General features: G+C 46.7%; 36 protein-coding genes and 2 pseudogenes. 5 read left to right on the top strand and 33 right to left on the bottom strand.

Annotated features, from left to right (window positions below):
• Positions 1-38 precede the first annotated feature (38 nt).
• Together E4U82_RS12180 and manA are read right to left on the bottom strand one after the other, a co-directional pair.
• A complete protein-coding gene (locus tag E4U82_RS12180; RefSeq protein WP_209300568.1) occupies positions 39-3257 on the bottom strand; it encodes a GH92 family glycosyl hydrolase in 3219 nt (1072 codons plus the stop codon).
• Between the two features lie 393 nt (positions 3258-3650).
• A complete protein-coding gene (gene manA, locus E4U82_RS12175; RefSeq protein ID WP_135110459.1) occupies positions 3651-4607 on the bottom strand; it encodes a mannose-6-phosphate isomerase, class I in 957 nt (318 codons plus the stop codon).
• A 106-nt stretch (positions 4608-4713) separates the two neighbouring features.
• On the opposite strand from manA, the gene E4U82_RS12170 reads away from it, so the two are divergent.
• On the top strand, positions 4714-5250 hold the full coding sequence (locus E4U82_RS12170) for a GNAT family N-acetyltransferase (RefSeq protein ID WP_167751401.1): 537 nt from the start codon (positions 4714-4716) through the stop codon (positions 5248-5250).
• A 39-nt stretch (positions 5251-5289) separates the two neighbouring features.
• On the opposite strand, the gene E4U82_RS12165 is transcribed toward E4U82_RS12170, so the two are convergent.
• From E4U82_RS12165 to E4U82_RS12095, 15 genes are all read right to left on the bottom strand, one after another.
• Positions 5290-7269, bottom strand: a complete 1980-nt coding sequence (locus E4U82_RS12165) for a fructose-specific PTS transporter subunit EIIC (RefSeq protein ID WP_135110457.1) — start codon at positions 7267-7269, stop codon at positions 5290-5292.
• A 93-nt stretch (positions 7270-7362) separates the two neighbouring features.
• Positions 7363-9273 carry a BglG family transcription antiterminator gene (locus E4U82_RS12160; protein WP_135110456.1) on the bottom strand — a complete coding sequence of 637 codons (1911 nt, stop codon included), beginning with the start codon at positions 9271-9273 and terminating at the stop codon, positions 7363-7365.
• Positions 9274-9385: 112 nt separating this feature from the next.
• Entirely contained in the window at positions 9386-10243 is an 858-nt protein-coding gene (locus tag E4U82_RS12155; protein ID WP_135110455.1) for an ROK family protein, read from the bottom strand.
• Between the two features lie 268 nt (positions 10244-10511).
• Positions 10512-11351 (bottom strand): MurR/RpiR family transcriptional regulator, encoded by an 840-nt coding sequence (locus E4U82_RS12150; protein WP_245183573.1) that lies wholly within the window; start codon positions 11349-11351, stop codon positions 10512-10514.
• Positions 11352-11355: 4 nt separating this feature from the next.
• The gene (locus E4U82_RS12145) at positions 11356-12264 is read right to left on the bottom strand and encodes an ROK family protein (RefSeq protein ID WP_135110454.1); all 909 of its coding nucleotides are present in this window, start codon (positions 12262-12264) and stop codon (positions 11356-11358) included.
• Between the two features lie 64 nt (positions 12265-12328).
• Positions 12329-14011, bottom strand: coding sequence for an FAD-binding protein (locus E4U82_RS12140; RefSeq protein ID WP_245183572.1), 1683 nt, complete (start codon positions 14009-14011; stop codon positions 12329-12331).
• A gap of 17 nt (positions 14012-14028) precedes the next feature.
• Positions 14029-15558, bottom strand: a complete 1530-nt coding sequence (locus E4U82_RS12135) for a sodium:solute symporter family protein (protein WP_135110452.1) — start codon at positions 15556-15558, stop codon at positions 14029-14031.
• Positions 15559-15790: 232 nt separating this feature from the next.
• Positions 15791-16663 (bottom strand): N-acetylneuraminate lyase, encoded by an 873-nt coding sequence (locus E4U82_RS12130; RefSeq protein WP_135110451.1) that lies wholly within the window; start codon positions 16661-16663, stop codon positions 15791-15793.
• Positions 16664-16667: 4 nt separating this feature from the next.
• The gene (locus E4U82_RS12125) at positions 16668-17372 is read right to left on the bottom strand and encodes an N-acetylmannosamine-6-phosphate 2-epimerase (protein WP_135110450.1); all 705 of its coding nucleotides are present in this window, start codon (positions 17370-17372) and stop codon (positions 16668-16670) included.
• A 366-nt stretch (positions 17373-17738) separates the two neighbouring features.
• Positions 17739-19142 carry an FIMAH domain-containing protein gene (locus tag E4U82_RS12120; RefSeq protein WP_135110449.1) on the bottom strand — a complete coding sequence of 468 codons (1404 nt, stop codon included), beginning with the start codon at positions 19140-19142 and terminating at the stop codon, positions 17739-17741.
• 41 nt (positions 19143-19183) lie between these two features.
• Entirely contained in the window at positions 19184-21145 is a 1962-nt protein-coding gene (gene ggt, locus E4U82_RS12115) for a gamma-glutamyltransferase (protein ID WP_425339525.1), read from the bottom strand.
• A gap of 375 nt (positions 21146-21520) precedes the next feature.
• Positions 21521-24052 carry an FIMAH domain-containing protein gene (locus tag E4U82_RS12110; RefSeq protein WP_135110447.1) on the bottom strand — a complete coding sequence of 844 codons (2532 nt, stop codon included), beginning with the start codon at positions 24050-24052 and terminating at the stop codon, positions 21521-21523.
• A 137-nt stretch (positions 24053-24189) separates the two neighbouring features.
• Positions 24190-27093 carry a M20/M25/M40 family metallo-hydrolase gene (locus E4U82_RS12105; protein ID WP_135110446.1) on the bottom strand — a complete coding sequence of 968 codons (2904 nt, stop codon included), beginning with the start codon at positions 27091-27093 and terminating at the stop codon, positions 24190-24192.
• Positions 27094-27241: 148 nt separating this feature from the next.
• A complete protein-coding gene (locus tag E4U82_RS12100; RefSeq protein ID WP_135110445.1) occupies positions 27242-27826 on the bottom strand; it encodes a CalY family protein in 585 nt (194 codons plus the stop codon).
• 138 nt (positions 27827-27964) lie between these two features.
• A complete protein-coding gene (locus tag E4U82_RS12095; RefSeq protein ID WP_135110444.1) occupies positions 27965-28465 on the bottom strand; it encodes a prolipoprotein diacylglyceryl transferase in 501 nt (166 codons plus the stop codon).
• Between the two features lie 546 nt (positions 28466-29011).
• On the opposite strand from E4U82_RS12095, the gene E4U82_RS12090 reads away from it, so the two are divergent.
• Positions 29012-31171, top strand: a complete 2160-nt coding sequence (locus tag E4U82_RS12090; protein WP_245183571.1) for a Xaa-Pro dipeptidyl-peptidase — start codon at positions 29012-29014, stop codon at positions 31169-31171.
• Between the two features lie 180 nt (positions 31172-31351).
• Here E4U82_RS12090 and E4U82_RS12085 read toward each other — a convergent pair whose 3' ends face one another.
• The 7 genes and pseudogenes from E4U82_RS12085 to E4U82_RS12060 all read right to left on the bottom strand — a co-directional run bounded on the left by E4U82_RS12085 (position 31352) and on the right by E4U82_RS12060 (position 39454).
• On the bottom strand, positions 31352-31735 hold the full coding sequence (locus E4U82_RS12085) for a hypothetical protein (RefSeq protein ID WP_135110443.1): 384 nt from the start codon (positions 31733-31735) through the stop codon (positions 31352-31354).
• A gap of 198 nt (positions 31736-31933) precedes the next feature.
• A complete protein-coding gene (locus E4U82_RS12080) occupies positions 31934-33055 on the bottom strand; it encodes an endonuclease/exonuclease/phosphatase family protein (protein ID WP_245183570.1) in 1122 nt (373 codons plus the stop codon).
• Between the two features lie 54 nt (positions 33056-33109).
• A complete protein-coding gene (locus E4U82_RS12075; protein WP_135110442.1) occupies positions 33110-34582 on the bottom strand; it encodes a serine hydrolase domain-containing protein in 1473 nt (490 codons plus the stop codon).
• 55 nt (positions 34583-34637) lie between these two features.
• Positions 34638-34877: an FIMAH domain-containing protein gene (locus E4U82_RS20635; RefSeq protein ID WP_425339524.1), complete on the bottom strand. Its 240-nt coding sequence runs from the start codon at positions 34875-34877 to the stop codon at positions 34638-34640.
• Positions 34878-34904: 27 nt separating this feature from the next.
• Positions 34905-36158: pseudogene (locus E4U82_RS12070) on the bottom strand (exo-beta-N-acetylmuramidase NamZ family protein); the annotation flags it as partial.
• A 493-nt stretch (positions 36159-36651) separates the two neighbouring features.
• Positions 36652-37239, bottom strand: coding sequence for a CalY family protein (locus E4U82_RS12065; RefSeq protein ID WP_135110440.1), 588 nt, complete (start codon positions 37237-37239; stop codon positions 36652-36654).
• A gap of 193 nt (positions 37240-37432) precedes the next feature.
• Positions 37433-39454 carry a glycoside hydrolase family 3 protein gene (locus tag E4U82_RS12060; RefSeq protein ID WP_135110439.1) on the bottom strand — a complete coding sequence of 674 codons (2022 nt, stop codon included), beginning with the start codon at positions 39452-39454 and terminating at the stop codon, positions 37433-37435.
• 311 nt (positions 39455-39765) lie between these two features.
• Between E4U82_RS12060 and E4U82_RS12055 the strand changes: the two genes are divergently transcribed.
• Entirely contained in the window at positions 39766-39975 is a 210-nt protein-coding gene (locus E4U82_RS12055; protein WP_135110438.1) for a hypothetical protein, read from the top strand.
• A gap of 49 nt (positions 39976-40024) precedes the next feature.
• Here E4U82_RS12055 and E4U82_RS12050 read toward each other — a convergent pair whose 3' ends face one another.
• The 6 genes from E4U82_RS12050 to E4U82_RS12025 form a co-directional block, all read right to left on the bottom strand.
• Entirely contained in the window at positions 40025-41788 is a 1764-nt protein-coding gene (locus E4U82_RS12050) for an L-lactate permease (RefSeq protein WP_135110437.1), read from the bottom strand.
• Between the two features lie 82 nt (positions 41789-41870).
• Entirely contained in the window at positions 41871-42656 is a 786-nt protein-coding gene (locus tag E4U82_RS12045; RefSeq protein ID WP_135110436.1) for a fumarylacetoacetate hydrolase family protein, read from the bottom strand.
• Positions 42657-42660: 4 nt separating this feature from the next.
• Entirely contained in the window at positions 42661-42843 is a 183-nt protein-coding gene (locus E4U82_RS12040) for a hypothetical protein (RefSeq protein ID WP_135110435.1), read from the bottom strand.
• 352 nt (positions 42844-43195) lie between these two features.
• Positions 43196-44665: an FAD-linked oxidase C-terminal domain-containing protein gene (locus E4U82_RS12035; protein ID WP_135110434.1), complete on the bottom strand. Its 1470-nt coding sequence runs from the start codon at positions 44663-44665 to the stop codon at positions 43196-43198.
• 91 nt (positions 44666-44756) lie between these two features.
• Entirely contained in the window at positions 44757-46097 is a 1341-nt protein-coding gene (locus E4U82_RS12030) for a (Fe-S)-binding protein (protein ID WP_167751402.1), read from the bottom strand.
• An 81-nt stretch (positions 46098-46178) separates the two neighbouring features.
• Entirely contained in the window at positions 46179-47492 is a 1314-nt protein-coding gene (locus E4U82_RS12025) for an FAD-binding oxidoreductase (RefSeq protein ID WP_135110432.1), read from the bottom strand.
• 245 nt (positions 47493-47737) lie between these two features.
• Here E4U82_RS12025 and E4U82_RS12020 point away from each other — a divergent pair, with 245 nt between their 5' ends.
• Complete coding sequence (locus tag E4U82_RS12020) at positions 47738-48292, top strand: hypothetical protein (protein WP_135110431.1); 555 nt, start codon at positions 47738-47740, stop codon at positions 48290-48292.
• Between the two features lie 67 nt (positions 48293-48359).
• Here E4U82_RS12020 and E4U82_RS12015 read toward each other — a convergent pair whose 3' ends face one another.
• Positions 48360-50543, bottom strand: coding sequence for a malate synthase G (locus tag E4U82_RS12015; RefSeq protein ID WP_135110430.1), 2184 nt, complete (start codon positions 50541-50543; stop codon positions 48360-48362).
• Positions 50544-50690: 147 nt separating this feature from the next.
• On the opposite strand from E4U82_RS12015, the gene E4U82_RS12010 reads away from it, so the two are divergent.
• A complete protein-coding gene (locus tag E4U82_RS12010; protein ID WP_135110429.1) occupies positions 50691-51575 on the top strand; it encodes a LysR family transcriptional regulator in 885 nt (294 codons plus the stop codon).
• A 206-nt stretch (positions 51576-51781) separates the two neighbouring features.
• On the opposite strand, the gene E4U82_RS12005 is transcribed toward E4U82_RS12010, so the two are convergent.
• Entirely contained in the window at positions 51782-52000 is a 219-nt protein-coding gene (locus E4U82_RS12005; protein ID WP_135110428.1) for a hypothetical protein, read from the bottom strand.
• 109 nt (positions 52001-52109) lie between these two features.
• A pseudogene (locus E4U82_RS12000) lies at positions 52110-52325 on the bottom strand (IS4 family transposase); the annotation flags it as partial.
• Positions 52326-52442: the final 117 nt, after the last annotated feature.

Below are 52442 nucleotides of genomic sequence, written 5' to 3'. Positions count from 1 at the left end.
AATGACATAAACGTGAAGCTTATTTGGCATACCCTTTTTTAAATCATTTCCATTTTTTTACATAAAAATAGGTTGTAGTGAAATGAAGCGGGATTTTTTGAAATACTTCTGTCCAAGGCTCCTAGTGCACTAAAAATATACCAGGCAGACATTTCGCCATTATCTTCATCACCTGCATACCCTTGGCCGATTTCACTTCCAATATATAACCTGTCTAAAACTTCGCGTACTTTTTCCTGCGTTTTCCAAGGTGTGCCAGCATCATTATACATGTAAGCGATGTGATGGGCAGGCTGGTTACTGTGCCCGTACATACCCATTCTGACATCCCTTGCCTCACGCATCTCGTGAATGAGTCCTCCATAACTACCTGGATAGGCGGCTGTTTCCGGTGTGCTGAAGAATTCATCGAGCTTATCCTCCAAGCCTTTCTTTCCACCATAAAGATTGGCCAGCCCTTGTCCATCCTGTGGCGCATGGAAAGCCATATTCCAAGCGTTTGTTTCGGTATAATCGTGTCCCCATTCAGCTGGATTAAACGAATCTGGTGTGGAACGCCATTCTCCAGACGGCTTCCTTCCATTGAAAAATCCAATTTCAGGGTTGAACATGTTGTCATAATTTTGTGCACGGCTTAAAAAGTATTGATAATCTTCCCCTTTATCAAGGGCTTTTGCTAACTGGGCGATGCCAAAGTCGTTGATATAGCCGTCAAGTGCCCACGACATTCCTTCACCTGTTGACGTGTTTGTGTAGCCGTCAAAAATGGAGGTTTCCATCCCTTTTCTGCCAACATTGTCATTTGGCGGTGCAACGGAGGCATCTTTTACAGCTGACTGATAAAACGCATCCACATCAAAATTCGTAACACCTTTCAAATAGGCGTCGGCAAAAGCAATATTTGCACTTGTTCCTACCATTAAATTAGCATAACCTGGTGAAGACCATCTGGAAATCCAGCCGCCGTCCTTGTATTGCTGAACGAAGCCGTCAATCATTTCACCTGTTTTTTCAGGTGTCAGCAGTGAATATGCTGGCCATGTGGTTCGATAGGTATCCCAGAAACCATTGTTGACGTAAATTTTTCCATCCTTCACAGCTGTACAAGTCTCGGTTGGAGTACTTGATGTGCAAGGATTAAGAGCTAGTTGATCAGCATGTTTGAAAACAGGATTTTCTGCCGTACCAACATTTTCATAGGCTGAATTAGGATAGAGGAACAGCCGATACATGTTGGAATACAGTGTTGTGAGCTGATCTTCTGTTGCCCCTTCCACTTCGATTTTTCCAAGCAGATCATTCCACTTGTTCTCTGCTCGATGTCTGACCGTATCAAACGTATCCTCAGCACTCATTTCCTGTTCTAAATTTTTCTTCGCTTGTTCAACGCTAATAAGCGAAGTTGCAATTTTCATGGTTACTTCTTTATCATCTGCCGTGTCGAATTTGTAATAGGCGGATACATTATCCCTGCCTTCACCCGTTAACTTGCCACTGTCTGTGACGGGGTTGTCAAATGCTGCATAAACAAACATACGTGTCGCACCTGTCGATAAACCGCTTTTCTGATCGGTATACCCGGTTATCGTTCCATTCTCGGGGTTCAGTGTAATCCCGCCATTATTGCTGACATTGTCGAATAAAATATTGGCGTTATCATCTTTAAATGTAAATTTCATCATTGCTGCATGATCAGTTGGCGTCATTTCCGTCTTGATTCCATTTTCAAATGTAACACCATAATAATGTGCCTTGGCGCTTTCATTTTCGTGTTTAAAAGCTAATGCACGCTCCCCGCGATTTGCATTAGGTTTTCCTTCCGCGTCTGAGGGCATCACTTGAAACGTTTGTCTGTCTCCCATCCATGGACTTGTTTCATGGCTTAATGCAAATGCCTGAAGCTCAGGCAGGTTATCGTCATTATTACTTTCATGATAGGAGTAAATCCAGTTTGATCCAGCGTTCGTTACTGGTGTCCAAAAATTAAAACCATGTGGAACAGCAACAGCTGGAAAGTTATTACCCCGTGAAAACGTTCCATTAGATTGGGTGCCTCTGAGTGTATTGACGTAATCGGTATAGTTGTCATATGTCTTCGTTACCGGATTTCCGTCAATCTTAATATCGTCGACGTGACCTTTAAATGTTGCAGGACCTTTCGGATTCTCATAGGCTACCAAAATTCGCTTGATTGTTTTACCTTCCGCGACAGATCCGATGTCTGCATTTTTGAAATTCCACTGATTGGCATACAGCGTTTTCGAATCACCCTGGCTTTGCGGGTCTAATTTGATACCGTGCTGATCTTGAACTTCCAAATCATGCAGATATGTCCCATCAGCAAATGCCAAATCAACCGATGCATAGGTGCTTGCATAATTGGTTTGCTCCTTGTCAGTAAAGGACGGGAAAATATAATAAGACAATGCTGTATCCGCGGTTACTTCAATATCCACATCCAGTATCTTATTATAGGAATATGCCCGGCCATCTGGCAGATGGGATCCCTCATACGAGATTGTATTTTTACCGGTCCAACCGACATTTGCCTTTGCATTATAGGTGCTTGATGGTCCATTACCCAGCTTCGATTTCATATCGGACGCAGGCGGCTCTGGTACATCTACCCCATTTGAAATGGCGAGTTCTGCCAACTGGATTGCGGAATCGCCGCTGTTTTTCGTGATGCTCAGGCGATAGTACTGATATTCCTCCGTGTTTCCAAACTCATATACCTTCCGCTCATAACGGTCACTGAATTCCTGATCTTCCCTCGTATCAAGGGTTGTCCAATTTTCCCCGTCATTTGAGCCAGCAAGTTTCCAATTGCGCGGATCACGACCGGGAAAGTCATTCCCTGATGTTAATGCATATTTCACAACAGCATCCGGTTTCTCCAGCTCAAATTGAATCGTGGCAGTATCTTCAAACGTTAACCATTTTGTCGTTGCGTCACGGTCAATTAATTTTTCCTTTACCTCACTTGGCGGGTTTTCACCGGATACTTCCATGTTCGTAACTTGATCCGTAATATCACCTTGGATACCATCGAACGGAATATTCCCGTCGATTCCAGAAGCCATTTTATTCCCGTCCTCGTCTGTTTCCACGGTATTTTCCCAGTCAAGCTCGGGGTCATCCTGCTCAAACGATGTAAAATAATCGGTTGAAGCGGCTGATACAGTTTGGGCAGGTGGTGTGGGAATAAGTCCAAATAGCAAGATAAAACAAAACAAAGTCGAAAAGTTTTTCTTCACTCGCTTTTAACCTCCTTTAGTCTGATTTTCTGAACAAATTGCTGATGATGGTTACGGCGCATGTTCAGCCAGTATTCAATACGTCTTTATATGATCACCTCCCAATATATGATAGCGATTTCATATGTTCGTTCAGATTCTGATGATGTGGGTATTTGTGTATAGGTAAAACGACACAAATGTTCTATTCGCTAACAACAGTATATAGTCTTTATTTAAAATCTTCAAAATTTATATCTGTACTTTTTTATGATTTTCATCATTTTTTACAGATGTAAAAAAGTGGAAAATATAGAGGGTAGTCATGATATATACTTTCAAACTATAATTTCCTAAACGACAAAAAAAGCCGCTGGTATTATAACCAACAGCACAACGTAACAGACATTTCATTTAAACCCACGACACCACAAACTCAGCTTCACCCGAAAGCTCGTATTGTCCGATTCCATGCGGCAATATAAAGTGTGTGCCCTTTTTAATTTCAAACGGCTTATCGGAGACAGTAAGGAGAGCTTGCCCTTCTATCACACTGACCTGCAGAAATTCCGACGCCATTGTCTGCTCGACTCTGCCAGTCAACTTCCATCTACTCACACCAAAATAATCATTTTCAACGAGTTTTGTCATAGCCAAATCTCCCGAAACGACTTCTTCCTGTTTCAGCTTAGGAATCTGATGCGGAACGTTCGTCACCGCTGCAGCTTTTTCCAGATGCAATTCCCGTTTGTTTCCATCTGCATCTGTCCGGTCATAATCGTACACACGATAAGTCGTATCCGAACTCTGCTGTGTTTCCAGAATAACGATCCCCTTGCCGATCGCATGAATGGTACCGCTTGGGACGTAAACAAAATCACCAGGCCGGACCTTCACACGTCGCAGTAGTTCCTCCCATTCACCACCTGCCATCATCTGCTCTAACTCCCGTTTCGTTTTCGCATGATGACCAAGGATAAGTTCTGAACCGGGTTTCGCATCCAGTATATACCAGCATTCCGTTTTTCCGTATGGAACACCTTCCATTTCACGGGCAAACGCATCATCCGGATGCACCTGTACCGACAAATCATCATTGGCATCTAAAATTTTGACGAGCAGCGGGTAAGCATCGTTATTATCTGCTGATTTATTGAAAAGCTCGCCGTGTAGTTCCCAAGCATCCTTTAACGTCTTCCCCTTCAGTGGCCCGTTTTCAATGACACTCGGACCGTTTGGATGAGCTGAAATCACCCAGGCTTCTCCAGTTTGCTCTGAAGGAATATCATAGTTATATACGGTTTTTAATTTATCGCCGCCCCAGATTTTTTCCTGGAAAACGGGTTGTAAAAAAATCGGTTCATTATACATGCGTTCCCCTCCTGTTCAAATTCTGCCACTTATTATAGCAAACATATCCGTTTCTACACGTGTGGTATAATAAGGCCGTCACTACTATTTTTAGCGAGGTATTATGATGGAAAACTCACCAATCTACATGCTCCATGACTTGAAACATATTCCTGACTGTCCGCTTCCTGACGGGTTTCACTTCAGCCTGCTGCATCATAAAGAAGAAGGTAAACAGTGGGCAAACCTCGTTACAGAAACAGGTGAATTCCCTGATGAAAGCCAGGCTCTTGCGCGATTCGGCAGCGAACTTGCATCAGATTTAAATGAAGCAAAAAAACGCGTTATTTTCCTCAAGACCACAGACGGAAGATATGCCGGCACCGCATCTGCATGGTTTGGTAAATGGGACGACGAAACCATCGGCAGATTGCACTGGGTGGAAATTGCCCCCGCATTTCAGGGAATTAAGCTCGGCAGACCACTGATTATCAAAGCACTTAAACAGCTCAAAATGTATCATGAAAAGGCTTATTTGAAAACCCAACCGGCAAGTCTTGCGGCCATTCATTTATACCTGAACTTCGGTTTCAAACCCGCCATACATACAGCTGACGAAAAATGTGCCTGGAATCATGTGTTTACTCAACTTCACCGGAAATAGTACGAGAATAGGGACAGGGATCACGTCCCCCTGTCCCGATTACTGAATGGCATCAAGCAGTTCGTAAGCCTCTTCTTTTGTATGAGCGTTCATCAACTGTTCCCGGAATGAATCATCCATCAGTTTGCGGGAGAGCATTTGCAGGATTTTCAAATGATCATCGCCTGCTCGTTCTTCAGGTATCGCAATCATAAAGATCAATTTCGCATCGGTTCCATCAAGGCTCTTCCAATCAATCCCGTCAGGACTTATTCCAAAGACGACAGCCGGTTTCTTCACTGCAGCCGATTTCGCATGCGGAATGGCAATATTCATGCCAAGACCGGTTGTGCTTTCTTTCTCACGGTCAAAAATGGCCTGTTTAACCGTTTCTTTTGAAGAAATGCAATTGTCAGCATCAAGCATTTGGACAAATTCATCGACCACTTCTTCCTGTGTTGAACCAGAAACCTTCATCGTCATCAAATTCCGGTTAAGAATATCCGTTAATTTATTAATTTCCACATCACCTTTCGGACCTTTACCCTCCTGTTGAGATCGCCTATTATCACCAGAATGGACAGACGAATCTGTATCATCTAATTCATCCGAAGTCACTTCAGCCCCTTCCGGCGTCACTGCAGCAGGCATCACATCTTTTTTCAAAACGTTAACCAAGAGCGCCGTTACAATCGTACCGACAGTGGCAGCAATGAAAAACATCAGCACATTGTCTATGGCACCAAGAACGGCAACAATAGGCCCGCCGTGTGCAACACGGTCACCGACATTGCCAAGCATTGCAATAACCGATCCGGTCATCGAACCGACCATAATACTTGGGATAACACGGAGCGGGTCCTGCGCAGCAAATGGGATTGCCCCTTCCGAAATACCGAATAATCCCATGGTGAAGGACGCCTTCCCGGTTTCTTTTTCAGCTGGCTGATACTTGCGTTTGTTCAAAAATGTCGCAAGTCCCATACCCAGCGGTGGTGTACAGATGGCAACCGCAATCGGACCCATGATTTCAAAGTTGCCTTCCGCAATCATGGCAGAACCAAACAGGAACGCCACCTTATTGAATGGTCCTCCCATATCAACAGCAATCATCGCACCTAAAATCAGTGCCAGAACAATCGAGCTTGCGCCTTGCATACTTTCAAGCCATGTTGTCAGTGACTCGAAAATACCTGCAACGGGCGCTCCGATAACCGATATGAACAACACCCCGACGATGAGTGATGCGATAATTGGAATAAAGATTATCGGCATTACCGGCTGCACAGCCTGTGGCACTTTTATCTTCTTAATGCCAAGCACAACATATCCGGCAAGGAAACCAGCAATAATACCGCCGATAAAACCTGCTCCGGCTTCACTGCCATAAAAACTTCCCGTATTGGCAATATAACCGCCAATCATACCCGGTACAAGACCCGGACGATCAGCTATACTGACAGCAATGAACCCGGCCAGAATCGGTACCATAAAACTGAATGAGGCATTGCCGATGTTCTCAATCTGTTTCCAAAATGAATCATCCGGTATGCTAATGCCTCCATTAGTCTGCTCGCCGCCAAGTGCTAATGAAATCGCAATCAGCAAACCACCGACGACAATAAATGGGATCATGTAAGAAACACCATTCATCAGGTGCCGATAAATTGGATTTTCTTTTTCCTTGCGCTCTTTTTTCACTTGATCTCCCGACTTTAACTCAGATTGATAAACGGGAACATCATCACTTTGCACCTGTTTGATCAATTGTTCCGGGTTGCGAATGCCTTCCTGCACTCCGACGACAAGGAGCTTCTTCCCGGCAAAGCGTTCTTTGGAGATATCTTTATCACTCGCAATAATAATGCCATCTGCTTCCTCTATTTCTTTCTCTGTGAGTTCGTTTTCTGCTCCAATTGAACCTTGTGTCTCGACTTTCATATCAACGCCCATATCATCCGCCGCTTGTTGCAGATTTTCAGCAGCCATATACGTATGGGCAATGCCGACCGGACACGCTGTCACAGCCAATAGTCGCATTTATGACGCCTCCTTTTTCTATCCTGTCTTTATTATAAAGCGATTTCAGCTAAAAAAATAATTCATTTTTACCGGAATACCGGAAAAAATGAATTATTGTTCGAATACAGTTAAAATATCAGATACGGAGGCAGCCTCGTTTAACTTTTCCACGATGGCGGGATTATGACTGATCGCTGCGATTGTCTGCATAAGCGGCTTGATCATAGTATGATTTTCTTTAGCAATCGCCAGCAAAAACACGACGGAGACCATTTCGCTGCCCCACTGGATCGGTTCCCTTAATACAGCCAGCGATACCACAGACTGTTTCACGAAATCCGGATCAGCGTGCGGAATAGCGACCCCGCCACCGATAGAAGTTGCCGATGTTCTTTCCCTTAACAAAGCGCTGTGGATGAATTTTTGTTCAGCAAATCCCTTTTGCACTACATTATTTGCAAGCATTTCTACAATTTCAAATCGATGTTCCAAGTTCATTCCCAGAAAAACAACGTCTTCAGTAATAAACCGCCTGGGATCTGCCATCGTCGCGTTTTTCTCTGCTCCTTTTGGTTCGATTGATTGCAGGAACTGGTTCAGCCGCTTCTTATCCTCGTGTTCAAGGAGGGGTGACACAACGACAATCGGAATGTCCGAAATATCTATGTCCGTCGTGGAAATGATCATGTCCGTCTCATGTTTCTGTAAAAATGCCGGCAACTCTGATTTACTAATACTTCCGAGCATTTCAATTCCCTGATAGGACTGCTCCAGTTTTGCCTGAAGTAAGTGAGACATTCCAATCCCAAGGTCACACACAATCACAGCCCGCTTAACGGACGAGCGTTCCGTTTGCATCCGTTCAATGGACGCTTGAAAATGCAGCACAAGATAAGCAGCCTCATCTTCCTGTATATTCAGATGATAGGTTTCGTTTATTTTTTCAACCGCCAGGATGACCATACTGAACATATAAGGGTATTTCTTTTTGATATCTGATAGCATCGGGTTTCTAATCGTAAGCCCATATTTAATACGGTGAATAGCTGAAGCAAGGTGCGTTTTCAAACCATCCGTCAACACTTCGTCATCCTGGAAACGCTTCATGGTCATACGCTGCAGCTGTAACGTTATCTGCCGCACAACACCTGTCAACAAGCCATCCGTTGCTTTCCCGGCGTGTTCATTTCTACAGCTTTCCAGGTGCCAGGTAAAATAAACATACTCAGCTTCCGGAAACGATAGCCCCAAAGCATCTTCCAGTCGTTTCATCAACCATGCTGTCATATGATAGCTATCCAGCTTTACACTGGCGCCGTCTTCTGAGTCTCCCAGTAAAATCGGTGAACGTTGACGTGTACGTTTAATCATAATCAAAGCATGAACCTGCAGACTTTCAAATTCGCCCTCTGACAAATCAATCGGATATTGTGCCTGCAAATCCCGCAGCAGCTTTCTGACCGTCGTGATTTCAGTCGGCGGAAACAAATGCAGGACCCGCTCCCGTTCCCGTGATTCAGTGAAGATTAATTCTGACAAATTGGCCAGCGCGTTCCGTTTGTTCAGTTCCTTCCCTTTAACCACATGGCCAAGCCGCTGCTTTGAGACCAGCTCCAGATCATAACCTTCCAGCCAGCTGGCAATTCTGTTAAGTTCACCTCTGACTGTTGTTCTGTTCGTAAAATGTTTCTCAGCCAGATCTGCCAACGTCAGCGGTTTTTCACTCACAAGCAGCTGATACGCTAACTCAAGCAGACGATCATCTCCGGATGTGTCTGACTGGTAGATATCATTCAATAACGTTGCCCGGTCCGCTCGATCGATTGAAAGCAAGACACCACTCCCCCGCTTGCGCTGTAATACCGCAGAGGGAAATCCATTAAGCTGCTTTTCTATGTTGTTCAAATCATTCCGCACCGTTTTTTCCGAGCATCCCAGTTCATCTGCCAGGTTCTGATTAGGCATGAAACGGTCCAGGTTAGCCAACAAAATACGCAACAGTTTTTTTTGCCTGTCGTTCATTAAAAACACCGTCCACCATTTCCAAAGTCCTATTTTTATTATAGCTGAGATTGTATACTCAGGCAATCAAATAGGAAAAGGAACAAGGTATCTGGTACTTTGCTCCGCCTCATTAAACATTTCCAGCAGCCAGCGCTATCGCCCCTTTCACACCCTGTTCATCATCCAAGGCAGGAGCAGTGATAAATTTGTCCATCTCCCCAACATCTACGTAACCATTCAGAAGTCTGGAAACCTTTTCGCGGATTAGCGACAATAGCAGCTTTTGCTTCATCACTCCGCCGCCTAAGATAATTCGCTCGGGAAATAACACCAACGTATAGGTAACGATAGCGTGTGCCAAATAATGTGCCTCAAGTTCCCACACATAGGGGTGGTCGTCCAACAGGTGTCCTTTCCTGCCATGCCTTTCTTCAATAGCCGGTCCCGAAGCCATACCTTCCAAACAATTCCCGTGATATGGACAGACACCTGTAAACGGATCCGTCCCATGTTTAGGCACCATAATGTGCCCCATTTCCGGATGACTTTTTCCCTGAAATGTTTGGCCATTCTGCACCAGTCCTGCTCCGATGCCTGTTCCAACTGTAATGTACAGGCAGCTGTTCACATCAATACCGGCACCATGATGGTATTCTGCCAAACATGCCGCATTGACATCTGTATCGATATAAACGGGAATTTCATAATCAGCCTGCAGCCGACCAAGCAGATTAAAGTGCTTCCAGGCCGCTTTTGGCGTGTTTAAGATCGTACCATATGTACCACTGTCTCTGTTCAAATCAACCGGACCAAAACTTCCGACACCCAATGCATCCAGATCATATGCTGAAAAAAATGCCTTCACTTCCTGAAGGGTCTCTTCCGGTTCGCGTGTTGGTATACTTTGCTTGGCCCTTATTTCTCCAGAACCATCACCAACCGCACAGATGATTTTCGTGCCTCCTGCCTCGATTGCACCTATTAACATATACTCCCCTCGCCCCACTTTGATAGTCAGCTACCACCATTCGTTGAAATACTGACCCCTCAACAGGTGGTGCTGTATTAAGTATACCGCAACCACCAATCACGAGTCATCACTGGGATTCCGGTATGGACCCATGTTGATTTTACAAATTCGGCTTGTTCTCCGATATATTCATTGTATTCGGCGACGTCCCCCGTAAAATCGGACTCATTGAGACTGCTACCTCACACCACAGGGTGCAGTCAACCCAATCCTCTTCCTCCCAAATTCAATACAATTTACGCGCCGTATTCTTGCTTATGCCCATTTTGACTTTCTCGGCTTTTTCGTAATGTTTGATGGTAAGTCCTGTGCATACAAGATCAATCAGGAATAATTGGGACACTTTGGCCACAAGTGAACCGCTGTCCAGTGGGCTTTCTTTGGCAGATGAAAGCAGGACATGATCGGCATATTGCGTCAGCGGTGATTTGATATAATTGGTTAATGCAATAACGGTTGCTTCTTGCTGCTTGGCAATTTCGACTGAATCGACGATATCTTTTGTACTGCCGGTGAGACTGACAGCAATGACGACCGTGTCACTATTCATTGATGAGGCTCGCATAAATTGGAAGTGGGGATCGGTCACAGCGCTCACATGCTTGCCGATTCGCATGAGCCGGTTTTGCATGTCGAGAGCTGCGATCCCGGAAGAGCCAACACCAAAGAGTACGACATCACACGCGGCGTCAATCGCGTCAACACATTTCTGGAGTACTTCATAATCAATAATTTCATGTGAATTTTCAATGGCTTGTACCATATTAACCTTGATCTTATCTGCGTAGGTTTCGTCGTGATCATCATCGTCATGCACGGTCACTTCCTGGGCGTAGAGGAACTTAAAATCCTGAAAACCTTTGAATCCCAATTTGCGGAAAAAACGGAGAACGGTCGCTTCAGCAACACCGCTTGCTTCCGATAATTCGGTTAATGAATGATACAGAACCTCCTGGCTATTCGTCTGAATATAGTGATATATTTTTTTCTCAGACTTCGTAAAACTATGTTTATGCTGTTCCATTGTTATCGATGGTTTGATACCATTCAATTGATTTTTAGCCACATCATCACGCTCCTCCGCCACAGTTAATAAAATGTTTGGCCGCTCCAAGCAAATTAGCCTTATTACCATGTTGGGCTATCCGGATGTCCAGACTTGCTGCATGGTTTGGCATAATTTTCGTCGACAGCGATTCCTTAATCGGGGTCAACAGAAAATCCCCCTGCGCTGATATACCCCCGCCAATGACAATCAATTCCGGATTTAAAATATGTACGATAGATTTTAAACCCGTCGTCAGATTATCAATCCACCGATCATATAACGTAATCAATTCCTGATCACCGGCGCGCAATCGATCAAAGAAACCTTTCAATTCCATTTTATACCCTAATGTTGCAAAAATCATCTCCTGGAGTGCAGAACTTGACGCGTATTGTTCCAGACAGCCGCTATCACCGCATGTACATGCCTTTCCACCAGGGTATAAATTGATGTGACCGATCTCCCCGGCCGAAAAACGTGATCCAGTTAATAGTTGTCCATTTGTAAAAATCGCACCGCCGATTCCGGTTCCGATGGTGACACAGAGAAAGTCATCCGCACCCTTTGCGGCACCTTTCCAATACTCACCCAATGCCGTGCAATTCACATCGTTTTCCACTGTTACGTGCAATCCTGTGGCTTCCTGTACTGTTTTTTTAATCCGGACTCCCGTGTACCCGGGGATATTATCCGTGGCATGAACGACGACGCCCGCTTGGTTGTCGATCTGCCCTGCTGAACTGATGGCGATTCCGTCAAGATTCCATTCGTTCTGCAGTTCCCTGCTTTTGGCGATGACGTTCTGCATGATCGTCTCCCCACCGAAGTGTGCCTCTGATGGAAACGAATTATCCATTAGAACGTTGCCTGCTTCATTGACAACACCATATTTTATTGAGGTTCCGCCTATATCAAACGCAGCAATTAACATATACAGTCTCCTTCACTGTAAAAAGAGAAAAACCTGATCGTGGTTTTTCTCTTTCATATTTCATTCATTGATCTAAAAATGTATAGGAAGTTGTTTCATTCAGTTTTGAAATAAATAACCGCTTGTCATATGATGAATCCTCGACAGGGTAATCTTCTCTGTAATGCGCTCCCCGGCTTTCTTTTCTTTCCTGCATTGATTGAAGCAGAATCCGGGCCATCTTGATAAAATTCCTTCCCTTAATGGCAAGTTTACGTGATTGTTTGTGTTCAAGAAGCTCCGCAAATTTGAATCCAGATTCAAGCTCGCTTATCTGCTCCAGTGCTTCTTCCAGTCGTTCTCCGGAGCGTACAACATTCCCATGATACCACATGATTTCTTTAATCTGATCAATCATCTTATTTGCTGAAAGTTGATTTTCAGCAGATGAACCTGAATCCATCGACTTAGACAATCGTGCTAAGTGCTGCTCACCTTCTGCCTCACTTATCTTATAAACGTCAGCCGATTGCAGGTACTGTTCACAATCAAGGGCTGACCTTTTCCCGAACACCATGCAGGCACCAGTGGAATTGCCGCCAAGACGATTCGCCCCTTCTATATTTGAAGAGAGCTCTCCGATGGCATAAAGCCCAGCAATGCCTGTCCTCCCATTTTCATCGATGAATACACCGCCATTACTTGCATGAGCAAACGGGGCAATCTTCACTTCCTGTTCTGTTAAATGAACATTTTTCTCTTTTAGCCAATCGAGATAAACTTTATAAAATTCTTCCTCATTATCATAAAGGTCATCATCATACAGCAATGTAAAGCCATTTTCATCCTTGGTTTTTATAATATTTTCCATCATGGCAATATCAAAATACTTGGACTCAAGTGAATGAGTAAAAGGGCCATGTGTACTTCTTATTTCCAGGCATTCTTTCTTCGATACGTCTTCTGGAAGATACGGTTTAAGCAGGCTTTCCCCATGTTGATCAATGATATCCCGGCAATACATCAACGTATGCTCGCCGAAAAGTGTCTTATACCTTGGCGTCGTGATCCCGGGAATAAATTGGATAAACTCCATGTTCACTAAACTTGCACCGGCTTCCAATGCTAACATATGCCCGGAACCATCAACATCGGCAGGGTTCAGATTATGCTTATAGATGCTGCCAAAGCCGCCCGATGCCAATATCACTGCCTGGCATTCCACCAGTACGAATTCATTTTTGTCATCCAGCAAAATGGCACCTGCCATTTGGTTTCCTTTTTTTATTAACGAAACAACAACCGTTTTCTGCATCACATCTAAGTTGTCGTATTGATTAAATATGGCTGTAACATTTTTACGGATCTGATCCCAGTCACTCAACAGGTAAATATCCCGTGCGTGGTTGGCAAAACAAGCCTTTCTTTCTCCTTCCAGCTTTTTCGCTTGAACCCCTATATCCTTGTATTCCTTCACACGTTCTGGAATATCGTTCACATAGACTTCAGCAAGATCCTCGTTATGCATTCCACGGCTCAAGTCTTCTATATCTTCCAGGAAAACGTGCTTGTCATCTTCATTCTTCGTTACCTGTGTACCCAAAGAAGCTTTTAAAGGATAGAAGCTGGAGCCTGATGCCAGCTTCGTCTTTGTTACCATTAAAACGTCACGATTCATGCTTGCCAACTCTTTTGTTGCTTTAATCCCTGAAAGTCCGCTTCCAACTACTAAGACTTCAGTTGTAATCCTCCTGTTGATTTCCAACACAATCCCACCTAATAAGCTTATTGCGCGTCATAATTATCATCGGCATAACTTGATTTTTGATCATAGAAAGTCAATTCACGGCTCTGGTCTTCTGCTTTGCTTCTGCTGCTAAACAACAGACTGAATACATAACCGAATACGAGCGAATTTACCAAATTGATGATGGAGTATGCCCACAGTGAAATGTCCGTAAAATAAGACACATAGATGGCAATAATTGACGTCATCATAAAACCAATCATAGCACCTTTAGAATTGGCTTTTCGCGTCATCACACCCAGGGTAAATGTACCACCGACAATACCAAGAACAAGCCCCATCAGTCCATTGAACCATTCATAAGCAGAGCTGACTTCGGAATAAGCAAGAACAATCGCAAAAATAATCGAGAATATACCGACGAGTGTTGATACAAATTTTGCAATCCGTGTACTGCTTTCATCCGTTAAATCAGGTTTTATAATTTTTTGGATATCGAGTGTCCAGCTTGTTGCCACACTATTCAGACCAGTTGACAGTGTTGATTGTCCAGCTGCAAACAAGCCGGCAATCAATAAACCGGATATCCCGGCAGGAAGCTCACTGACAATAAAGTTCGCAAAAATCAAGTCTGAATTACCACTTGGGATATCACTGCCCATTTGTTGGGTGTAAAAGACGTATAGGGCCGTTCCAATAAAGAAGAACAACGTCGCTGTACCAAGTGAGAGTACCCCGTTTCCAATCGTCATTTTATTCATCTGTTTTAAGTCAGTCGTCGTTAAATAACGCTGTACCATATCCTGGCTGGATATATAAGAGAATGCAGTCGACAATCCGGCACCTAAAAAGATAATGAACAAACTGTCATTCACAAGGTTTGGATCGAAAAATACTTCCTCACTGAAAAATTTATTATGTTCGATACCTGTATTGAATACCTCAGGCACGCCGCCTTCAATTGAAAAGATGAGAACGATTAGAGCGAATATACCGCCTCCAATCAATACAACACCTTGAATAAAATCGGTCCAAAGTACAGATTTAATACCACCGACAGAAGAATAAATCGTTGCGATAACACCCATGAACAAAATGATGAATACGGCATTAATTCCCGTCACTGCGGAAAGAGCGATCGATGGCAGATACATAATAATCGACATTCTGCCTATTTGATAAATGATAAACAGAATGCTGGCCAACAGTCGCATCTTTTTATCAAACCGTCGTTCCAAGTACTCATATGCTGTGTCCAGGTTCAAATTTCGGTAAACCGGCAGGAAAAAGATGATGGCCACCGGAACAGAAATAAAGAGTCCCAATTGAGCTACCCATAATTGCCATGAATCCGAATAAGAGTTTCCGGCAAGTGATAGGAACGAAATTGGACTTAACATCGTCGCAAACAAGCTAACGGATGTCACCCACCATGGGATTTTTCCATCACCCTTAAAAAACTCTTTTCCTTTCATACCCTTTTTAGCAACGGCCATGCCGATATAGAGTATAAACAATAAATAGCCAATCAGAATAATATAATCAATCATCGCAAAACTGCCTGTCATATGCTTCTCCCCCCATTTATTAAAAGTCTTAAGCGTTTTCAATGTTTAGATAAAAGGTAACGCCACGAAATCCAATTGTCAAATTATATTATATATTGATTACGAACAATCATTTTATAAAATAGTGAAATAATATTCGGTAAATAACTTTCTCACTGAATATATATTGAAGAGTTATGCAGGCAGCTCGTCCCGTTTATTGAAAGCTATAAGGGACTGCTGCCTGTGGATGTTAAAATTTCAAATGTTTTTCGGCAATCTCTTTGGCTTTTTTGACACCCTCTGAGTTAAGTGATTTCATTGGTTTCCGGCAGTAGCCTGCATCAATGCCTTGATGCTTCAATATCTCCTTGATTGTTGGATAAAGGCCATTGTCCAGAATCTCAGCAATCAGATCATTTGTCGCTTTTTGTACATCACGTGCTTCATCAATCTGACCTTTCTGAGCAAGCTCAAAGATTTGTCTCGCTCTTTGGCCGTTGACATTAAAGGTGCTGCCAATTGCACCGTCAACATTTAACACACTTGCCGATAGTAGCATTTCATCAAAACCGGAATAAATTAACTTATCCGGGTATGCATGCCTGATTCGTTCCAGCAAAAAGAAATCGAGTGCTGTGAATTTCACACCAATCACTTTGTCGTTTTTAAAGAGTTCTCCAAATTGCTCCAAGTTCATGTTGACGCCTGTGAGCGCTGGAATGGAGTAGATGATTAAGTTATTATCAACGCTATCCAGAATCGTATTGTAGTAGTCTTTTATTTCATCAAAGTCAAACTTATAGTAAAACGGTGTCACAGCAGAAATGGCATTATAACCCAATTCGGTTGCATATTTTGCCAGTTCCACAGCCTCATCCAGATTCAAAGCCCCCACTTGAGCGATAAGCTTCACATCATCCCCTGCCTCATTTTTGACAATATCAAAAATCTGCTTCTTCTGTTCTTTGGAAATGAGGAAATTCTCCCCGGTACTGCCGTTTACGTACAAGCCATCAACTTGCTGGACATCAATATTCTGCCTGACAATCTCCCGCAGACCTTTTTCATTTATATTGCCACTTTCATCAAACGAACACATTAATGCTGTATATAAACCTTTCATTCTATCACCTTTCTCTCTTTGTTGAATTGTTATTAAAATCCCATACAGCCTGGCTGAACTTCTCCGTAATGATTTGCGGACGTGTGATGGCACTTCCAACAACGACGGTATGAGCTCCCAGCTGTAAGGCCTTATTCACTTTATCCGGCGAATCGAAATTACCCTCTGCAATCACCGGGACTGATAAGTACTCCATAAGTTCCGCCAACAAATTCATCGGTACCGTATCTTTTGAATAAGGTGTGTATCCTGCCAGCGTTGAAGCGACGATATCGACACCCGCCTTTTCAGCACCGATTGCTTCCTCCAATGTGGAAATATCCGCCATAAACAGCTGATCCGGATATTTATCCTTAATGTCGGAAAAGAACTCCCTGAAGCTTTTCCCATCGGGCCTCTCCTGCCCAGTGGCATCAAACGCGATAATATCCACACCTTCGCGATAAAGTTCCTCAACTTCATGAATCGTCGGCGTTATGAAAACACCGCTATTGGCGAAATCCTTTTTGATAATCCCAATAATGGGGAGAGCCACTTCTTGTTTTATCGCTCGGATGTCCTGTACGGTATTGGCACGGATCCCGGATGCACCACCCTGTTTCGCGGCCAAAGCCATTTTCGACATGATAAAAGGACTGTGAAGCGGCTCATCCTCCAACGCCTGGCATGACACAATCAGTTTCTGTCTGAGTTTCTCCAGTATGTCCATAAATAATCCCCTTGTTCCTGTAACTTCTTTAAAACGATTTCATTGATTGTAATGTAACAGATGTGACTTTTGGTTGTCAATGTTAATATTAATTTTGACAATTTACGATCATAAAACTCTTATCATTTTTATCTGCGAAGATACTGCTGCAATGGAGCTGCACGAGATTGCGTTGTTCTTACACAAGTTTTGGAGGTTGTTGCACGAGTTGGGATGATTCTCGCACGAGTTTGGGGCTCTGCCGCACGAGTTGCGGCGATTCCCGCACGAGTTTGGGGCTCTGCCGCACGAGTTGCGGCGATCCTCGCACGAGTTCAAAAAAACAGCCCCGCCTCTACAAAACGGGACTGTTTTTGAGCTTTTTTCTTAATACGCCTGCCACTTTCCAATTAAATAGTCAGCATCATCTGTAAGTCTGTCATACGCCTTTTCCGAAATCAATTCTTCTTCTTTCTGATGATCGAGCAGCGATTTAAAACTGTGCGTATGCTTCACCACTTTGTCAGCTTCTTTTTCTTGCGCATAATGACTTATCGCGTTCAAATGCATTGTTAAGGAATGAACAGCTTTGTCACCCTCAAATTCACCTTCTGTTGCAAAACGCTCAACTAGCGTTTCCATATCCGATACATTTGAAGTCCAATACTTAGGCAGTTTCAAGAAATCATTGCCGTTAAGGTTATCAATAGAGTTATTCGCCATACGGGTAACGATACCCCAGAGTCCGTTCTCCACACGGTCTATCAATTCCTGATCATAACCATATTCCGGTTGCTGTCCAGGCATTTCAAACAAGACAGTTGCGGTTCCATTTAAAGCAAAAGAAGATCTCGCCTGACCAGGCAAATCACGCTCTTCCGGATGTAAATAGCGGGCTACACCAGGTTCTTCATTATCCGAGAATTCTTTTACGCCAAGCGCAGCAGCCAATGCATAACGCCGGGACGCGTCTTGATCCAATTCCGACCATTCATCATACTTCGAGCTGTCTTCCGGTCCTAACGGAGGGTAGTCTATCGCTACAGTAACATCCTCACCAGTTTCATTGAGTTCAGGGGTTCCCATGTGGTGAAGATCTACAAATGCTTCAACCTTACCAAACTCAGCCCTTAAATCCAGGTACAATTCCCTGAGCATGCGTGATTCATTTGTCAAGAAAAACCCTGGATCAGCACCTGTTCCGGGCAGGTCTTCCAGAACTGGTTCGTAACTTAAATCAGGATTGAAGTCCCGGTTGATGTCAAAGCCACCGTTTCGTTCACTATAGTACCAGGCGGGTTCAGAGCCTTCGAGATTTGGGTAAGCAGCCATGACGTCATCCCATGGGAAGATGTTTTGCCGTTGAGTTATCTCGGCACCGTCAACGTTAAGACGCGGAACCGCAACTATCGTAACACCTTCCCGCACTTCTTGGACTAAAGAACTGTCACTAGTACCCAAAGTCCTTAGCATCTGCATTAAAGCCTCAGGGCCACTTTTCTCGTTTCCGTGTATGTTTCCATTAATCAGCAGCACTTCATCTCCCGTCCCGACACGGGCGGCATAAACTTCACGTTCCTGGCGCGATTGTCCTATGACGCTGACTTCCACTTTGCCTGAACTTTCTGCCTCAATTTGGTATAGATTTTCAACCAGTTCCTCATAGGACATAAAACTATCATCCGCACTCTCCCCATCTTGACTTGCCAAGCCAGTAAGCGGGCTTATGGTCAACAACATCAATAAAGTCGCCGCAAAAGGCAGGACCTTTTGCCATAAATTTTTATCCATAATAGCCTCCTTATTCCTTGAATTCTACTCAACCTCAAAATCTACTCCCATTCATCCAGTAGATTATCGGATGCTGCTATCAACTCGTCATAAGCCTCCTCTGAAATCAAACCACTATCCCACTGATAATCAAGCAAGGTCTTAAACCCATTCAAATGCTTCACCGCTTTGTCCACGGCTCCTGTACTTTCATAATGAACAAGCGCCTCCAAGTGAATGTCAGCTTGCCGCGCCGCACTTTTATCATTAAATTCACCGTCATTAGCCAACTCATCGACAAGATATTGCAGATACCCAACTGTTGATTCATCCGGCGGCAAATCATCGGCTGAAATACCGATTGCTTTGCCTTCTCTGGTTGAATCAGCGGCGCCAAAATACGTTCCGCTTTCTGAATTAATCATTAAACTGTTGACGTTGCCGATTTCGCCAGGTGATGACTCCCATTCATGCCCCATTGCTTCCAGCTGTGCCCGTACATCTGAAGGGATGCCGGACTCCCAGCGGATACCTGGATAGTCGTTACTATAGATCCTTGGTTCTTCAATGGCATCCTTAAGTTCCATATCGTATCCGATCACATTGACAATGGTTTGCAATACGGACGTGATAATGGTTGTGCCGCCCGGGGAGCCGACTGTCATAAACGGTTTGCCTTCCTGTAAAACAATTGTCGGGGTCATGCTGCTTAATGGCCGTTTGTTCGGCTCAACTTGGTTGGCGCCGCCGGGAACAGCATCAAAGTCCGTGAGTTCATTGTTCAGCATAACGCCATAGCCCGGCACCATGATCCCTGATCCAAATACTTGTTCAATTGTTGTGGTGTATGACACAAGATTGCCTTCACTGTCTGCAACGGTAAAATGCGTTGTTTCACCGTCTGTTTTGTCGTTAACTTTTTCACTTATTTCAGAAGGCTCGCCTTCCTGGTAGTCCCACGGGTTCCCAGGCTGAACGTTGTCATTTGCCTGCTCAGGATTAATTAATCCAACCCTTTCTTCAATATAGTCCGGGTGGAGCAGTCCTTCAGCAGGAACATCCACAAATTCCGGATCGCCCATATAAGCGCCCCTGTCTGCATAGGCCAGATGCATTACTTCAGCCATATGGTGGTATTTTTCAGCTGATTGAACATCATATTGTGTCAGGTCCAACTCTTCAAACATGTCGAGCATTTGCAGCATGGTCAGGCCGCCTGAACTTGGCGGGGCCATCGATGCAATATCATATCCCTTGTAATCGCCCCATACCGGTTCCTCATGTGTTACATCATAATTGCTCAGGTCTTCAGGTGTCATACTGCTGTCCCGCTTCCCAACTTCTTCGGCAAGCGCTTCGCCGATTTCACCATTGTAGAAAGCATCCGTACCCTTTTCGGCAATCAGCCTGAACGTCTTAGCCAAATCTTCCTGGACGAGCAGCTCGCCTTCTTCAAGCGGGTCGCCATCAGGCAGGAAAACCTCTTTTGCCGCTGTATTGGACAATTTTTCTTCATTGCTGGCTATGGCGTTGGCAAGTACCCAATTCACTTTGACGCCTTCTTCAGCCATTTCGATGGACGGTTCCAGCAGTTCCGCCATTGATTTTGTTCCCCATTGATCAAGAGCGGTTTCAAGCCCTTTCAGCGTACCCGGCACACCAACAGACTTTCCGCTGCGGACCCGTTCCTGAAACGGCATGGGATCACCGTCTTCTTCCAGAAACATATCAGGTGTAGCACCAGCCGGGGCGCGCTCCCTGCTGTTCACGACCGACACATCTTCCGTATCGGCGTCATAATACATCAGAAAACCACCGCCGCCGATACCGGACATCATGGGTTCATTGACATTCAGGGCAAACTGAATGGCGACAGCCGCATCAATCGCATTGCCTCCATTTTTTAACACGTCTGCCCCAACTTCAGATGCCAATGGATGTGCGGTTACAACCATCCCATAATCGCCTTCTGCCGTCTGCTCATCCTTTATGCCCTGTGCGCTGGCAGTTAAGCTGGTCGGCATAAAGACATGAAGCAGAAGCAGCAGCGACATGACAATCGACAACCATGTAAATCTGTTGTGTTTCACGCTCATTTCCCCTTTCTGTAGTGTTGTTTATATCTTGCGGCCATGAAATCTATCAACCTCCTTTTTTATAGAAAAAAGCCCTTGCAGCGGGCGGTTGTCCCGCCGCAAATCAGGCTTTTCTTGAGGTTGTTCAAAAAGTCCGGTGAAAATGACACATCGAATTTCTTCGTTAGCTTGCTTTTCCGCCGCTCATGTATCTAAATGCATACATTCCGCTGCTCAAAGCTGCGCTGCCTCGAAATTCTCGGTCCTTTTCATCCTCCGTTTTGAACTCGCATTTCTGGGTGCAATCACTATTAATTTGGAAAACTACTGCCACTTTTCCAGCAAAGCATCTGCATCGTTAGTGAGAATGTTAAATGCTTTTTCAGAAATCAAATTATTTTCCTGATGGTGGGTGAGCAAATTTTTAAACCCTTCAGTATGTTTGATGACTTTTTCCGCTGCTTCCTGTTGTGCATAATGGCTGAGTGCTGTCAAATGGACACTTAATGCGCGGGCGGCATTTGCATCCGCAAACTCCCCGTCATTTTCATAGCGTTCAACCCGTTCTTTCATACCGGCGGCAGTCGTCAGAATCGTTTCCTCATCCGGATAAATCGCATTGGAAAGCAGTCTGTACAAGTATTTCGGGTGGGCTCTAAATCCCGCTTCCAATCCCAGCAGTGTGACATTTTGATGGATGCCTTTCAAGATGACAGGCTGACCCTGTGCTACATCAGCGTTTTTCCAAAAACCGGCTTTAAAAAAGTCCTCGTCGGCAAAAGACGCTGCGACTCTATCATTTTCGATATCCGTATACCAGACAGGATTGTAGACAAAGCCGATATCCTTTTCAGCGTATCCGGCAGCTAATGATGTATCGTTGTAGTTCACATTGACGACGCCATTACTGTTCCGTGTGCCGGTATTAATGCTGGCATCCGTTAACCCAAGCTCAGCCGCTCTGTTGGATGCCCCCGCACCAATCGCAATGTATTTCCCGCCGTCATCTATAAATTTATAGATGTTTTGTTTGTATGCATCATTGTCATCGATGCCGGGACCGTCTGCTACCAGGACATCGTAACTATTAAGACCATTATCCGAAATCGCCTGTGGTTCGATCTCGTCCACCTCAAACCCAAGCTGCTCAAGAGCTGTCCTAACGCCGTGCTGACCACCATCTTTCAATACAGCGACATCGACATGATCAAGCTCGGCTGCATCTTCAGGTATTGGGGCAGTTTTCACAGTAATGCCGGATTCTTCAACAGCCTGTTGCAAAACATCTCCGTTGCTGCTTTCCACATAGTAATGGCCGTTTTCACCTTTATAAACTGAAAAATCGTTCTGAATCAGTTCGTTAACCAGTGCCACAGCAGCAACCGAACTGTTCGTTATTTCATACGGGCCTTCTCCGGTCAATTCGCCTTCTATATCGAGCGGTTCGGCATCCTCGGCCTGGACCTCAATAAACGAATCAGCCGGGATGGCAGCAAATCCCCATAGCTCCGGCAAATTCCATGCTGAAATATCATACATGGCACTTGCCTGATCGCTGATATCCTTGCCGTCCCACAGCAGCGTATTCGCTAAGCCGGCTTTGGGCTGATCCATTGGAACAAAATATGTCCCTTCATCATATTGTTCGCCGCCAACCGTAAATGGCGCTTCTGCTTTTTCTACTTCGACATCATGTCTGAGAAGATTGTTAACAGCCTTTTCGGTTGCAGTAGGATCTGTTTCATCAACTGGGAGCACATATGCTTTCGGGAAAAATCCATCTTCATGTTCGGGATGATCAAATTGGATTCCGCGCCTGAAGATTTCCAGCTGATTTTCGGTCATCTCGATTTTGTTGTCCGATGCAAATTCCAGCGCGCCCATCACGGAATCATAGTGCCACTTGACACCATCCATACTGTTTGTCGGTGTTTCCAGTGTGTGACCATATGCACCATGATACATCGCATACATTGGTGTGAAGATCGGCGGGTAATCATCCCAGCCATCCTCGGTGTCACGATACGGAATATGCGTACCTTCCATATTTTGATACAGTTCAGTTTCATAATCTTGTCTATTTGAAACGATTTCTTCTTCCATCGCTTCAGCCTGATCAAGGGCGTAATCAAGATACAGGTTATGTTCATAATTTGGGTTGTGCGGTCCGGTCGTCGGTTCGATCAGGCCAAGTTGTTCCTCCGACCGCATCACGAAACCATGCAAATCAAGAAAAACCATCGGATTCCATTCAGTAATCAAATCAACATTGACAGCCGATTCCGGTTGTGCCAGTGTGACGTGGTCCCGGTTGAGATCAAACCCTTCCCCGTTTGCCCTTGTTCCTAAAATACGGCCATCAGGGTTATTGACAACATTGAAAATCAGTATATTGTTATCGAGAATTTGCTCCGTTGTGTCATCAGTGTCATAGGCAAACCGGTCAATCAGCTGCAATACAGCATCCGTACCGGGATATTCATCCCCGTGGATGGAGCCGTTCACCATAAACGGCACTTTAAAGTCAGGATTGTCTTCAATAAATTCTTTGGCCTCTACCGGATTGTCTTCCATCTCTTCACGCATTGCTTTAATTTGTTCAAGGTCGTCTCCCGGCTCGGAAATGACAACACTGTACAGGTCATGTCCCAGCGCCGATTGGCCAATGACCTCAAGTGATACACGATCACTTTGTTCCTCATGTTGTTCAAGGATAGGGTAAATATCTTCATATGGAACCGGATTGTAAGGTGTCTCTTCTGCCTGAACGGTTCCTGCTGCAGGCATCATAGCTGAGACAGCGAGCATGAATGCAAATAATATTGTATACAGAAATTGTTTTCTTATGGCGTACATGAGTTTTCTCCTTTCTCTCTCAAGTTGGGTATGGTTGCGCATTGTAGATTAAAATCTATTAATCTGTCATTTTTACGGTAAAGAAACAGCCGCTCTTGCGGTTATTCCAATCCATAAGAACGGCTGCGTGTTTTACATTAACTGGCGATATCTTCTGTCTGCTGCTCTTGCTCAAGTGCCATATCTGAAACAGCGGAATCAATCAGGTCGCCAACCATTTGAATTTTTTCAGGACTTACCCGGTCAATGGTGTCTCCCGGTGAATGATACCATGGTGCGATACCTGCTTGACCCGGTTCGGTTCCGGGTTCCATCCAGATAAACAATGCGGCGTCGATACCTTCTTGATGGAACCAGACGTGGTCAGATCTGCCCAATTGGTGAAGTGTCAGCCGATCATCATCAAGCCCCAACTTTTCGGCGGCTGAATCAACAGACGACCATACGGCATTCGATTCACCATCAACCGTAGTAACATGGAGCTGTGAACCCGGCTCCCATGCCGTTCCAACCATGTCCAAGTTGAAATTGGCGGCGCTTCTATCAATCTCGTCATCTGATAACTGACTGACATAGTATTGAGAACCCAATAGACCAGCCTCTTCTGCACCAAAGAAAACGAAACGGATTTCTTTGTTCGCAGGCTTACCTTTCATGATTTTTGCCAATTCAAGAAGAGAAGCTGTTCCTGAGCCATTATCATTCGCTCCAGGAGAACCGGGCACACTGTCGTAATGTGCGGTAGCATATACAATCTCAGGATTCTCAACACCCTCGGCTTCTTTGACAGCCATCACGTTTTGTGACTGTTCGCCGCCGGGGATGTCAAATGTTTGTGTGGCAGCACTGTAGCCCATCTTGTCGAGCTCACCTTTAATATACTCAGAAGCTTCTTGTTCGGCGTCACTGCCGGGAGGACGCGGGCCAATGCCCACACTTAAATGCTCAATATCAGCCATCACCTGCTCTGAATTGAAGGCAAATGCTTCCCACTTTTCAATGAGTGTATCAGCCTGTGATTGAAGCAGATTATGAGCCTCAGCAGAAATGAGCTCATTGGTTTGCTGATGATCCAGCAAAGCTTTGAAGCCTTGCATGTGCTTAATGACCTTTTCCTCAATTTCCTGTCCTTCATAATGGCTGACAGCGTCCAGGTGGCGTTTCAACGCTCGCGGTGCCATTTCGCCTGCAAATGCACCTTCATCTTCTAAGTGCTCAACAAGCGCCTTGATATCTTCTGCGCTTTCTGGCGGGTCCGCTTCTTCTTCGTAATTTTTGCCATGGCCAAATTCATAGTGGCCGTCAATGGTTACTGGAAGCTTTCCACCCGGATTTGCGCCAAAAATGACATCAACCGCAGCTTCCCAAGAGACCGGCACGGCTGACCCCCATCGTTCAATCGCATACGTCGCGATGTGTGCATCCACATCAGGGTATGCTTTAATGTCATATGGAAGGCCTAAAGAAACCGACGCGACCGGTTTTTCCGTTTCGCCAAGAGCTTTAACCAATTGGCTTTGTCCTTCAGGGAGTTCACTTGCTGAAAATGTCGGCACAATAATGCGGTCTGCTTGTTCAGCCTGCTGAACAGCATCAGCAATGTCGCTGTCAGAAGGATCTTCAGGTGTTACATAATGTTCAACTTCGCCGTTCGTTTTCGCCTGAACAGCATTTGCGATATCTTCAATGTAATAACTTTGGTTGTAAATCTCTGGACCAACAACCAACGTCGATTCATTGGATTCAGAATCAAAAGGGAGTGTATCGTCATTTTTCACGAGTGTCACCGAGTCCTGTGCCATACTTTCCGCCAGTTCCTTATGGGATTCGGTATTCACGACATTGGTCGCTTCTTCCGGCTCAACATAACGATGATTAGACAGTCCGTATCGCACTTTTGTTGCCAAAATGCGATTGAGTGATTCGTCAACACGCTCCTGTGACAGTTCACCAGATTCATAGGCTGCGAGCAGCGTATCAAATGTTTCCTTTTGTTCATCCAATGAGCCGGTAGCCATGACAATATCAGCACCCGCTTGAATGGTCATCACGGCTGCTTCCCCTGCACCCCAATTGTCTTTGATGGCTTGCATCGACATGGCATCGGTCACAATCAGACCATCAAAGCCCATATCTTCACGAAGCAATCCGGTCAGAACGTCTTCTGACAATGTGGCCGGAAGCTCCGGGTCAATCGCTTCGATGATGACATGCGAGGTCATGATTGATTCTGCTCCGGCATCAATCGCTGCCTGGAATGGCGGAAGATGAACCTCTTCAAGTGTTTCCCGGTCATAGGTGACGGCAGGAAGATCGAGATGTGAATCTCCACTCGTATCCCCATGACCCGGAAAGTGCTTTGGCGTCGATAATACGCCGTTTTCCTGATAACCTTCCACTTGCGCAACCGTCATGTCGGAAACAAGCTCAGTGTTTTCGCCGAATGACCTGACACCAATTACTGGGTTATTCGGATTGGTGTTCACATCAGCAAGTGGAGAATAGTTCCAGTTAAAGCCAGTCGCTTTCATTTCCTCCGCCGCGACGCTCGCCATAGCTTTGGCAGCCTCTAAATCCCTTGTTGCGGCTATCCCCATTTGGCGGGGGAATGCGGTGGCATCTGTCACATGCTGGTTGACACCATATTCAAGGTCAGCCGTTGAAAATAACGGGATACCCATAGATGTCTCCTCGGCCCATTCCTGAAGCTGATTATTGTATTCAGCTGTAGTCCTGGCATCACGATTTCCATAAATAATGACAGATCCAGCCTTATAGTCTTGAATTAGCTCTTTGGTATCTTCATTCGGCATGTTCTGATCGTTGTCATGCGTTGATGGCATGACAAGCTGTCCGATTTTTTCTTCAGGGGTCATTTGTGCGATCGTTTGTTGAACCTTCTGCCGATCCGCATCATTCAAGGGATCAGCAGAATTCTGGTCCTTTTGGGACAGAGGTATTTCCGCAAAGGCTGACATTGGTATTGTCAGGAAAAGAACGAACACGAACATGTAACTTAACCGTCTGATCCATTTCGTCATTTCACCTTCTCCTCTCCTAGCGAATCTTTTTTTTATCTCTTATCTTAAATTTCTACCATCTGATAAAATCCTTGATCGTAAATCGTACCTTTTTGACCCTTACATGAGAGAGGCAGGTTTATCCTGCCTCTTCTGTCTCCAACGTCCATTAATCCTCCTCGTCTGCAGCTTGCTGGGCATTAAATGTCCACTCCAGATTTAAGGAATCACCCTGGAATTGGTTCTGATCTTCTCCGTTATCGACAAAATTGAACTTAACAACCAAGTCATCGCCTGTTCCCGGTTCAAGCCCGTCCTCAAGCAATGGATCAAACACGTGCTCATTAACAGCTTCCGGTGACATGCTTTGCAGTTCGGCTAATGTTGTCTGGTAAATCACTTCATCCAGCTTATCAGCATTGTACAGAAATTCGACCTCAATATGAGTTCCAAAGTCACCAGTATTGTCACCTTCTGCATCGATGACGTCGTAATTTGTTTCCAGAAGCACCTTGTCGATAGCGAGTGATCCATTATTCTGCAGTTCGAAATCGCGGGTCATGGAATCACCTGGCTGCATGTTGTCAACTTCAATTACCTGTGTCGGCTCTACCGCCAGATCAAATGTCCCGGCCGCAAATGCATTGTTCGTGGCCTCGCCGTCGCTGAAATACGCATACGTTCCTCCACCCATTAATGATAAACCGAGTGCTGCCGTCATGACCCCCATACCTAATTGCTTTTTTATTCCCATTCAAACGCCTCCTTTAAATTTTTCCCTGACAAGCAGGGTTATTTATTTAAATGCCCATAGACTGGATATCTATGGACATTAAAGCAAATGTTTAACTTTCTACTACTGGGACAAAGGGTCAGGCCCCTTGTTCCACTTTTAATCCGACTCTGACGCCGGTGTGATCGTTGACTTATCTTCCTCATTTGCTTCTTTAGGCTCCGATTTTGTCTCGCCTTTTGTCTCTGCTTCTGCTTGATCACGATCTACCTCTGAAGATGCATCGGGTTTTTCTACTTCCCTGGATGGATGTGCTGACGACTGTTCTGATGTTAAAGTTTGATTTGTTGTATCTGTCTTTTCATGCTGTCCAGATTGATCTGTGGCTTCCTGCTGACCCGACTGTTGTTGGCCCTCGGTACTGGATGATTGGGTATTGTCCTCTCCCTTGCTACTGGAATCTTCAGCTGGTTCTGTTGGTTCTTCACCAAAATCACTAGAAAATGAAATATTCACGGATGCCTCTTCGGAATCCTGAAAATAAGCGCTCGTTGGTGATGTAAGCAGAAAAGTGATTAAAAAGGAAAAGTAAACCACCGCAGATAGTTTAAAGAAAAGGCTTTTAAAGTTCCTGCTTTTTACGGAACGACTACTTTTCATTTCATCCCCTCTCCTTATCTCTCGATTGAAAACCAATGTGCTAACAATTTATTCATGGTACTTCGATGAACCAGCTACCCTATTATGTTCTATGATATTGTTACTAAGGAATCTATTTGTTTTTAAAATACTCGAAATCTTATTAATAGACTATCAAGTTATTGTGCACCAGTCTATATAACTTTGGTTCCACTTTTATAAATTTTCCGTTATTTTCCTGCCCTTTTGCCTAGTTCTTTTTTCGTTTTTAATCGAAATGACAGGTTTAAGGTAAAAAAATACCCAGTTTTGTCGAGGCAATCCATGAAGTTGTTCAAAAGTCCGCTAGAATGACACACGTGAATGGAGCCTCTGCTAAACCGTCCAGAGTCCTATGCAGACGCGGAAATTACCACACCCTGCGGAAACCGCACGCCAAAACAATCTGATTCACTACTTTTCGACTAATCTGCACCCAAAATATTTCTGAAAATTAGTATAAAATTCTCTTCCTATTTTCTCTATTAACCGCTACTCTAATAGCAATCGATAGATTAGGAGGGATTTTTGTTAAAAAATGGCACATACAAATTTATACCAATTGTATTGATCCTATTGTTGTCAGCTGTTTTAGCTTACCCATCTCATGCAGATGCCAGTACAGAAGGCGAATTTGTACCGGATACCGGCTATCAGCTCGAAAACGGTGTAACAGAACCGATCTATTCGTATGAGGACGCAATCAGAGAAACGATCTATGTTGAATCATCATTAGACAGCGATAACGATGGTGAGCCTGATCGTATCGCAGCAGATATCATCCGCCCAAAGGAAACCGAAGATGATCTGCAAGTGCCCGTTATTATGGATGCAAGCCCTTACTATGAACGTCTTGGGCGCGGCAATGAATCTGAGATCAAAGACCCCAACGCTGACGGCACGAATGAAAAATTCCCGCTATTCTACGATAACTATTTTGTGCCAAGGGGCTATGCCGTTGTGCTGGTCGATATGGTCGGGACAAATAATTCCGACAGCTGTCCGACAACCGGAGGCTACGAAGAAACAGAAAGTGCCAAAACAGTCATTGAGTGGCTGAACGGAAACGGGACCGCTTGGAATGAAGATGGCGAGAAAATCGAAGCCGACTGGACGACAGGTAAAACCGGGATGATCGGTAAATCTTATGATGGCACCGTTGCGAACGGCGTTGCTGCCACGGGCGTTGAAGGGCTGGAAACCATCGTCCCAATCGGAGCCATCAGCAGCTGGTATGACTATTACCGATATGGGGGCATTCCATTTTACCCGAATGGACCGAGCGGCCTGGCCAGAACGGTGGTAAGCAGCGACAGTATTGAAGCATGTGCACCTGTTAGGGAGGAAATCAGAGCCGGGGCTGATGATGAGACCGGTGATTACAATGAATTTTGGGATGAGCGCAACTTTGTGAAAGATACCGATAATGTAGACGCAAGTGTTTTCGTTATCCATGGTTTGAATGATTATAATGTTAAAGCCAACCATTTTTCCAATTGGTGGGGAGAACTTGCCAACAATGATGTACCACGGAAGCTTTGGCTGACACAGACCGGGCATGTTGACCCATTTGATTTTCGCCGGACAGAATGGGTAGACACGCTTCATCAATGGTTTGACCATTGGCTGCTTGATATCGACAACGGCATTATGGAGGAGCCGGCGGTTGACATTGAACGTTCAGCCGATGAGTGGAAAACCTATTCATCGTGGCCACTTGAAGACTCAGAATCAGTTAAGGTAAAACTCGGACCGGAGACAGACGAATTACCCGGAACGTTGACAACGACAGCTGTTAAAGGCAGCTTCAGCCAAACGTTCACAGACGATCCTGAACAGACAGAACCAGAAATGGTTGAAGACAAATTAACAGCAAAAGAAAACAGATTAATGTTTTTGTCTCCTGAATTAAAAGAGGAGATGACATTAAGCGGCGTTCCTGAATTTGATATTCGAGCAATGGTAGATGCGGCGGATACAAATCTGACAGCCATGATTGTGGATTACGGAACGGATGAACGTGTGAACCATCTTGACAGAGGCGAGGGCGTCCGTACACTGGAGACTGAGACGTGCTGGGGTGAAAGTACTGATGTGGACGATGCCTGTTATAAGGAAACAGAAAAAACAACGCACACGGCACCATATGAAATTGTTACACACGGATGGCTCGATGCCCAAAACTGGAGGGCATTGGATCAAACAGATATTCTGACACCAGGCAAAAGCTATCGTTTTCAATGGAGTACGCTCCCTGAAGACTATGTTTTCAAAAAGGGCCACCGCATTGGCATCGTGATTGCAGGCAGTGATGACAGACGGCTCATGACGGATGAGAACCGGGCAACGACCAATGTTTCACTGGGTCAGAGTCATGTGAAATTGCCGATTGTCGGCGGCAAAAAGGCATTTGAGCGAGCAATGGGCGGGCTTCCGTACTTGCAAAATCTTGTTGACGAACTGAAGGATGATGGTGAATTCAATGATGAAGACGCCATTCGCCATGTGGAAACCCACTTAAATGTACTTGCTCATTATAAAAACACGGGATTCATGGACAAAGCGATAAAACATCTGAATGGATTTAAACCGCTGCTTGAGCATCAGAAGGATCATAACATACTATCAGAGATGGCTTACAATCAGTTAATGCCGGCAACTGAGAGTTTACTTGATGATTGGCAGTAGTTTTTAAGTTTATTAGCCTAAAAGAACGATAAACATAAGAAAATAAATAAAAGCAAACCAGTAAAGAACTAACGGTATATGTAGTGAACAAAAACGCTCAGAAAGGTGGTTACCCCTGAAAGACTCTAACTTTTGGGGTTCGGTACCATCTTCATCTGAGCGTTTTTGAAGTGAAATCATTTAATATGACCACTGGAGGTAGTCGAGCTCGTACAGGAATACTACTAACCCGTGCGAGAACTGCTCTAACTCGTGCAGGATTGCTCTCAACTCGGGCGAGAAATCCCTTAACTCGTGCAGGATTGCTCTCAACTCATGCGAGAAATCCCTTAACTCGTGCAGGATTGCTCCTAACTCGGGCGAGAAATCCCTTAACTCGTGCAGGATTGCTCCTAACTCGTGCGAGAAATCCCTTAACTCGTGCAGGATTGCTCTCAACTCGGGCGAGAAATCCCTTAACTCGTGCAGGATTGCTCTTAACTCGTGCGAGTACTCTCTTAACTCGTGCAGGATTGCTCTCAACTCGGGCGAGAAATCCCTTAACTCGTGCAGGATTGCTCTCAACTCGTGCAGAAGCCGCCAACCGCCCTATGCAGAGCAGTTGCCAAAACTGAAATACCAGCTAGGAACCGCCCTTTCAAACCCAAAAGCCGGACAGCTGAACTGCCCGGCTTTTATTCTAAGGCTGGTGAAGGTGGCAGGATTGAAAACCTTATGAACTTCCACTTCCCTTGGACAGCTTGCCTGCCCTTTGTCCCAGACTTACTGCCAATCACTTATCAAATAATCTGCATCCGTTTTCAATGTTTCATAAGCATCCTCTGATATATTGTCCTGCTGGTGATCCAGCAACCTTTTAAATCCTTCCATATGTTTTACAACTTTTTCCGCTGCTTCTCGATCTTCATAATGACTGACAGCGGCCAAATGCATTTTTAACGAATGAACGTCTACATCGCTGGTGAATTCGCCTTCTTCGTCAAAATGATCAACAAGAGCCTTCAAACTGGATGCATCCAATGGGTGTTCCCCGGGTTCTAAGGTGACATCGGCCGTGACCGGTAAATGGTCGGACGCCATTGACGAAATAACACTGGCTGACTGGACTTCCATTCCCGGTGTTGTTAGCACATAGTCAATTCTTTTATCCGGAGAATCGGATGGGAACGTATAGCCTGGGTCTTCATTCGTCAAAGCCCAGGTATCTTCAAACTGTTCGAAAAGCGGTGCCAATTCGGGTGAATCAGGTGTTGCGTTCATATCACCGGTCAGAATGCTGTTGCTGTGGCTGGATGTGATGTCGCGCATATCATCAACTTGCAATTCCCGTACTGTCGGGTCTGATCGGTAATCAAGGTGTGTAACATAAAACCACACTTCCTCTCCGTCGACATGAATTTGTGCTTCAAGAAAACCAGGCGCGGGTTTTGGAACCGGGTCAGCATCCTGGGTGGACAGCCTCGCTATTTCGCGGTTTTCAGCATGCAAAATTGGATATTTGCTTAAGACAGCTATACCGTATTGTCTCCTCGGTTCTCCCGCTGCGGGCGGATCCAAATTATAGATCGGCGCAAAGAAGTAGTCCATATTTAATGTGTCGGTCAGAATCTCAACCTGATTTTCAAACTGGCTTCGACTACTCCAGTTAACGTCAACTTCCTGCAGTCCAATTATATCTGAACCGGATTCGCGAATCGTTTCGGCAAGCCTGTCCAAGTTGTAGCTTCCATCTGTTCCAATGCCTGTGTGCATGTTATAAGTTGCAAGTCTGACCGTCAGTTCATTGGCTGGCTGGTTATCTTCCTGAGCTTTACCAGCTACCGTTACAGGTAATACGGCAAACAAAATCACCATTGCTGCAACCATGGTAAACCACTTCTTCACATAAACCCCTCCATTTCAACGCGTGGTACAACCCTACCGTTCCAGGTACAAAATCTATTGCCACTTACCGATCAAATAATCTGTGTTCCTGTTAAGTGTTTCATAGGCATCCTCCGACATGTTTTCTTCGTGATGATCCAACAGCGTTTTAAACCCTTCCATATGTTTGACGACTTTAGCGGCCGCGTTCTCATCTTCATAATGGCTGACAGCGGTCAGGTGTATTTTCAACGAATGGGCAGCACGACCACTACTAAATGCCCCTTCATCTGCAAAATCCGCGACAAGTTCTTCTAAAGTTGACGCACTCCATGCATCGATCGCAGCGGCCGTCTTTCCGGCCACTGCCTGACGGATCGGATTGGTGGACGGTGCCTCACGTGTCGGGTGAACTTTATTGGTTAGTAAAATCGCTACGGCATTTTTGCTTGGGCTGATCACGATTGATGTGCCGGTGAAGCCAGTATGCCCCATGGTTGTCGGCTCAGATAAATTCCCCATATACCAACCCTGGTTCAGCTCCCAGGCTACGCTGTGTGCGTTCCCCGGGTATTCGGGCAGCTGATTCGTTTCCATCAAATCCACGGTTTCGGCTTCAAGAATGCGTGTACCGTCGTATATGCCGTCATTCAGGATCATTTGCGCAAATACCGCCAGATCCTGTGCCGTGGCAAACAAACCGGCGTGACCGGCAACACCGTCCATCGCCCAGGCGTTTTCATCATGCACCTCGCCCCAAACGATGTCCCGGTCGGTCTGTGGCTGATATTCGGTTGCCGCAATACGATCTTTCAGCGACTCGGGCGGGTTGAACATCGTGTCGGTCATGTCAAGCGGCTCGGTAATATTTTTTTCAACATATTGGTCAAGCCGCTCGCCTGAAATTTTTTCAATGATTGCAGCCATCGTAATCATATTCAGATCACTGTATGCGTAATTGGTTCCTGGATCATGCTCCAATTCAGTCGCAAATACCTCTGCATAGGCTTCCGCACGGGAATCTGTCGTCTGATAGAGCGGAATCCACGCAGGGAAACCGGATGTGTGCGTCAGCAGTTGCCTGATCGTGACGTCGGCCTTTCCATTTTGCGCAAATTCAGGAATATAGTCCGCCACCGGATCGTCCAGGCTAAACGCTCCCTGCTCATACAACTGCATCGCAGACGTTGCGGTGAACACTTTCGTAATGGATGCCAAATCAAATATGGTGTCCGTTTGCATGTCCACTGGATTGTCCATTTCGGTAAAATCATCATCCAAATAGCGTGCCGCATAGCCGTACGCGTCTTCTTTTACAATGGTCCCGTTTCTAGCCGTCAAAACGACAGAACCGGCCATGTACTTATCGGCGACTCCCTGCTGAATAACGCCATCAATGTCATCTAACGGCGCCTGCAGCATCTGCACGCTATCCGGCGCGCCGGTCTCGATGATAGGCGAGGCAGCCGCGGTTTTTCCAGTGCCTGCGAAAAATACCAAAGCGAGTACTGTACCAGCCAGCGTAACTGACATAAATCTATTTTTCATATCTGTTTCTCCTCTCTAAAGTGGGACAGAGGGTCTGACCCTTTGTCCCACTTTTTTATCCCCATTGTCCGATCATCGATTCCGTCTTATGTTTCAACGCCTCATACGCTTCATCTGAGATTTGCTCATTGTCCAGCTGATGATCAAGCAGCAGACGAAAACTTCGTATATGTTTGGCCACTTTATCTGCAGATTCACTTTGTTCAAAGCGGTCTACGGCTGTCAAGTGCATCGTTAACGCACGAACGGCTTCATCATCGGCAAACGCCCCTTCCGCTTCAAACTGTTCCACCATGTCGATTATCTCCTGGGTGCTTGTCGTGTACAGCAAATAATCGCGTCGTACATCTTTAAAATCGTCCAAACCTTCCTGCCATTGCGCGACGATTGCGTCAACCGATGTGCCATTTTTAATTTCTTCACGTACCCAGCCATTGCCGATCAGGTTATCGAAAAATGAGACACCCGCACTGTTCTCGGCACGGAAGGCAAAATCATCCGGATACATATCATGAATGGTTTTCACAATAGTCAGCCCGGTTTTGACAGGCTGATAAGCGCCTTTGTCTTTAATATGAATTTCCACGCCCCCGGACAGCTCGCCGGCATGTTTGGAAAACTGCGGTGTAAAATACGCCGATCGGAATTGGACGCCTGACAACCCGGCATCATTCAACGCTTCTGCAAGATCGGTACCGTCAATGAACGGCGCACCAATCAGTTCAAACGGTTTAGTTGTGCCACGTCCTTCCGACACATTCGTCCCTTCAATCAAGGCAGCACCTGAATAAACATTGGCTGTATCAAGCGTTGGCATATTCGGTGATGGCAAGACCCACTCAAGCGGGGTGTCATCATAGTCCATCCAACGCTCCCATCCATCCATTTCGACCACTGACAAATCAGCATTGAGGTCAAACTCCTCGTTAAATAACAACGCCAACTCGCCAACCGTCATACCGTGACGGAGCGGGATCGGATATAAGCCGACAAATGAGGAATAGTCGGAATCAAGCACAGGCCCCTCCACGTTGACACCGCCAATCGGATTCGGCCGGTCGAGCACCATGAATTCAATGTCATTTTCCCCGGCAGCTTCCATCGCATAAGCCATCGTGTAAATGTACGTGTAAAAGCGCGTGCCGACATCCTGAATGTCGAACAGCAGAACATCAACGCCCTCAAGCATTTCCGGTGTCGGTTTTCGCGTTTCCCCATACAGACTGTAGACAGGCAGCCCTGTTCGTTCATCAATGTAAAATTCGACATAGCCCCCGGCCTGTTCACTTCCACGAACCCCATGCTCCGGCCCGTACAAGGAAACAAGGTTCACATCCTGATCGTTGTGCAGTGTATCGACAATACTGTTTAACTCCTGGTCAACCCCCGTCGGATTCGTGATCAACCCGACATTTTTCCCTTCCAGCTGATCCAATTGCTTATTTAAAAGTACTTCAACACCGGGCGAAAAGCTTTCCTGCTCTTTTGCCTCATCTGTTCCATCACCTGCCACTGCCGCCGGTATCAAGGCTATCAGGAAGACGACTACCAGCGTCGCAAAAGACCATTTTTTCATGGATATCCCTCCGTTTTTTCATATTTTGGTATGGAGGTACTATTGACTGCACCTCCCCCTGTTCAGACCGTGCATGTTCATTAATCGATGTTTATAAAATACTGTCGGAATTGGATCTAAAATCGTCCCTGCTACAGTCCCCCCTGCGCACGTCGCGTTGAGGCTGCTCTCGCTCGAGTTCGGGGCACTCCCGCTCGAGTCACAGCCGCTCTCGCTCGAGTTCAGAGCACTCCCGCTCGAGTCACATCCGCTCTCGCTCGAGTGCAGAGCACCCTCGCTCGAGTCACAGCCGTGCTCGCTCGAGTTGGCAGCCGCTCTCGCTCGAGTTCAGAGCACCCCCGCTCAAGTCACAGCCGCTCCCGCTCGAGTTGAAGCCGCCCCACAAGAGGCCGTTCCCCCACGTGTCACTGATTCAAGTCTTCCATTCAAAATATTTTTTGCTTCTGACATGAAAGAGGCAGGTTATTCCTGCCTCTCTTGTCTTAGACGTCTGTCAGTTATCTTCACCATTTGTTTGCTGTGCATTAAAGGTCCACTCGAGATTTAACGAGTCACCCTGGAATTGGTTTTGCTCTTCACCGTTATCGGCAAAAGCGAATTCAACAACGAGGTCATCGCCTGTACCGGATTCAAGCCCGTCTTCACCGAGCATCGGCATGAACACTTCTTCGTTGACTGCTTCAGGTGTCATATTTTTTAGCTCGGCCAAAGTCGTTTCATAAACCACTTCATTCAGCTGATCAGCGTTGTATAAAAATGTTACCTCAATATGATTTCCAAAGTCATCGGTGTTATCGCCCTGATCATCAATCACGGAATAATCCGTTTCCAAAAGCACCTTATTAATATCCAATGAACCGTTGTTTTGCAGCTCAAAATCCCGTGTCATCGATTCCCCTGGCTGAATATTGTCGACTTCAATCACCTGGGTCGGTTCCACTGCTAAATCAAGCGTTCCGGCTGCAAACGTGTTGTTCGTTGTCTCGTTGTCGCTGAAATACGCGTACGTCCCTCCCCCGATTAACGATAGTCCAAGTGCCGCCGTCATGACGCCCATGCCTAATTGCTTTTTAATACCCATACAAACGCCTCCTTTGAAATTTTGCCCCTATGATAAGGACTGTTTATTGAAATGCCTTATAGAATGGATATCCACAGGCATTACAAACGCGTTATTGTGTTTTTGGGACTGGTGGGACGCAGGGTCTGACCCTTTGTCCCAATGGGACACGGGGTCAGACCCCATGTCCCGCCTTGCAGATCCCGCGCCTCCTTTATGACCATTTTTCAATCAAGCGGTCGGTTTCCGTTATCAGGTAGCTGTGCGCTTTCGCTGAGATCGCTCCGCCCGCTTTGTGATGATCGAGCAATTGTTTGAAACGGTTCATGTGTTTGATGACTTTTTCGGCTGAATCATTTTTTTCAAAATGGTTCACGGACGTTAAATGCATTGTGATGGAGCGTGCTGTTCGCTCACCCTCGATTTCTCCCGCTTCCGCCAGGCTTTCTACGAGTGTTTGCATACCGTCAGCACTCAGTGGCGTGTCCACATAATCCAGTCCGTGGCCCTCGTCATACATGTCCGGGATGGTCACTGGAAGCTTGCCGGATGGGTTGACATCACCAGAGATGACGTTTGCCAGTGCTTTCACTGACACATCCTGAAAACCGTATGTGGCTAAGTAAGCATCGACTTCCGGGAAAACCATGAGATCATAGGGGTTCCGGATCGCTGCCACAACAACCGGTTTTCCTGCCGCCTCAAGCGCGTGCACCAGTTCCTCCTGTGCCGCATTGGTGTTAGCAGTATATGTTGTGACCACTACTTTTTCAGCATCTTCAGCATTCGCGACAGCTTCCTCGATTTCGCCATCAGTCGGGCTTGTCCCTGTTGCAAAACTGTTTGCTTCAATTCCTTTTTCAGTTAACTGATCCGATAGCAAATCGGGTTTCGCAGCTGATGGCCCGGTAATGAACACATCGTCGTTACCATTCAGCGGCAGCACGTCATTCTCATTTTTAACTAGCGTAATGCTCCTATCGGCAATCTCATCTGCCGTCTGCAAATGATCGTCCGTACCGATATTATCGATGGCGTCCGGATCAGTGTATGGATCGTCAAAAAGACCCTTGTCCATCTTCGCTTCTAAAATGCGGTAGACTGACTCATCTATTCGTTCTTCAGTGATCTCCCCGTTTTCAACCGCTTCCATCATGCTGTTATGAGCCAATTCAACATCAGGCGGGTTTAACAGAACGTCATTCCCGGCTTTAAACGCTTCCACCGCAACACGATCTTCCGGTACAACATTGGCGCCGGACATGCCAAGGCTGTCCGTGATAATCAGACCGTCAAAGCCCATTTCTTCGCGCAATAAATCGGTCAGAATCGGTTTTGACAGGGTTGCCGGAAGCCCCGAATCGTCCAATGCCGGCACAACAATATGCGCCGTCATAATCGAATCAATACCTGCTTCAATCGCTGCTTTAAACGGCTTCAAATCCACTTCATGCAAGGTTTCCAGGTCATGATTGATAATCGGCAAGCCGTAATGGGAATCCACAGCCGTATCACCGTGGCCGGGAAAATGTTTCGCTGTTGCGAGTACGTTTTGCTGTTTGTATGCGTTTACTTGTGCCACAGTCAGACGCGACACCAAATCAGGATTTTCACCAAACGAACGGACACCGATCACCGGGTTTGCCGGGTTGATATTCACATCTGCAACAGGTGCATAGTTCATATTAATCCCAAGACTGCTCAGTTCCTCACCCAAAATACCAGCCGACGCGGCCGCATACTCCTCAGAGCGCGTCGCACCAAGCGCCATATTGCCGGGAAAAACAGTACCCGGACTGGTCACGCGTTGAACAATGCCACCCTCTTGATCGGTTGAAACAAAGAGAGGAATTTCGCTCTGCTGTTCCATGGCAATCTCCTGCAAGCCATCCGAAAGCGCATTCACTTGAGCCATATCAATAGGTGTCCCGATATTATCGGTCCAGTTAAAATAAATCACACCACCCGGATGATAATTTTCAATGACTTCTTTGAAATTTTTTCCACCACGGTTATTATTTAAATTGGTCTGCTCGTAATCAGGATCCGTTGGGGTTTTTCCATAAACATGGACGACAAATAACTGTCCGACTTTTTCCTCAAGTGTCATGTTTTCCATCTTTTCGTGGATAAAATCTTGTTTGCTATCATGACTGTCCGCAAATGTATAAGCCGGAAAAATAAGCGCCAAAACCAACAGCAACGAAAGAGTTGACAACAAATGACGATTTTTCATTCTTACGCCTCCCATATGATAGATTTTTGCGAAACCACCGTGACACCTCACCTCCTTCTTTTATGAACCTGATTTGCATATATGGGTAAAATCTAATCTTGGAGACTAAGATTAGACTTTTCATGGACGGATTTGGGGGATCTGACCACCTCTTGTAAAACGATGGTGAATGTTGTTGTATTTAGATTATCAAGTTAACGCACGCCCGTCTATATAACTTTTGACTGGTTTTTGCAAATTTTCTATATTTTATAAATCATTATGCCTAGTACTTTACGCACTGCTTATTGAGGACCAAAGGCGGGGCTTGCATGAGTTGGGGGTGGCGCTCGCATGAGTTTGTGAACTTCCTGCACACGTTGGGGCGGGGCCCGCTCGATTTGGCCCGTTTCCCGCTCGATTCCCTCTGCTCCTCGCTCGATTTGACCTCCTTCTCGCTCGATTTTTCCCGTTTCCCGCTCGATTCCTTCTACCCGCCGCTCGACCAAAGAACCGCCCTTGGCCCCGCCTCTTCAAAATAAATGCAGCCCCATCCAGACGGACAGGGCTGCATCTCTCTATAGCAAAACATCAGGCAATATTTTTCCGATCTAGTGCCGACAAACGCTTTTTGTTCGTCGCAACAATGTAAATGGCGATGGCCCAGATGATCATAGCCATAATCGAGCCGATGTTGAAGATGCCTTTATCGGCTGTCCACATGATGGAATAGCCGATTGAACCGGCCAGAAGCGCGTAATAGGCAAAAGGGATCAACGTTTTCCGGATGACGTGGCCTTCCTTGCCGACAAGTCCGACAACGGCAGATGCAGCCACAACGTTATGCACACAGATCATGTTGCCAGCTGCTCCGCCGACCGCCTGAAGCGCAACCATCCACGTTGCACTTGCCCCGATATTTTCACCGACCCCGAACTGGAAATACGAAAACATCATATTGCTGATCGTATTACTGCCGGCTACAAATGCGCCAAGTCCGCCGATGAATGTGGCAAAAAACGGATAGAGTTCGCCGCCCAAATCAGCAGCGGCTTCAGCGAGAACGAGCGGCATCTCCTGAAAGCCTGCTGCCCCGCCATCCGTGTTCAGGAAGACCTGCACCATTGGCACCGTAAAAACCAATGCCGTACTGGCTGCTATCATGTTTTTAGCCGAATCTTTCCAGGCGGTGACAAATTCGTGGCCCTTCATGCCGTGGATAAAGTATGTCAGAACGGCTACGACGATAAAAATGAAACCTGGTGAATAGAGAATCTCCCATTCGGCTGTGATTTCCGTTCCAAATAGATTCGGAATCCGTATAATCGCAGCCTGCATCCATTCACCAAGTGGGGTCAATCTTGAAATAATCAGCAGGAGTGCAATTAAAACATATGGTGCCCATGCGCGCCACATGCTGATTTTTCCGGCATTGACATCATGGTGCTTCAGCTCGACCTTCCCATTCCAAAGCGGATCCCAGCGGTCTTTTGGTTCGAAATCCCATTCTTCACCTTCTTCCGGCATTAAGAAACCTTTTTTCGCTGCTGGCACGACGATCGCGAGCCCAATCAAACCACCGAACATAGCCGGGAATTCCGGTCCCATCGTGTAGGCGACCAATAAGTATGGAAGTGTCATGGAAAGCGCGGCGAAAATCGCGAACTTCCACACTTGAAGCCCTTCACTGAACGATTTATTTTTTCCAAAAAACCGTGTGAGAAGCGCAACTAAAAACAACGGAACCAGTATACCGGCAAGCGTGTGGAGCAGAGCGATTTTGCCGGCGAGACCGAATACGAAACTTGAAACGTCTGTGATTTGACTTAGCGGCTCAACCCCCGTGCCTACCCCGACAACGATCGGCGTCCCGACTGCACCGAATGAGACGGGCGTACTCTGAATCACCATCCCAGAGACAACCGCCGCCATCGCGGGGAAGCCGAGCCCGACCATCAGTGGCACAGCAACAGCTGCCGGAGTTCCAAACCCAGCAGTCCCCTCAATAAATGATCCGAAAAGCCATGCGATGATGATGACCTGAATGCGACGGTCCGGCGTGATATCTGTAAAACCGCGGCGAATCGTGTGCAGTCCGCCACTTTCCTGTAAGGTGTTCAACAGCAGGATCGCACCGAAAATAATGAATAATAGCGTCACAGCAACAACCAGACCGTTGACAGAAGCAGCAGCGACCTTCGGGAATGTCACGTCCCAGACGAAAAGTGCCAAGAGAACCGCCACAATGTAGGAGATCGGCATGGCTTTACTTGCAGGCCATTTAAGACCTACCAAAAACACAGCAACAGCAATGATCGGAAGCAAAGCAAGAAAAGCTAAAGTTCCAGTTCCCAAGGTGAATTCCTCCCTTACTAAATTTTAATATCGCAAACGGAAATTTGGCGTTCATGCATAGCTGAACGCATATCGGCCGAATTTACCGTGAACGCGCACTTACCTTTTGCACAACCGGATTCTGCAGATCACCGATGCCCTTAACGCTGCAAATAATGTAATCGTCGTCTGTTATCATTTCCGCCCCAAGCGGACTGCCGGTTAAAATCACGTCGCCTGCCTCCAGAGTCATCACGCTTGATAAATAAGCGACCATTTTACGCATTGGCACAATCATGTTCGCTGTCGGGCTATCCTGCTTTTTTTCACCATTCAAATAGGCTTCAACGCGTGCGCCGTCGGGATTAAAGTCGGTTTCGATACAGGGGCCGAGTGGTGTAAACGTGTCGAATGACTTGCCCACCGTCCAGTGCCCGTCGTCATGGAAAAACTTTGGTGCCGTCACGTCATTTGCCACGGTGTAGCCGAAAATATAATCCGTCACTTCTTCCTCGGACAGATCGCTGGCACGTTTCCCCATCACCACTGCCAGTTCGGACTCAAATTTCACCTCGCTGGTTCCCTCCGGTATCACAATCGGCTTACCGCCACCAATCACCGACGAAACCGGTTTGTAAAAAAACACCGGCAAATCAGGCACTTTCGCGGGTAAATCATTCGGTTCCGCAACATAGTTCGCCCCAATGCCAATCACATGCCTTGGTGTAAGCGGTTCCAAAATCTTGATGCTGTCCGCCGTATAAAAGTTCCCAGTCACTTCCCAATCGCCGGTGAACATATCGCCTGCAATTGGCTTAAATCCCATATCTGTTACGATCCCCTGTAAAATGGTTTGACTGTTCTTCGGCTTAAACCGGATGAATTTCATTGTATCAACTCCCTTTAAAATGAAGTGGGCCGGGTTCTCCCGTTGATGTTGGCGTACCTACCGGTGATGTTTGCTCGCCCACCGTTGATGTCCGCGCTCCTACCGTCGATACGCTCGCTCCTACCTTCGATGTTTGCGCTCCTACCGTTGATGCTGACGCTCCTACCGGTGATGTTTGCGCCTCCACCGTTGATAAACGCTCCTATACCATCGATGTTCGTGCTTCTACCGTTGATACTCTCGCTCCAACCTTCGATGTTCGCGCCCCCACCGTTGATGCTGACGCTCCTACCGGTGATGTTTGCGCCTCCACCGTTGATAAACGCTCCTATACCATCGATGTTCGTGCTTCTACCGTTGATATCCGCTGCCCCACCATCGATGTTCGCGCCTCTACCATTGATACCCTCGCTCCTACCTTCGATGTTCGCGCCCCTACCGTTGATATCCGCTACCCCACCTTCGATGTCCGCGCCTCCACCATTGATACTCTCGCATCCACCGGGCGCTATCTCCGAGATGGGACAGGTGCAGGCATCTCAATTGATGGATGCCGCTGCTTCTTTTTTCTCGTTATGTTTCACTTCAACACAGCGCCCCGGTTCCGGAAAGAGTTTCCCGGGATTCAGCAAATCATCCGGATTGAAAACATGGCGGATATCTGTTTGCGCTCTCATCTCTTCGTCACTGAAAATAAACCGCATTTCCGCCGATTTTTCGATGCCGACACCGTGCTCGCCGGTGATCGAGCCGCCAACATCCGCACAGACCTGCAAACATTCGGACCCTGCTTTAGACGCCCGGTCACTTTCGCCGGGAACACGCGCATCAAACAGGATGAGTGGGTGCAGGTTGCCATCACCGGCATGAAAAATATTTGCGATCCGCAGTTCATATTTCCGGCTGATTTCGGTGATACGTGTGAGCACTTCAGGCAGGCGTGTTCTCGGAATGACGCCATCCTGGACAAGGTAGTCCGGCGAAATCGCTCCCATCGCACCGAAACCCATTTTGCGGTTGGCCCACCACATACTGCGCTCAGCTTCATCTTGCGCTACCTTCACGTCACGCACATGATTGCTTTTGCACACCGTTAAAATGTCATCGATTTGGTCATCAATCCCTGCCTGGATGCCGTCCACTTCAATCAGCAAAAATGCCGCAATGTCGCGTGGGTGCCCGACCGGATAGGCCGACGCCTCAACTCCTTCAATCGCGATCTCATCCATCATTTCCAGTGCGGCCGGGATGATGCCGGTTGCGATAATGTCGGACACCGCCTGGCTTGCATCATCAATATCGTCAAAATACGCTAGGGCCGTTTTCTTCCCTTCAGGATTTTTCAAAATATTGACGGTAATTTTCGTCACAATTCCAAGCGTCCCCTCTGAACCGGTGAGGAGTCCAAGCAGATCATACCCCGGCTGATCCGGTACACCACTTTTTCCGATTTCCATCATCTCACCGCTCGGCAAAACGACTTCAAGACCCAAAATATGATTGGTCGTGACGCCGTATTTCAGGCAGTGCGCACCCCCGGAATTTTCGGCCACATTGCCGCCAATCGTGCAGGCATACTGGCTTGACGGATCTGGCGCGTAATAGTAGCCCTTATCGGAAATCGACTGGGTCAGCTTCAAGTTGATATAGCCCGGTTCAACAACGGCTTGACGGTTTTCCAGATCAAGCTCGAGGAGCCGCTTCATCCGGACAAGGCTGATGATGATCTCGCCGCCCCTTGGGGTTGCACCGCCACTCAATCCTGTACCGGCACCACGCGCAATGTACGGAACCCCAAGTGCATTCAACTGCTTGACGACATCCGCCACGTGCTGTGTATTCCGGACGAACACGACTGCCCTTGGCATGCCTCGTTCCAGCGTATAGCCGTCACATTCATAGGACAGGAGATCCTCCTTTAAATAAAGCACATTTTCTTTACCAGCAATGGTGATTAACGCGCTTGCAACGGCATCCGGCTTTTGTTTAGCTTGCTTTTTCCGAAACATCCTGTTCACCTGCTTTCGAGTAAAATCTATGTTTAAAAAATGGCCTTCATTTCCCGCGCACTTTACCGTAGCGGGGGACAGACCCCCTTACCTACAGCTCATATTCGTGCATTTTCTGCTTATCCTTTTCATACGCCCAGTCAAGGAGCTGTACGGTATGAACGACTTTCTCCTTCCGCCCGTATTTTTGCACACCCATCGCAATTTGCAGCATACAGCCGGGATTGCCCATTGAAATCATGTCAACATCGCCTGGGACATCATCGATTTTGCGATCAAGCAGTCTCCCGGCCATCTCTGGATGGGTCAGATTATAGATACCCGCACTTCCACAGCACCGATCTGCATCAGGCAAATCGACCATCTCCACCCCCGGGATGCCCTCCAAAAGTTGGCGCGGCTCTTCGCGGACACCCTGCCCGTGCGCTAGATGACACGCGTCATGATAGGTCACGGTTGTGTTGACTTCCGATTGCGGCCGTTTGAAATCATGGTCATACAAAAACTTGGTAATGTCTTCAATTTTTTCGGAAAATTCCTCCGCAAGCGGCAACATCTCCGGATCATTCCGGAATAACTCATCATATTCCTGGAGCGCACAACCACAGCCCGCCGCGTTGACAAGAATTTTATCGTAGTCTTTGAACGCTTCGATATTCTTTTTAGCCAGCTGTTTTCCGGCATCCCGTTCACCGGCATGGATATGCAGCGCCCCGCAGCAGCCTTGATCAGGCGGTAGGCCCACCTCAAAGCCATTATGCGTCAGCACGCGGATGGTCGCTTCGTTTACATCATTAAACATGACGTCCATGACGCAGCCGGTCAAAATGGCCACACGCCCCTTTGTCTTGCCCTCTGCCGGAATGATGTCAGGATACCTGCCCAGAACCGGCTTGCCGACATCAGGAAGAGTTGCCTCCATATCTTTCAAGTGGTCCGGCATCACATTGAAGGCGCCCGTTTTCCTGGCCGCTTTTTGCAGACCGCTCTTCTGGTAAAAGCGCATCAGGGTGCCTAGTTTATCCATCCGCTTCTTATGCGGGAAAAATTGATTCAGAACCGTCTTTTTAAACGTCCCGGAGATACCTGACAACGGCATTGACTGGTTGATTTGCCCACGTGCCTCTTCAATCAGACCGCCAACCTGGACATTGGCCGGACAGGCGGTTTCACACGCTCGACAGTCAAGGCAGTTATAAATCGGATCGGCAAACGCCTCATCAAGGCTGATCTTACCCTCGGCCACCGATTTAATTAAGTAAACACGGCCCCGCGGTGAATTTTGTTCCTCACCGGTTTCCTGATATGTCGGGCACGCCTCCAGGCACAAGCCGCAATGAACGCAGTCCGCCCATTTCGTTGCATCGGGAACATCCTCCCAAATATAATTTCCCAGCGGATTCGACTGACACGCCGGCTCGGTCTTTTCCATCTGATGATCTTCCGTAACGGCGGCAGCTGCTGATCGATTGGATTTGCCGCCGCCCAGCATATCTGCTAAACCCATGCTCATCTAAATCCCTCCCACAAACCGCTGCCGGTTCAAAAGTTTCTTCGGATCATTCGTCTGTTTAATCCCTTCCAGTAATGAAAAATAGGCTGGCTTCTCCCCCCACACATCGGCTGCAGGCCTCATCTCGAACGGTAAATGAGTGCAAATCACATATCCATGCTTGTTTTCCACCGCTGATCTGAGCGCTTTCGTAAAGGCGATGATATCTTCCGGAAATCCGTTTAGATAAACGCGCGAAATTCCGTGCCCGGCACCGCCATGTGCTTCCAGCGAAACATGATGCACCCCGGCCAGTTCCTCGGCTATTTTTAAATTGGCAGGAACATCTGACGGCAGACTGCCTAGTTTTAACGCCGCTTGTGTGTCGGTGGCGTCCGGGTCATCATTGTGACCATTCGGGCCCTGATGACGGAACGCATCCCACCACTCACTTGCCTCCTGTTCACTGAGGATGGTCTGTGTGACTCCTGACGGTAGATGCTCCGTCACCCACTTTTCCTGCTGAATAACAGCTTTTTCTTGATCTTCAAACGCAATCACCAGCGTATAAAGCCGTTCACCGGTTAACTTTTCCGATATGGATGGTGTCAGAACCTCAAGCGACACCGGTTCCATCATCGAATCCAGGATACATCTCGCAACATCATGCATCTTCTGTTCACCGCCATCCGGAAAATGCACAAGTGAGAGCCCCTCATATTTGGGAAGCGGCCGCAATTTGAGTGTGATCTCGCTGATGACCCCCAACGTCCCCATCGCGCCGATAAACAGTTTGTTCATGTCATAACCCGCCACATTTTTAACCACCTTGCCGCCCGTCCGAATCACACGGCCGTCCACATAAACAATCCGCGTCCCGATCACAAGGTCCCGCGCCGATCCGTAAAGCAGTCGTTTGCAACCGCTGTCATTCGCAGCAACAATCCCACCAATCGTCGCCAGCTCCGGCCACGGCGGGTCAAGCGCTAGACATTGCCCACTTTCCGCCAATTGATCGGATATCTCCTTTAATGTCGTGCCAGGTCTCACCGTCAACGTCAGATCACCAACCGAATGCTCAACAATGCCCTTGTAATTTGCGAGCGACAGCAAAATATCCGCTTCTTTCATCGTGCCGCCATAACCCCGCTTCGTGCCGCCCGACATAATATTGACCGTTAGCACGTGCTCATTTGCGTATTGCAGTACATTCGAAATATCTTCTTCGGAATGGGCTTGGATTATCTGACGTCCGCCGTTCCCCAGCGGATGGTCTGTTTCACTCTCTTTTATTTGCTCTCCCGGAACAACTGCTTCGATCGTTGATGTGGTCATATAGGCGTCCTCCTCACTCAGGTAAATGTCATTTTTTGTTATAGAACACCATGAACAATAGTAGTCCACTTTGTTTCCAGTTAACCAGTGTCGTATAACAAAGTCGATATTATTTTTTAAATACTCCAAAAATTTATGAGATACGCGTTCTTTCGACTACGTTCAACAAAGCGGTGGGTGTAGGCCGCTGCTGAAACGCGTCCGGGCGGTTTGCGAACGGACTTTAGGAGGTCGTTCTCGCTCGAGTGCGGGCATTCCTGCTCGAGTTCAGGTGCTCCTCGCTCGAGTTCGCGGTATTCCTGCTCGAGTTCAGGCGCTCCTCGCTCGAGTTGGCGAGATTCCTGCTCAAGTTCAGACCCTCCTCGCTCGAGTTTGCAGGATCCCTGCTCGAGTGCGGACCCTCCTCGCTCGAGTTTGCAGGATTCCTACTCGAGTGCGGACCCTCCTCGCTCGAGTTTGCAGGATCCCTGCTCGAGTGCGGACCCTCCTCGCACGAGTTTGCGGACTTCCTGCACGAGTTGGGGCCGTTCTCGCACGAGTTTGCGGACTTCCTGCACGAGTTGGAGCCGTTCTCGCACGAGTTTGCGAGGTTCCTGCACGAGTTGGAGCCGTTCTCACACGAGTTTGCGGACTTCCTGCACGAGTTGGGGTTGCTCTCGATCGATTTTTCCCGCTTCTCGCTCGTTTTTCCCCTCCACTCGCTCGACTTTTCTCTCTTCTCGCTCGACTTTCCCCTCCGCTCGCTCGATGCACCTCCGCGCTCGCTCGATTTCGTCAGCGCCCCTCCCCAGCCACCATAATAGAACCAGCAGGAAAAATGAGAGGACAGGCCGCGCCTTAACACTTCCTCTCATTTCCTGCTGGTTCTTACCTTGCTGTATTCATGGCTTGCTTTTCCTTTGCTTCGAGTCGGCGCTGGTGCAGAATCGGCTCGGTATAACCGCTTGGCTGCTCGCGTCCTTTAAATACCAAATCACATGCCGCCTGGAATGCGACCGAATCATCATAATCCGGCGCCATCGCCCGATACGCTGGGTCGTCGGCATTTTGTCTATCCACAATGACAGCCATTCGCTTTAACGTGTCCATCATCTGCTCCTCTGTGCAAACATCATGATAAAGCCAATTGGTGAGCATTTGGCTGGAGATACGTAATGTCGCACGGTCCTCCATCAGCGCCACATCGTTAATGTCGGGAACCTTTGAACAGCCGACGCCCTGCTCGACCCAGCGCACGACATAACCGAGCAATGTTTGGCTGCTGTTATCAAGCTCCTCCTGAATCTCATCAGCTGTCCAGTTCGCCTCACGTGCGACCGGGAGTTGTAAAATATCATCGCGGTAGTCCGTCACTTCTTGTTCAATTGCGTTCTGGATCGCCCAAACATTCGCCTGATGATAATGCAGCGCATGCAGGGTCGCTGCCGTTGGGGACGGCACCCATGCCGTGTTGCCGCCTGCTTGTAGATGGCCGATTTTCTGCTCAAGCATATCCGCCATCAGGTCCGGCATCGCCCACATGCCTTTACCGATTTGCGCTTTTCCTTTTAACCCGGCAGCAAGCCCAACACGGACGTTATTCTTTTCATACCCATTCAGCCATGTCGATGCTTTCATCTCACCTTTTCGAATCATCGAGCCGGCTTCCATGGAGGTATGGATTTCGTCACCTGTTCGGTCCAGAAATCCGGTGTTAATGAAAACTACACGCTCACGCACCTCATGAATGCAGTTTTTCAGATTCAGGCTTGTGCGGCGTTCTTCATCCATCAAACCAATTTTCAGCGTATTACGCGCCATGTCCAGCATATCTTCCACGCGGGAAAACAATTCATTGGCAAACGCTGCTTCCCTTGACCCGTGCATTTTTGGCTTCACAATGTAAACAGAGCCGGCCGGTGAATTTTGATATGGACCATTACCGAGCAGACTGTGTTTCGCCATCAAACTGGTAAACACCCCATCCAATATACCTTCGAACACTTCATTACCATTTGCATCCAAAATGGCACTGTTTGTCATCAGATGCCCGACGTTGCGCACGAACATGAGCACGCGTCCGGTCAATCGAACCTCTCCGCCATCAGGCCCCGTATATGTACGGTCAGGATTTAACTCGCGCGTCACATCTTTTCCGTTTTTCGAAAACACAGCCGTCAAATCGCCCCGATTCAGGCCGAGCCAGTTCCGGTAAACGAGCGTCTTATCTTCGGCATCGACGGCCGCCACCGAGTCTTCACAGTCCATGATACTCGTTGTCGCGGATTCCATGAAAATATCTTTAACACCGGCTGCATCCGTTTTACCGATGGCGTCTTTCGGATCGATTTGAATCTCCACATGCATGCCGTTATGCCGGAGCAAAATCGCATCAGGATTGTCGGCGGGTCCGTGATAACCGGCAAATTGCACTGCATCTCTGAGCCCGACCAATGCACCGTTTTCCAGCGTCACCTCAACCTGTCCGCCGCTGACCGCATAACGGACAGCATCATGATGCGACGCTTCCGCAAGCGGTAGACGTTCATCCAAAAAATCTTTGGCAAAAGCAATCACTTTCTCACCGCGCACAGGATTATACGGCCCCGTTTTCTCAGTGCCACCATCTTCACTGATCACATCTGTGCCGTACAGCGCATCATAAAGCGACCCCCACCGTGCGTTGGCAGCGTTCAGAGCATAGCGGGCATTGTCAATCGGCACAACCAACTGCGGCCCCGCTTGATGCATAATGACCTCGTCAACATGATCCGTCGTGATAGTAAAATCCGCCACCTCAGGCTCCAGATAGCCGATATTTTTCAGAAACGCTTGGTATGTGTCAAAATCAACCCCATCATTTTCCTTATGCCACACGTCGATCTGCTTTTGGATTCTTTCCCGTTCCTCCAGCAGCGCTTTATTTGTCGGCGTCAAATCAGCCACAAGTTTATCTAAGTCCTGCCAGAACCTCGCCTCGTCAAGCCCTGTTCCTGGCAGCGCCTCTCTATTGACAAACGCATAAAGTTCTTTAGCCACTTGAAGATTGCCCGTTTGAATGTAATCTGTCATTACGGAACCCTCCCCTTTGTCCTTTATTTCATTCTAATGGAAGCGCACCAGAAACTAAAATACATGTTTTGCATGAACACTATTCCTTTTAGCTATACCTTGGCGTATAATGGGCTTAACCATATAGATGAAAGGATGTCGATGCATATGGACATCAGGCAGCTAACATGTTTTGCGGAAGTCGCCCGGCAATTGAACGTCACACGGGCGGCTGATACACTGCATATCTCCCAGCCATCGCTGAGCAAAACAATCAAAAACCTTGAGGCCGAGCTTGGTGCACCGCTCTTTTATCGCGGATCCCAGCAGCTTGAACTGACAGATGCTGGCGAGGCCTTTTTGGTTAATGCCAAAAAAGTGCTTGAGGCGTTTGATAATCTAACATCCGAATTGAATGACGTGATTGATTTAAAGCGCGGGGAAATCAAAATCGGCATCCCCCCAATTATCGGTGCCGCATTTTTTTCAACATTCATCAGCCACTACAAAGAAACCTACCCTTCCATTGACTTGTTATTGACAGAAGTCGGCAGCAATAAAATCAGACAAGGCGTCACGGACGGCGAACTGGATATCGGTCTGATCTGCAATCTGCCGGCACAAAAGGAAAACCTTGAAACCATTCAACTCTTAAAAGATCCACTCATGCTTATGGTCCACAACGATCATCCCTGGGCCGACAGAACAACCATTGATTTTGCAGAGATCGAAAACGAGCCGCTCATTTTATACCGGCATGACTTTTCCCTCCATGACCGGATTATGGAGGCGTGTGCAGGATACCGCTTCGAACCGAAAATCGTCTGTGAAAGTTCCCAGAAAGATTTCATGATTGAAATGGTCGATGCCAAACTTGGCGTGACGCTACTGCCAAGCCGCATCTGCCGCCAGATTAAGAATGAAAATCTGGCCGCGATTCCTTTCTCCCGGCCTGAGGTCAATCTGGAACTCGGCATGATCTGGAATAAGGATAAATACTTGCCGTACGCGGTGCGAAAATTTATCGAGATGTCGGAGTCGTATCGGGTGTGAAGGGGGGGGGGTGCGGGTGATATCTTGACGTTGTTGCGCGGAATGAGGCAAGTGTCGCGAGTTAGAGTCTTACCGCGGGATCTCCTCAACCCTTTTTAGGGGAAATATTTGCACTTCCTTATTCATCTTCATTGTAAATAATGAATATATTTTGATTTCATACCAAAGAATAATCGGATTCCTGCAAAATTTAAGCCTGTGTTAGCTCACATCTGCAGTAAAAAAATCTGCATTTGATTATCTCCATCTTCATCCCCGCTCCAAAATGATTCGACCCTTTTCAGCTCTTGATATTGCTCAATGAGCTCTTTAACGAATTTGCTGGGCTCAGGAGGATTGTTGACAAAATCAGCAAAATCCTTAAACTCCTTTTCTGAATCAAAGTTAATTTCAGTTGATTTAACTGGTCTGGTGGCTGACGTCATTTTTTATCCCCCTTGTACATTATGTTTGTAACAAATTTTTTAGGTTTTTAATAGATCCATTTGCTTCTTGTAAGCTTTTCTTTATTTATCCAAAACATTTTTAACATCCTCAACTTTCGCAGCACAAATTAGGCAGATAAGCCTTGATATAATTGGGCAAGGCGGAAAACCATTGATGTAATTGACCTTTGATTAGTTGTTTGAATTTGTTATTGGTCTTTTTTAAAGCATCTTCAAAAAGCTCGATTAACTGTTGCAGTGCCACAGCCCAATCAAGTTCATTTATTTCGTCACAGATTTCATAAAACATACCGCCTAGGAGCCTTGGACAGAAGTATTTCAAAAAATCCCGCTTCATTTCACTACAACCTATTTTTATGTAAAAAAATGGAAATGATTTAAAAAAGGGTATGCCAAATAAGCTTCACGTTTATGTCATTTT

The sequence above is a fragment of the Lentibacillus salicampi genome (assembly GCF_004565465.1).
Lineage (GTDB): Bacteria > Bacillota > Bacilli > Bacillales > Amphibacillaceae > Lentibacillus > Lentibacillus salicampi.
The sequence above is the reverse complement of the archived record's forward strand: the minus strand, read 5'-3'. Positions and strand labels throughout refer to the sequence as shown.

What these genes read in the sequence shown, in the direction of transcription:
- E4U82_RS12155 (WP_135110455.1), bottom strand. Translation starts at nt 10,243, where the DNA reads ATGTTAATAGGTGCAATCGAGGCAGGAGGCACGAAAATCATCTGTGCG.
- manA (WP_135110459.1), bottom strand. Translation starts at nt 4,607, where the DNA reads ATGTATAATGAACCGATTTTTTTACAACCCGTTTTCCAGGAAAAAATC.
- E4U82_RS12130 (WP_135110451.1), bottom strand. Translation starts at nt 16,663, where the DNA reads ATGAAAGGTTTATATACAGCATTAATGTGTTCGTTTGATGAAAGTGGC.
- E4U82_RS12135 (WP_135110452.1), bottom strand. Translation starts at nt 15,558, where the DNA reads ATGACAGGCAGTTTTGCGATGATTGATTATATTATTCTGATTGGCTAT.
- E4U82_RS12110 (WP_135110447.1), bottom strand. Translation starts at nt 24,052, where the DNA reads ATGTACGCCATAAGAAAACAATTTCTGTATACAATATTATTTGCATTC.
- E4U82_RS12035 (WP_135110434.1), bottom strand. Translation starts at nt 44,665, where the DNA reads ATGTTTCGGAAAAAGCAAGCTAAACAAAAGCCGGATGCCGTTGCAAGC.
- E4U82_RS12165 (WP_135110457.1), bottom strand. Translation starts at nt 7,269, where the DNA reads ATGCGACTATTGGCTGTGACAGCGTGTCCGGTCGGCATTGCCCATACG.
- E4U82_RS12105 (WP_135110446.1), bottom strand. Translation starts at nt 27,093, where the DNA reads ATGACGAAATGGATCAGACGGTTAAGTTACATGTTCGTGTTCGTTCTT.
- E4U82_RS12125 (WP_135110450.1), bottom strand. Translation starts at nt 17,372, where the DNA reads ATGGACATACTGGAGAAACTCAGACAGAAACTGATTGTGTCATGCCAG.
- ggt (WP_425339525.1), bottom strand. Translation starts at nt 21,145, where the DNA reads ATGCCGACCAGCTTAACTGCCAGCGCACAGGGCATAAAGGATGAGCAG.
- E4U82_RS12075 (WP_135110442.1), bottom strand. Translation starts at nt 34,582, where the DNA reads ATGAAAAATAGATTTATGTCAGTTACGCTGGCTGGTACAGTACTCGCT.
- E4U82_RS12100 (WP_135110445.1), bottom strand. Translation starts at nt 27,826, where the DNA reads ATGGGAATAAAAAAGCAATTAGGTATGGGGGTCATGACGGCAGCACTC.
- E4U82_RS12045 (WP_135110436.1), bottom strand. Translation starts at nt 42,656, where the DNA reads ATGAAATTCATCCGGTTTAAGCCGAAGAACAGTCAAACCATTTTACAG.
- E4U82_RS12030 (WP_167751402.1), bottom strand. Translation starts at nt 46,097, where the DNA reads ATGGAAAAGACCGAGCCGGCGTGTCAGTCGAATCCGCTGGGAAATTAT.
- E4U82_RS12055 (WP_135110438.1), top strand. Translation starts at nt 39,766, where the DNA reads ATGAGTTGGGGGTGGCGCTCGCATGAGTTTGTGAACTTCCTGCACACG.
- E4U82_RS12015 (WP_135110430.1), bottom strand. Translation starts at nt 50,543, where the DNA reads ATGACAGATTACATTCAAACGGGCAATCTTCAAGTGGCTAAAGAACTT.
- E4U82_RS12170 (WP_167751401.1), top strand. Translation starts at nt 4,714, where the DNA reads ATGGAAAACTCACCAATCTACATGCTCCATGACTTGAAACATATTCCT.
- E4U82_RS12120 (WP_135110449.1), bottom strand. Translation starts at nt 19,142, where the DNA reads ATGGATAAAAATTTATGGCAAAAGGTCCTGCCTTTTGCGGCGACTTTA.
- E4U82_RS12025 (WP_135110432.1), bottom strand. Translation starts at nt 47,492, where the DNA reads ATGACCACATCAACGATCGAAGCAGTTGTTCCGGGAGAGCAAATAAAA.
- E4U82_RS12065 (WP_135110440.1), bottom strand. Translation starts at nt 37,239, where the DNA reads ATGGGTATTAAAAAGCAATTAGGCATGGGCGTCATGACGGCGGCACTT.
- E4U82_RS12010 (WP_135110429.1), top strand. Translation starts at nt 50,691, where the DNA reads ATGGACATCAGGCAGCTAACATGTTTTGCGGAAGTCGCCCGGCAATTG.
- E4U82_RS12005 (WP_135110428.1), bottom strand. Translation starts at nt 52,000, where the DNA reads ATGACGTCAGCCACCAGACCAGTTAAATCAACTGAAATTAACTTTGAT.
- E4U82_RS12060 (WP_135110439.1), bottom strand. Translation starts at nt 39,454, where the DNA reads ATGAAAAATCGTCATTTGTTGTCAACTCTTTCGTTGCTGTTGGTTTTG.
- E4U82_RS20635 (WP_425339524.1), bottom strand. Translation starts at nt 34,877, where the DNA reads ATGGTGGAACAGTTTGAAGCGGAAGGGGCGTTTGCCGATGATGAAGCC.
- E4U82_RS12145 (WP_135110454.1), bottom strand. Translation starts at nt 12,264, where the DNA reads ATGTTAATTGCTGCGTTTGATATAGGCGGAACCTCAATAAAATATGGT.
- E4U82_RS12160 (WP_135110456.1), bottom strand. Translation starts at nt 9,273, where the DNA reads ATGAACGACAGGCAAAAAAAACTGTTGCGTATTTTGTTGGCTAACCTG.
- E4U82_RS12095 (WP_135110444.1), bottom strand. Translation starts at nt 28,465, where the DNA reads ATGAAAAGTAGTCGTTCCGTAAAAAGCAGGAACTTTAAAAGCCTTTTC.